We start from the raw sequence: 57671 nt of genomic DNA, 5'->3' as shown, positions 1-57671 counted from the left end.
ACGAAGCCGATGCGTGCCCTGGTTTCGGCACGCAGGGCGGAGGCGTCCTCGCCCCACAGCCGCACCGTGCCGGCATCGGCCGAGAGCAGGCCGAGCAGGCAGCCGATCAGGGTGGTCTTGCCGGCGCCGTTGGGGCCGAGAAGGGCCGCGATCTCGCCCGGGCGCAGCGTCAGGCTGAGATCGTCGAGAATGGCACGGCCGCCGAGCACCTTGCGCAGATGGGTGATCTGTACCGGGGGCTCCCGATCGGGGATGGCCTGTGGTGAGGTGTCCTGATCTGTCATCGTCCGCGCTTCGGAAAACATTGCAGGACGTTGGAGCGGTGGGGGATTTTCTGTCAAGCGGGCCGATGGCCGGGCGGTGGCGTGGTTTCGGGCGGGAGTGACCGGCGCAGGAGAGATCGTCCTTGTGCCGGAATAACGCTTTGTGTCGTGGGCCGGGGGATGGTTGCAATTCCTGATTTCAGGTCCTGCGCTTTCCTGCGGCATGTTGCGCGGATGTTACAGCCTGGATGCCTGCCCATGCGCATGACACTGCCCTTGCGGAGAGAAGGCCGGCCTGTCCCGTCGCTCCATGGCGTGGCGGAGGGGCGATGGCCGTTCTTTCGCATCGGGGTCGTCGTCGCGATGGCGACGGCGGGGCGTCCTGCATCCGGTGCGCCGGCCGCATCCTATTTCATGCCGCCGACGCCGACAATGGCGGCGCCCCAGCCTGCCGCGTCTCAGCCTGCCGTGCCTGGAGCTTTCGGGGCCGGGCATGCCGGAGCGGCGGCGGGGGGCGGAATGGGGGCCGGGGGATCGGGGTATTCCGTGACCGCCCCGACATATTCGCTGGCGCCGCCGGCATCGGGCGGGACGGGGCATGTGGGGCCGTTCGATATCGAGCAGAGCAATGCCAGCCCCGTGCCGATGGAGACGGGGCGGACCGTGACCGCTGCCTATCCCGTCAAGGGCGTGCCCGGCATGGACCTGACGATCAACATGTTCGGCGGCCATCGGGAGACCAATACCGGCAGCGCGGTCGGGACCGCCGCGCTGACCGCCGGCATGCGGATCAAATGGTGACGCAGGTCTGATGGTGATGCGGGGGCGAGGCCGTTCCTGCGTGGGCCTTTCAGAGGCAGTTCGATGAAGTTGGCTGCGTCGGCAGGGTGATTTTGCAAACGGCGCTTTCAGAACCTCAAGCGATCGCGCCAGAAGGTCTTGGCGATTTCCAGCACGACCAGCACGGTGGCCGCCGCGCCGATGCTCAGGCCCAGATCGTGCCAATGCAGGGGGGCGAAGCGGAAGAGGTTCCGGATGGCCGGTACGAGCACGCTGGATAGGAGGACGGTGATCATCGTCCCGAGAATCCAGAGCAGGGTGGCGTTGGGTCGCCTTATGGCCGTGACCAGGGATGTGCTGAACGACCGGTTCACGAGGATCAGGCTGACGATCGAGAGCACCAGCGAGACGAAGGTGAGGGCGCGCGCTTCTTCGGCCGGCATGGCGCGCTGGGTGGCGAACAGGAAGAGACCGCCGACGAGGATGAGGACCAGCAGGCCCTGGAGCAGGCTCCAGACGATCAGCGGCCGCGAGAACAGGGATTCGGCGGGCGGCCGGGGGGGGCGGCGCATGACGTCGTCTTCTTCGGTCTCGGCCTCGAAGGCCATGGTGCAGACCGGGTCGATGATCATCTCCAGGAAGGCGATGTGGATCGGGGAGAAGATGAGGGGATAGTCCAGGACCAGCGGCAGCAATGCCAGGCCGGCGATGGGCACATGCACGGCGAAGACGAAGCCCATCGCCTTGCGCAGATTGTCGTAGATGCGGCGGCCCAGCCGGATGGCGGTGACGATGGAACTGAAATCGTCATCCAGCAGGACGATGGCGGCGGCCTCGCGCGCGACATCGGTGCCGCGTCCGCCCATGGCGATGCCGATATGCGCGGCTTTCAGTGCCGGCGCGTCGTTGACGCCGTCGCCCGTCATGGCGACGGTCTCGCCGCCGGCTTTCAGGGCCTGCACGATCCGCAGCTTCTGTTCCGGCATGATGCGGGCGCAGATGGTTGCGGTGTGGAGGTGTTCCCGCAGGGCGGGCTCGGCCAGCGTTTCGATGGCGGCGCCGGTCAGGATGGTTGCGCCATTGTCGATCCCGGCCGCGCCTGCGATGGCACGGGCGGTTTCCGGGTAATCGCCGGTGATCATCATGACGCGGATGCCGGCCGACCGGCAGTCGCGCACCGCATCCGGCACGCTTGGCCGCAGGGGATCGGCAATGCCGACGAGGCCGAGGAACTGGAACGTGAAACCCTGCGGCGTTTCGGGAAAATCCATTCCTTCATAGGAGGCTTTGGCGACGCCGAGGACGCGGAGACCCCTGGCGGCCATGGCGTCGAGGGCCTGGCTGATGGCGGTGCGGTGCGTGTCGTCCAGATGGCAGAGTGCGGCGATGGCTTCCGGCGCGCCTTTCGCGGCGACCACGCAGGAGGGCCGTGCGGCATCGGGCTGCCAGATTTGCGTGACGGCCAGCAGGTCGGGGCGCAGGCCGTAGGTGCGTGCGAGGGTCCAGCCCGATTGCGTCGGGGGCGGGCGTTCAGGCGGGGAGGTGCGGGCGAAATCGTGGAAGGCGGTTTCCATCGGGTCGAACGGCTGGGGGGCACTGGCCAGCAGGCCGTGGAAGGCCAGGGCCTGTGCCTGCGGAGAGAGGGCCGTCAGGGATGCGGGCGGGGCCATGGTCTCGCCGTCGCTTGTCCGCAGTTCGGCGATCGACATGCGGTTCTCGGTCAGGGTTCCGGTCTTGTCGGTGCAGAGGACAGTGGCCGAGCCGAGGGTTTCGATGGCCGCCGCGCGGCGGGTCAGCACGCGGGCGCGCGAAATGCGCCATGCCCCCATCGCCATGAATACGGTGAGCACGACCGGAAATTCCTCCGGCAGCATGCTCATGCCGATCGTGATGGCGGCCAGTACCGCGTCGAGCCAGCCGCCGCGCAATGTGCCGTACAGCACCAGGGCGAGGGCGCTGACCAGGCCGCCGCCGATCGCGCAGAGGCGGGTCAGGCGCGCCGTCTGGGCGCGCAGGCGTGGTGGTTCGGTCTCCAGCATGCGGAGCGACTGGCCGATCCGGCCGATCTCGCTGCCCGAGCCGGTGGCGCGCACTTCGGCGATGCCGCTGCCGCGCACGATCAGCGAGCCGGAATAGACGAAGGGCTGGTCGTCGCCGCCCGGCCGGGCCGTGGGGGACGCCGCGGTCGCGACGGATTTGCGCACGGCGACGGCTTCGCCCGTCAGCAGGGATTCGTCGGCGAGCAGGTCCTGTGCGCGCACCAGCAGCGCATCGGCCGGGACCCGGTCGCCTTCGGCGAGCACGATGAGGTCGCCCCGGACCACCTCGCGGCCGGGAATGCGCTTTCGCGTGCCGTCACGGATGACGAGGGCCCGGGGGCTCGTCAGGTCACGCAGGGCGTCCAGCACCCGTTCGGTCCGGGTTTCCTGAATCACGGTGATGGCGATGGAGGCGCAGGCGAAGGCCAGCAGGATCAGCGCCTCGTGCAGGTTGCCCAGCAGGAGATAGATGCCGCCACCGACCAGCAGCAGGGCGAGCATGGGCTCGCGCAGGACCTCGCGCATGATGGCCAGCGGGGTGCGGTGTTCCTGGCGCGGGCTTCGTTCTCGGCTAGGCCGGCAAGGTTGGCGGAGGGGGGAAGGGGGGCTTCTGCCGGCTGGTCCACGGAAGCGGTCTCCTGTCGACGGGACGCGACGCGGCGCCTGGCGGTCGTTCAGCCGCTATCGGCTGCACCCGCGAAGAGCCAAGCGCGCGATCCCGTGTCGGGGATGCCGGGGGAAGAAAAAAAACCGTCCGGGCCCGTCTCCCTGAGGGCAACGGGGCCGGAGGGGACGGTCAGCGCTTCCGGCGCAGGGTGGCGACGATTGCGCCCACGCCGGCGGCCAGGGCGGTGCCGGTGAGGATCGTGCGCAGGGTAGTGGTCAGCAGCACCGGCATGGTGCGCCGGCTGAGATGGTCGAAGGGGCCGTGCGCGCCGTGGGCGCCGGAGACCGGGGTGAACAGATTGTCCGGTGTGTTGTCCGGGGTGGGATATTTTTCCAGTTGCTGGTGGTACGCGTGGTCGGCCTGGCGGCGGTCCAGCAGTGCGGGGGCCAGGAATGCCGCCATGCGATGGCCGATGCCCGACAGGCCTACCCGGACGTCGCGGTGGCGGCCGAAGGCGGCGCGGCTGATCGCCTCGGCCGCGATTTCGGGCTCGAAAACCGGGCCGGCGGGGCGCAGGCGCTTGCCGGTATGGTTGCGCGTCCAGACGAAGCGCGGGGTGTTGATGGCCGGCAGGCTGACCAGCGAGAGCAGGATGCGGTCGCCGTCATGCAGGATTTCGGGGCGCAGGCTTTCGGTGAAGGCGCGGATCGCGGCCCGTGCGCCGCTTTCGATGCTGCGCAGCGGGCGCGGCAGGGAAATGGCGTCGAGATTGACGATGGTGCCGTAGCCGCGTCGCCGCATGCGGATCAGCGCCGTACGGGTGCCGAAGACGGTGCCCAGATAGGTAACCTCGGTCGCGCGGCGGATTTCCTCGGGCGGCAGTTCCACGAACTGGCCGCTGACGCCGGCGCCGGCGCAGTTGACCCACAGGGTGATCGGGCCGAGCGTGGCTTCGATCTGGTCGGCGGCGCGTTCCAGCGCCTCGGCGTCGGTGACGTCGGCGGGGATGGTGAGGGTGCGGATGTGCAGTTCGGCTAGTTCCGCCGCCGCGTCTTCCAGGCGGGCCGCGTCGCGGCCGATCAGCGCGACGTCGCAGCCGGCGCGGGCCAGGGTCCGCGCGGTGGCGCGGCCGATTCCGGCGCCAGCTCCGGTGATGACGGCGATCTGGTGAGGCATGGGGCGGGCTCCGCTGGGCAGGTCTGTCTGCCGCCCTGTTTGCTCTTGGATCGGGCGCGCCGCAAGTCGGGGCGGTTATGCCCGGTGATGCGTTCTACAGGTATTTGAGGGCCGCGAAGCCGCCGACGAGCACGACTCCGAACAGGGCGGCCACCAGGGTCAGGCGGCGTTCGATGAAGGACTGGATCGGCGCGCCATAGCGGCGGAGCAGGGCGGCGAGCAGGAAGAAACGGGCGCCGCGCGTGGCGATGCAGGCCAGGACGAAGGGCAGCAGCGGAAAATGCGCGGCACCGCTGGCGATGGTGACGATCTTGAAGGGGATCGGCGTGAGGCCCTTGAAGAGGATGATCGCCACACCCCACTGGCGGAACTGCTCTTGCAACGCGAGCAGCCGGGCTTCCGCATGGTAGAAATGGATGATCGGCATGGCGACGTGTTGCAGCAGGACAGCGCCGATATACCAGCCCAGGAGGCCGCCGCAGACGCTGGCCAGCGTGCATAGCGCCGCCAGCGCCCAGGCGCGGTCGCGGTGGGCCAGCACCATCGGCACCAGCAGGATATCGGGCGGCAGGGGGAAGACGCTGGCCTCGGCGAACGCGATCACGGCCAGCCAGAGCGGGGCGTGGCGGCTGGCGGCGAGGGAAAGGGTGCGGGCGTAGAGTCGGTCGAGCATGATCGGTTCGCCATGTCGGATGTCAGGGGCGGGATGCCATTCGCTAGAACGCCCGACAAGCGCGCGGTGAGCAAGCGGCGCAGGTTCGATGGAAGGGAGATTATATCGTGTGGCGGCACGTCTGCTTCCGCCTTTTTTCGGTCATCGGCAAAGTGATCTTGCGATGGCGAACCAATAAGCGGGCGCATGCCCTCGTGCTGTTTACCGCCTTCGCCGAATGTGGCCTACTTTCAGCCGATCTGGTTGGAAATCTGACAGGAAAAATCGGAACTACATCAGGTACTCGACGTTGCAACAAGATAGCTTGGTATATAAAGCGATACGATATGGAAATGCTAATCGGCCCCAAAGGCAGAATATGGTATCCGAATAGCAGGGAATTATCGAATTATCTTGGTTACCATGGTGGTGACTTTGACGTCGTGTCCTATTGCATACGAAATCTCGGTTTCGCGGCGGTTGCAATATTTCCGAGTTATACACGGATACGCTTTCAACCGGCGTTGCTTCCGGCAGCCTGTCTGCAACGCGTGCTTGAGATTATCCTCTATCGTGCGCCGCAAAGGGTTGTCCTGGAGCGGGCTGCCACATTGTTTTCTCCTCTGGAAGTTTTTCATAACCTCAATGACGCCGTCGCGCGTCTGCGGACGCTCCAGATCGCAACGCCCGGTGAAGTAGAACCCTCGGGTTCACCCACCATTGTGAGTCTTTCTCTGGACCGACTTCAGGACCCAAAACGCGCGGGTATGCAAGCGGCATTTGAAATGTGGAAAAAAGCCAGACGCTATGCCAATACACAGACTGTGACCCAAATTGCCACCAATTCATTATTCGGTGGTGGCGCCGTTGCTTGGATGCCTGGACAGGATCGCTGCCTGATCGAGGCCTGGCCGCAGACATACGGGAAATATGGCAAGCTGTCTTATGACAGCTTGCTTGGTCGTGATGTGCGGGATCTTCCCGATAGCAGATATATTCTTCCCACGACGCGAAGCTACTTCAGCGTCGTTCAGGATCAGGCCCCGCGCCTGGAACTCATCGAGGCGCTTGTCACGCACCCCGATGGCTCCATGTTCTGGTCCCGCTACGAGCGGCTGCTCTTACCGTGGCGAACGGGCGCGTCGGACACCTTCGTCAGTTCCATGCCCGCGCTCAGGCTCGTCCGGAACTGTTAAGTGATTCCGGACATAGCTCGTTAAATCGTCTGGTGTTTCCCAGATCAGATTACAATTGAAGGTACGCCAGGGGCTGACGATCTGCATGCCTGGTTGAATGACGGGGTTGCCATACAGAGGGAGAAGCACACGGGTCAATGCACCCCGCTCCACCATGCCTATGGTGAAGTCCGGTTTCCACATTGCGAGAGAAATGCTCCTCATCATGGCTATGGTCAACTGCGGCAGGCGCTTGCGGCGGAAGCTGGGATGACACCAAAGGCCACCCGCAAATACGACCCGGCCTCCAATTTCGGCCGCCACGGGGGCCGCTGCGGTCCATTTTTCATCCGGACTCATCTGTACGGATGGATTCCGATAGGCAAAGCGCCCGGACTCCCATTCCTCACGCAATGTACTTGTCGGCCAGTCGTATCGGCGCAGGATTAACGTTACGACGGGTTCGCCGTCGGCCTGGCCTTCGACATAGATGACATTATCCGGATTGATGTCCGAAATTGCAGGATCGTAGATGGGTGAAAGAGGTTCCCATGTATCGAGATTTTTCCGATTGACCTGTACCAGGCGATCGAAATCGCGACCCATATGCCATGATATACCCAACTGACGGGCAGACTCTGAGAGTTGTAAAAAAAAGCGCCCAATCTCGATTTTGGGACCGTGATTGATTTCGATTGTATCCAGGAATGGACGAAGAACAGTTGACATAACCAACCTCTTTTCGGGCTTGATTGCCCGAAAAGAGGTTACTTATTTATAGAATATAAAGAATTGACCGCTATCATTTACATTTTTGAAGTTTACTTTTTGTTAACTTTTTATTTCTATGTGAATAAAGCGCCGGATTATTGATCTTTGATGGGTCTCTCCATCCGTTCCACACACCTGCGGCCAGCATCGGTGAGGGCAAGGGTGCAGCCGGAACCAGTGATCAGGCCACGTTGGCGCAGACCTTGCTCAGTTCGGCTGGTGCCTCCAGGCATTGCGCGCCCTCGCAGGTGGGCCCACGCCGGATGGCCTCGGTAAAGATCGCGCAGCACGCGGGCCATCGCCGACGACGGTGATACGCGCGCTGGCTTCGAGGGATTATCGGCAGTCTTCTTTATCGATGAACACACAACATATGTCCCGTACAGATTGGACTGTTTCCTTCAGGCTCGGTAACGCGACAGTCTGCTAGGTGTCGGTTGATCGCATGATTTTTTCGACGAATGCAGCGAACTGGCGGCCTTTCGCGGTCGTCATGTTCCCGGCGGGAAAGACCGCCCAAAGATCGATGGAGGGCAACGACCATGCCTGGAGAACCCGGACGATGGCGCCGCTTTCCAATTCTGGCGCGAACATCCAGTCCGAGGCGATGGTCAGCCCCATGTCGGCCAGCAATGCAGCACGCAGCCCCTCTGCGGCGCTGACGCGCAGTCGTCCGCCGACAGAGACCGAGACAGCCGCACCATCGCGTGTGAACGACCAGACGTTGGGCTGCTGACTGTAGATAATCGCCTCATGGTTCGCGAGGTCCGCCGGGTTCTGCGGTTTTCCGGCGCGTGCGAGATAGGCCGGCGTTGCAAGCACCGAGCGACCGCCGGTTGCGATTTTGCGTGCGACCGCGGTGGAATCGGAGAGTTTCCCCATGCGCAATGAGATATCCACCCCTTCGGCTACAAGGTCGATCTTGCGGTCGTCGAGAATGATATCGACGTCGAGATGCGGGTGGGCCGCCAGGAATTGCGGCAGCCTCGGTATCACATGGAGCCGCGCGAATGTCGTCGCAGCGGAAACGCGCAGGCGCCCTGATAGCCCCGCTCCAGCTCCTTTTGCGGCAAGCTCCGCCTCGTCTGCCTCCTGGATGGCATTGCGCGCCCGTTCATAGAAGGTCTGCCCTGCCTCGGTCGGGGTCAGCCCGTGTGTGGAACGGATGAGCAGACTGACCTGAAGCCGGGTTTCGAGCTGTGCGATGGTCTTGGACACGGCTGGTTGCCCGACATTGAGCTGCCGCGCGGCGGCGGAGAACGAACCGGTTTCCACCACCCGCACGAAGGTCGCCATCGCCTGATATCGATCCATGCCATTCCTCCCAGGAATGGCGTTTATCGCCTCGACGCACCTGCCATGTCGAGCGGAAGGGGGACATGTCTTTCTCACGCCCGGACAGACCGGGCCATAAGGAGGCCGTCCCGATGTCCGGTTCATTCATACGCGCGGCGGCCGAGGACGCACGACCGCTGCTCGAGGTCCATACGTTCGCGACGCCGAACAGCGTCAAGGTGTCGATCGCGCTTGAGGAGCTCGGGCTGCCCTATGCGCTGCATGGCATCAACGTCCGCAAGGGGGAGCAGAAGACGGCAGACTTTCTGGCGCTCAATCCCAACGGCAAGGTGCCGGTCCTGGTGGATCGTACCCTGGAAGACAGCCCTCTCGTCCTGACGGAATCTGCTGCGATCCTCGTCTACCTCGCCGAAAAGACGGGACAGCTCCTACCTGCCGGTGGCGATGCGCGCGCGCGCGTTTTCGAGCAGCTTTTTTTCCACGCGTCCGGCCTCAGCCCGGCTTTCGGGCAGTCCGGCTTTTTCCAGCGTTTTGCCGCCGAGCCTCAGCCCCTCGCGATCGAGCGTTTTTCCAGCGAGGAGAAACGCACTCTGGGCGTACTCGACGGCGTGCTGGCAAGCCGGCCTTTCGTGGCCGGCGATGCATTCACCATCGCCGATATCGCCCATTTCGGCTGGTTGTGGCGGCGCGCCTTCGCGGGGGTGTCGCTCGACGACACACCCAGCGTCGCGCGCTGGTACGAAGCGATCGCAGCCCGTCCGGCCGTGCAGCGCGGCATTGCCCGCGTCGAAGCGCTCGTCCCGCAAGACTGATCTCATTCCAGACAAGGAACTCCTCATGTCCATGCTTTTCACGCCGTTCAGGGCGGGTGCGCTGTCGCTCGACCATCGGGTCGTCATGGCACCGCTGACCCGCCTGCGTTCGGAACCCGGCGACATGCCGGGGCCGCTGATGCGGGAATATTATACGCAGCGCACGTCGCACGGCGGCCTGATCGTTTCGGAAGCGACCCCCGTTGCGCGGGAGGGGTGTGGCTATGCCGGTGCGCCGGGAATTTACGATGACGCCCAGATCGCGGGGTGGCGCACGATCACCGATGCGGTGCATGCCCATGGCGGCAGGATCGTCATGCAATTGTGGCATGTCGGGCGCCAGTCCCACCACGATCTTCAGCCTGGCGGCGGGGCCCCTGTGGCGCCGTCCGGCATCCAGGCGGAGGGATATGCCTATACCGCAAGCGGCCCGGTACCGTTTTCCATGCCGCGAGCCCTGGAGATCGGTGAAATTCCTGCAATCATCGAGCAGTTCCGCCAGGGTGCCGCGCGTGCGAAAGCGGCGGGATTCGACGGGGTGGAGATCCATGGCGCCAATGGCTACCTGCCGGACCAGTTCCTGCAGGACGGCACCAACCATCGCACCGACGAATATGGCGGACCGATCGAAAATCGCGCGCGTTTCCTGCTTGAGATCACGCAGGCGGCGATTGACGTCTGGGGGGCGGATCGCGTGGGGGTAAGATTGAGCCCGAGTGGTACCTATGGGGGAATGTCCGACAGCGATCCCGGGAAAACCTTCGGCTATGTCGCGGAAAGACTGGACAGGATGGGCATCGCCTACCTGCATGTCGTCGAGCCGCGTATCAAGGGCACGGAATTGATCGCCGAGGCCGACGCGGTCGCGGCGAGGGATCTGCGCACTGTGTTCAGCGGAGCACTGATCGCCGCCGGCGGCTTCGACGGCGCGAGCGCCGAGGCGATCATTCGGGCGGGTGACGCTGATGCAGTCGCGTTCGGACGGTATTTCATCAGCAATCCCGATCTGCCGGAACGCCTGCGCCACACGATCCCGCTGGCGCCTTACGACCGCGCGACCTTCTATGGTGGTGGGGCGCATGGCTATGTCGACTATCCGCAAAGCGAAACCGTCGCCTGAACCCCCATTCCGGCGCGGAATGACGGATAGTCGTCCGCGCCCTCATCCCCGGCATAACGGGGCGTCCTACTGTCATCCCGTCACGACGATCAATGAAGGAAACGACGATGTCTCTTCAAGAAAAGCTCGATACGTTCAAGGCCGATTTCGAGGCGGGCAAGCCGCCTTACAATGTGCCGTATTCGGTCATCGAGGTCATGCACCGTGCCACCGCCGAACTGATTGCGTCGGGTGCTGCCGCAAAGGTGCTCAAGGCGGGTGACAAGGCCTCGGTCTTTACGCTGAACGATCCGGACGGCAGCCCCGTTTCATCCACCGATCTGCTGGCGAAGGGGCCGCTGGTCGTCAGCTTCTATCGCGGCGTCTGGTGCCCTTACTGCAACATGGAATTGCAGGCGCTTGAAGCGGCGCTGCCGTCGTTCCGCGAACTCGGCGCCAACCTGATCGCCATTTCGCCGCAGACGGCGGTGAACAGCCGCAAGTCGGTGCGTCAGAACAGCCTGGACTTCCCGATCCTGTCCGATACGCACAATGACGTTGCGGCAAGTTTCGGCCTGCGTTTCGATCTGCCCGATTATCTGGTCGAACTCTACAGGAATCTGAAGAACGACCTGACCGCGTTCAATGGTGACGAAAGCTGGACCCTGCCGATGCCGGGCCGCTTCGTCATCGGTCGGGACGGCGTGATTCTCTATGCCGAGGTGAATCCGGACTACACGCGCCGGCCGGAGCCGGAAGACATGCTCCCGGTCCTGCGCAAGGCCGCCGGCGCCGGGACCTGATCAACGTGATATTGGGGCCGGGGTCCGATGCGCGTGCCAAAACCCAGGCTCTGCTTTAGCAGACCAGCGTGACGGTGGCGCGCAGGCCGTGCGGCATGCGGTTGCCCAGGCGGATGTCGCCGCCGAGGCCCCAGATGATGTTGCGGGCGATGGCCAGGCCGAGGCCGGTGCCGCCGGTTTCGCGGTTGCGGCTGACCTCGGCGCGGACGAACGGCTCGAACATCCGGTTCAGGTCTTCGGGCGGCAGGCCGGGACCGTCATCCTCGATCAGGACCGTGACCAGGCGTTCGCCCTCGTTGCCCGGTTGCGGGGCTTCCAGCGTGACCTGTGCGCCGCCGCCATAGAGAATGGCGTTCTGGATCAGGTTGTTGAGCGCGCGTTTCAGCGATACGGGGCGGGCCTCGATCGTGACCGTGGGCGGCGGTTCGGTGAAGCCGATCGCCTCGGCGTGGTCGGGGTGGGTTTCGGCGGCTTCGTCCAGGATGGTCTGGAGCAGGGCGGTCAGGTCCAGCCGGCCCATCGGTTCGCGCCGCGACGTGTCGCGGCCGAAGGCGAGGGTGGCGGAGACCATGGCCTCCAGTTCGTCGAGATCGGCCAGGAATTTGTTGCGCAGTTCGTCGTCCTCGACGAATTCGGCGCGCAGTTTCAGCCGGGTGATCGGGGTGCGCAGGTCGTGGCCGATCGCCGTGAGCATCAGGGTGCGGTCGGTCAGGAAACGCCGGATGCGGCTGGCCATGGTGTTGAAGGCCTGGGCCGCGCGGGCGATTTCCAGCGGTCCGTCCTCGGACATCGGCGGGGCGTTGACGTCGCGACCGAGAGCCTCGGCCGCCGCCGCCAGGGTGCCGACGGGGGCGACCAGCCGCCGCACGCCCCAGACGATCAGCACGCTGCCGGCCACCGTCATCAGCGCGAAGGCGGTGGGGAAGGTAGGGGAGCGGAACGGGTTGGGCGAGGGCAGGGTGTAGCGGATGGTCAGCCACCGGGTCTCGTCGGGCAGCAGGAAGGCCACCGCCCTGCCGGCTGCGCCATGGGGCGGTGTGCCGAACAGGATCTGCCGGGGCCGCAGGTGGGCCGGCAGCGGCGGCAGGCCCTGGGGGCCCCGGGGGAAAGGAGGCTGGCCAAATGGCTGCCGGTCGAAAGGCGGGTGCCCGAAGGGAGGCTGGCCCATATGCATGTGGGCCATCGGGTCGTCGGCCGTCTGGTCGACCATGTCGGGATCGGGGCCGGGAGTGAGGGTGATGTGGAAGGTCGCGGGCGGGTGCAGCGCCGCAAGTTCGGCCGCGCGATTCTCCGGTTGGGTTTCGACGATCGAGCGGTAGATCATGCCGACATGATTCTGGCTTTCCTGCTGGATCATGCGGCGGTCGAAATCGATGCGGTCGAGCGCGTGGACGCCCAGGCCGATGGCCTCGATGATGCCCAGCCCCACGATCAGCAGCAGGCTGGTGCGGGCGGCCAGCGAACGGGGCAGGAACCAGCGGAGCATGCGGCGGGGAAGGGCACGCGCTTCGGCGGCCGGCCCCGGATCGGCGGCGTTCATTCAGTTCGGGTCATGGGGTCGGGGCATGCGCTTGGGCATAGAGCGCATTTAACGGCGTTCGACGTCGGATGCCAGCACGTAGCCGCCGCCGCGGACGGTCTTGATCAACTGTGCGTTGCGGCCGTTATCTTCCAGCTTGCGGCGCAGGCGGCTGATGGCGACGTCGATCGCGCGGTCGAAGGGGCCGGCCTGGCGGCCACGCAGCAGGTCGAACAGCATGTCGCGGGTCAGCACCCGGTTGGCGCGGTCGAGCAGGGCAATCAGCAGGTCGTATTCGCCGCCGGTCAGCGCGACCTCGGTGCCGTCGGGGTTGAGCAGGCGCCGGCGCGTGGCGTCCAGCGTCCAGCCCGAGAAATGGAGGCATTGGGTGTGGCCGTCGGGGCCGCGCGTGATGGGGGCTTCGCTCGTGCGGCGCAGGATAGCGCGGATTCGCGCCAGCAATTCGCGCGGGTTGAAGGGTTTGGCCAGGTAATCGTCGGCCCCCATTTCCAGCCCGATGATGCGATCGGTCTCGTCGCCCATCGCCGTGAGCATGATGATGGGGACATTGGCCTGTTCGCGCAGCCAGCGGGCGAGTTCCAGCCCGGTTTCGCCGGGCAGCATCAGGTCCAGCACCACGATCTGGTAATGGCCGGCCTGCCATGCCTTGCGGGTTTCACGCCCATCACGCGCCGTGGTGACGCGGAACATGTTGCGTTCGAGGAAACGGGCGAGAAGATCGCGGATTTCGCGGTCGTCATCGACGACCAGAATGTGAGGCATGGGCTCCATGCCTCTACTTTACCGCTCTTTTTCGGCCCGTGCAGCCGATGTTTCATTCGGTTGCAATTGGAGGGGAGCGGGCCTGTGGAAAAAAAAACGGTCCAGACCCCCTCGAAGCCTGTGACAGGAGCGCCCGGTTCATGCACAGGATTGGGGATGGAACATTCCACCCTGTCCCCGGTCGCGCGTACGCCCGGCCGTTTCGTGCGTCCGGCGGCTCTGTTCGGTGCGCTGTCGGTTCTTCTCGTCCTGTCGTCCGGTGCTGCGCGCGCGGCGGAGCCGGTGGCGCCGATGCCGGCTGGCGCGCCGGGGGGGGGCTTTGTCGGCGATCCCGCGCGGGACATGCCGACCGGTGACCAGCCCGAACTGACGGCACCGCCGCCGCCGGCCCTGCTGGTGCCGGCGTCGCCCCGACCGGAGCAGGCGCATGGCGCGGCGGCCACAGCCACGCACCGGCTGGGCAGCCTGATCGACCGTGACGTGGTGGCGCCGGATGGCAACCATGTGGGGCAGGTGATCGACGTGCTGCTGGACCAGGAAGGGCATCCGGCCGCCGCCGTGGTGGATGTCGGGGGCTTTCTGGGAGTGGGCAACCGGCGTGTGGCCATTGCCTGGGATGCGTTCGTGATGGGCGGGCTGACGGAAAAAAGCCCGGTCAAACTGCGCATCGATGCCGCCAGTGTGCGCTCGGCGCCGGCTTATGACGCGACGTCGATGGATGTGAAGGTGATTCAGGCGCCGCCGCCCGCGCCCACGCCCGCAGGGCCGGCCGCGCCGGTGGCGGCCCCGGTAGCCCCGGTCGTAGCACCGGCGGAAGCCGAGCCGGGGCCGGTTTCGGTCGAGCCCCAGCCTGCGCCGCCGCCGCTGGTGCCCGGTGCCGTGGGCGGCGGGGGAGACGGCCCGCCGGAGGGACATGCGTCTTCGGGACGGTCGGGGTTCATGGCGCGATGATCCTGCATGATGAACGGTGTGCGGCGATTCACCGCACCCTGAGGCGGCACGGGGACGGCCCTGCGTGAAACTGCCCAGGAACAGCCAGCGCGGGCTGGATTTGCTCAATTTCTTCGTCGGAAACCTGCAGGCTTCTTTCGGCTCGTTCATCGCGGTGTATCTGACCGGTGCCCACTGGACGCAGGGGCAGATCGGCTATGTGCTCAGCATCGGGTCGATTACCGCCATGGTCAGCCAGGTTCCGGCGGGCATGCTGGTCGACCGGCTGCGCGACAAGCATCGCGTTGCGGCGCTCTCGATCCTGGCCGTGATCTTCTCCTGCCTGCTGCTGGCCATCTTTCCCCAGCAATTGCCGGTGGCGCTGGCCGAGGTGCTGCATGGGCTGGCGAGCTGTACGCTGACGCCTGCGATCGGCGCGATTACGCTGGCGGTGGTGGCGGCGCAGGTGCTGCGCCTGCCCGATGATGGCAAGGGGCTGCTGGGCGAGCGTTTCGGCCGCAATGCCAGTTTTGCCTCGATCGGCAATGCCATCGGCTCCGGGCTGATGGGGGCGGTGGGGTACTGGGTTTCGCCGCAGGCCACGTTCTTTCTCGGTGCCGCGCTGGCGATGCCGGGGTTGCTGGCGCTGATGATGATCGAGCCGGTCGAAGCCGCGGCCTCGATCAACACCGCCGCCGTGGCCGAGGGCGAGCGGCCGCCGCGCACCAAGGGCGCGATGTGGGAATTGCTGCGCGACCGGCGGCTGTTCGCCTTTGCGATCTGCGTTGCCTTCTTCCATCTGTCGGCGGCGGGTATCCTGTCGCTGGCGGCTGGGCAGGTGACCAAGGACGCAGGCAACATCGCCGAGATCGTGATCGCGGCCTGCATCCTGCTGCCGCAGTTGGTCGGGGCGGTGCTGTCGCCGATCATCGGCCGGCTGGCGGAAACGGTCGGGCGGCGCCCCGTGATGCTGGTGACGTTCGCCACCCTGCCGCTGCGTGCGGCCCTGCTGGCGACGACCTCCAACCCCTATCTGATCATCGCGATCCAGTTGCTGGATGGGGTCAGTTCGTCGTCATTCGGGGTGATGATGCCGCTGGTGGCCGCCGACCTGACGCGCATCAGCGGCCGGTTCAACATGTGCATGGGGATTCTGGGGCTGGCCATGGGGGCGGGGGCCAGCTTCTCGACCTCGCTGGCCGGTACGGTGGCCGACCGCTCGGTTTCGCTGGCGTTCCTGATCCTGGCGGGGGCCGGGCTGGTCTGCGTGATTCTGGTCGCGCTGCTGATGGGCGATACGTCGCGCCGGGATGCGGCGCCGGCCGTCGCCGGAGGGAAGGATACGGCCGAAGGGGTGTCGTAAGGACGTCGCTCTTGCGCCCACTTGGCTGGTGCTTTTGATACCGGTCACCCTGCCGGATCGCCGGCAGGGTGACTGTGCAGACGGCCTTTCAGGCGAGCCAGGACGGGACGGGCAGGTTCTTCTCGCGCAGGAAGGCGGGGTTGAACAGCTTGGACTGGTAGCGGCTGCCGCCGTCGCACAGGATGGTGACGATGGTGTGGCCGGGGCCCATCTGGCGTGCCACGCGGATGGCCGCGGCGACGTTGATGCCCGATGAGCCGCCGATCGACAGGCCTTCGTGGATCAGCAGGTCGTAGATCAGGTCCAGCGCCTCGGCGTCGGGGATACGTTCGGCGTCGTCGATGGCGATGCCTTCCAGGTTGCCGGTGACGCGCGACTGGCCGATGCCCTCAGTGATTGACCCGCCGCTGATGCTCATGTCGCCGGACTTCACCCAGCCATACAGGGCCGAGCCTTCCGGGTCGGCCAGCACGATGCGGGGGCGGGCGCGGCCTGCAGCGCGGGCGGAATCCTCCAGCCCCAGCGTGATGCCGGCCAGCGTGCCGCCGGTGCCGCAGGAGCAGGTGAAGGCGTCGATTTTCCCTTCGGTCTGGGTCCAGATCTCGGGGCCGGTGGTCGTGCGGTGACCTTCGCGGTTGGCGAGGTTGTCGAACTGGTTGGCCCAGACCGCGCCCGTTTCCTCGGCCAGGCGGCGGGAGACGTGGACGTAGTTGCCCGGATCGCGGAACGGCTTGGCCGGCACCAGGCGCAGGTCGGCGCCGATCATGCGCAGGAAGTCGATCTTCTCCTGACTCTGGGTCTCGGGCATGACGATCACCGAGCGGTAGCCGCGTGCGTTGGCGACCAGCGTGAGGCCGATTCCGGTATTGCCCGCCGTGCCCTCGACCACCGTGCCGCCGGGCTTGAGCACGCCCCGACGCTCGGCGTCGTCGATGATGGCCAGGGCGGCGCGGTCCTTGACCGAGCCGCCGGGATTCATGAATTCCGCCTTGCCCAGGATCTCGCAGCCCGTCAGTTCCGACGCGCGCCGCAGGCGGATCAGCGGCGTGTGGCCGATCGCGGCAGTCATGTCGGGGGACGAGGTCGTCCAGCCGATCGGGGCGGGATTTGCACTTTGGCCCATAACGCAGCACCTTCTCCGCAACGTGCGTGGCAGCCTGTGGCTGCCGGAATGCGCCCGGCCAGGGCCGGGCGGCCGTCATGCGCACAATGTGCATTCTTGCGATGGGACACAAGATGATCGAGGACGTAGCCCCCACCCGGACCTGGGACGAACTGGGCAGCCGCCCGCAGGCGCAACTGGTCGACGTGCGCACCGACGCGGAATGGATGTTCGTGGGCCTGCCCGACCTGGCCTCGGTCGGCAAGCAGGTGATCCCGGTTTCGTGGCAGGGCCTCAGCGGCCAGCCGAACCCGCGTTTCCTGGAGCAGCTTCAGGCGGCGGGGCTGACGCCGGAGCATGAGATCCATTTCATCTGCCGTTCCGGCGCGCGCAGCCATTCCGCCGCCATGGCGGCGCGGATGGCGGGGTTCACGCATGTGTTCAACGTGGCTGGTGGATTCGAAGGGCCGCTGGATGCGGAGGGCCATCGGGGCTCCAAGGCCGGATGGAAGGCTGATGGCCTGCCCTGGCGCCAGAACTAGAGTATATCCTGTTTGAATACGTGTATTCAAACAGGACCTGCCCCAGGCCGGAAACAGACCGGAACCATGGCTGAAAAATGCGGGCGGGCAGCGATTCGCCTTCTGGCCCCCTGACTCTTCGGCCTGAGAGTGCGTCAGGGGCTCTCGCAGGTTTTCGTCATGTGATCGAAGAACCGGCCATTGGTGCAGACCGCGTCCGGCGAGGTTGCCGGCGGAGGAACAGGCTGGGCAGGGGACGGTTGGGCAGGATAAGGCTGCGGCGGATAGGGCTGCGCGGGGTACGGCTGCGGAGGCGATGGGGGATAGCCATATCGTCCGGAGAGATGGACCGCGCCCTGATTGTCCGCCGGCGGAGCATAAGCGGACGGATTGCCGCCGGGCCTGCCATCATACAGGCCATAACCTGCCCCATAAGCTGTGGCGTTGCTGCCGACATCGCTCTGGACCTGTGCCCGGGCAGGGACGACTGCCACACCCTGCATGATCATGATTGCTCCGAACATCAGCAATCGCCGCATCTTTCGACCTCCATCAGATCCTGTGGTGCAGTCTATACGTGTGAATCGCGGCCGGTGTTCCTGCGACAGGTGTCAGGGTTGCAATGCGTGTTGCGTGGGGGCGGGCGCTTTTTGCCGACAGGCCGTGATCAGGACGCCTTGCGGAGGGCGGCGCCGGCGGTGCGGTCCAGCCGGAGATAGCTCGGGATCGAGAGGATCAGCGGGATGGCGACGATCAGGAACGCCCAGTGGAAATCGGCCGAGGTGAAGGCGTCGGTGGAGGGGTGTTCGTCGCGCAGGGTCGCGATCAGCCGCAGGGTGAGGGCGGCGAAGGCGACAGCCATGCCGATGCACATCTGCTGGCTGACGCTGAGCAGCGTGCTGGCGGCGCCTTTTTCCTGGGCGCCGATATCGGCATAGCCCAGGGTGGCCAGCAGCGTGTACTGCATGGAGCGCGTGACGCCGCAGCCCAGCAGTACCAGCAGCAGGAGCGTGACCGGGGTGGCCGGCACCATCGTGCCGGCCAGCAGCACGAACAGCGCGCCCAGGGCGGCGTTGATGGCGGCAGTGGTGCGGAAGCCGAAATGCTGGAGGATGCGGGTGGTGAACATCTTCATGCCCAGATTGCCCAGCGCGAAGGCCAGCATCAGCGCGCCGGCATGGAAGGCGGTGAGGCCGAAGCCGATCTGGAGCAGCAACGGCACCAGGTAGGGGATGGCGTCGATCGTCAGACGTGAAAGCGTGCCCGCCAGCACCGTGATGGCGAAGGTGGGGTGGCGCATCAGCCGGAAATCGAGCAGCGGATGCGCGCGGCCCGCCGCATGGCGCAGGGTGGCGGTGCCCAGCAGCAGGCCGCCGCCGAACAGCAGGGTGGCCAGCAGGGGGCTGGCCTGCGTGTTGCTGGCCAGTTCGGTGCCCAGCAGGATGGCGGTGAGCGAGACGCCGCCCAGCACGAAGCCGCCCCAGTCCAGCGGGCGGCGTTCGCCGAACTGCTGCGGCACCACGGCGAAGATGACGCCCAGAACAGCCAGGCCCAGCGGCAGGTTGATGAAGAAGATCCAGTGCCAGCTTGCGAAGGTGACGATCATGCCGCCGACCGTGGGGCCGACCACAGGGGCGGCGACCGCCGGCCAGGTGATGGTGGAGATGGCCTGGATCATGCGGCTGGTTTCGGTATTGCGCACCACGATGAAGCGCCCGACCGGCACCATCATGGCGCCGCCCAGTCCCTGGAGCACCCGTGCCGCGACGAACATGGACACGCTGCCGGCGAAGCCGCAGAGCACCGAGGCGGCGGTGAAGACCGTGACCGCCGTGGCGAAGATGGTGCGCGAGCCGAAACGGTCGGCCATCCAGCCGCTGATCGGGATGAAGACCGCCAGCGTCAGCATATACGCCGTCATGCCCAGGCTGAGTTCGTTGGGGCCGACATGGAAGCTGCGCGCCATCGCCGGCAGCGCCGTGGCGATGATGGTGGAGTCCAGATACTCCATGAAGAAAGTGGCGGCGACGATGTAGGGCAGGATCGGCATGGGCGGACCATACCGCGCCATGCGCCGGACTTCCATGCCGTCGGGGCCGATCGGGCGGGGCGGGTTGTCACGAGTTTATCACATTTCCCGCGCGGGCGGCGTGTTATCGACGCGCCGTCCTTTTGCGACTGGATATGGTCTATTGCTTCCCGAAGAGCGCAATCATTGGCTGGCGACCCATGTTCTTCCGCATGAGGGGGATGTGCGGAGATGGTTGCGGCGTTTTTCGGGGATCGAGATCGACGACATCATCCAGCAGGCCTGGGTCGAGCTTGCCGAAGCCGATCCTGCTTCCATCAGATTTCCGCGCGCATGGTTTTTTGGTGTGGCGCGTCATCTGGTTCTTCAACACTATCGCAAGGCACGGATCGTTTCGTTCGATTCCCTGACGGATTTTTCCGGTGCGGAGATTCCCGACCTGGGGCAGGCGGTCGAACGGTCGGTGACTGCGCGACAGGAACTGCGTTTTCTCGATCAGGTCGCGCGCGACCTGCCGGATCGGTGCCGGGACGTGTTCGTGTTGCGTCGCTTTTATGGATATTCACAACGCGAATGTGCGCTTCACCTGAATGTTTCGGAGAATGTGGTCGAAAAGCAGCTTGCCAGGGCGCTCAGGATCATCGGCACGGCCTATGCCGGCAGGGATCTGCCCGCGCAGGGCAGCGGATTTGGGCCCGGTGACCTGCGAAGTGGAAAATCCAACGCCTGACACGATCGCCGCGAACTGGGTGATGCGGATGGATCGCGCCGCGCTGAGCGCGGGCGAGCAGGCCGACCTGGACCGGTGGCTGGGGGCCGATATCCGCCACCGTGGGGCGATGATCCGCGCGCAGGTGGTCTGGCAGGCGACGGAGCGCGCGGCGGCCCTGAAGCCCGGTGCGGGCGTGCCGACACCCGAAGCCTGCCGCCCGCCGGAGGCGTTCGCGTTCCTGCATGCCCGGCCGGCCCCGGTGCGGCGGCTTTCGCGCCGGGCGATGGTGGCGGCCTCGGCGGCGCTGATGATCGGCGCCCGGCCGGCGCCCTCGCGCGAGATGGGGCGCTTTTTCAGCGTGCGGGATGCGGCGCCGCGCTCGGTGGCGATTGCGGATGGGACGGTTCGGCTGGACTGTTTCTCCGGCCTGCTGGTCGGCGGGGCGGATGCGCGGCTGCTGGACGGGCGGTGCGTGGTGTCGAGCCGGCGCGAGGCGCGGCTGGATGCCGGTGGCCTGATCTTTCGCTCCGTGGGGCGGATGCAGGTCTCGATCGCGGGGGAGAAGACGGTCGGCCTGCTGCTCTCCGGCAGTGCGGTGGCGATCCGGCGGGGAACCGGGGAGCGCTTTATGCTGCATGCCGGGGATTGCCTGACCATGGTGGCCGATGCGGCCCCCCGGCTGCACGCCCTGACGGCGGAAGAACTGGCGCGTGCCACCAACTGGGAGCGCGGCGTGGTGGAATTGCAGGGCGAGACGCTTGGCGATGCCGCCGCGATCTTCAACCGCTATAACAGCAGGAAACTGGTGGTGCATGGGCAGGCCGGCGGGCGCGTGCTGATGGGATCGTTCGCGCTTGACGACCCCGATGCGTTCGCGCGGGTGGCACGTAGCGTGCTGCATGTCGATTACGTGGGATCGCCGGGGCGGCTGGATATTTTCTGATCCCTGTCGGTCGTCATTCAAGCGGGTCGTCATTTAACTTTCACAAAAACGGGAGGCGGAAATCCGGGGCGCGGGGCAACTCACTGGTGTTCTCCACCCTATGAAAAGCCCGGATAGATCCAGTGAAAAGAAAGACCCTGCGTCGTCGCCTCTCGTTCTGTGCCGCTTTTCCATCCGTTCATCTCCTTGGCGCGGCCGTGGCATCGGTGAGCATGCTGCCGCATGTGGCCGTTGCCCAGTCATCGGCCGAGAAGGATTTTGCCATTCCGGCGCAATCGCTTTCCTCTGCCCTGACGCAGTTCAGCCGCCAGTCGGGCGTGCATGTGGCGGTGGATGGGCATGATGTGGAAAATGTCCGCTCCAGCACCGTACAAGGGAAGAAGACGCCCGAGCAGGCGCTGGACGAGATGCTCAAGGGAACCGGCGTTGCCCTGCGGTCGAAGGCTGACGGGGTGTGGCTGCTTCAGCGCGCCGCGCCGGCCGCGGTGACGCCGGCCGCGCTGCCGGAAGGCGAGGCTGTGATCGTGACCGGTCGTGCGTCCAGCAAGCAGCAGCGGAAGATCGACGCCAGCTATGCGATCACCACCATTTCGCAGGAAGATCTGCGGGTGCGCGGGACCTCTTCGGTGTCCGAGGCGCTGAAGAACACGCCGGGTTTCTGGGTCGAAGCCTCGGGCGGTGAAGTGGGGGCCAATATCCGGGCGCGCGGTATTCCGGTGGATGGGTATGGATCGGTCCAGCTTGAGGAGGACGGGCTGCCGGTGCAGTCGGACCCGGCGCTGGGATATCTGAACGCCGATGATTCGTTTCGGATCGACGAGACGATGAAGCAGATCCAGGTGGTGCGCGGCGGGCCGAGTTCCATCGTGGCGCAGAATGCGCCGGGTGGGCTGGTCAATTTCCTGTCGCGGCGGGGCACCCGAAAGCTGTCGGGACTGGCCAAGCAGACCTTCGGCGATGACGGGCTGTACCGCACCGATGCGTGGCTGGGTGGGCCTGCCGGCGCGTGGCGCTGGAGCCTGGGCGGGTTCTACCGGGTGGAAAACGGTGTGCGCGACCCCGGTTTCCGTGCCAATTCGGGGGGGCAGATCCGGGCCAATATCAGCCGCGATTTCAGCCATGGCGGCAGCGTCTTCGTCGATTACAAGCACATGGACGACCGGACCGCTTTTTTTACCGATATCCCCGTGACCTATGACAAGTCGGGTAACATCACGTCGCTGTCCGGATTCAATGCCAATACCGGTGATTATTCGTCTTCCGCGCTGAAAAACGTCTACCTGCCTGGTCCCGGTGGCAGCACGAAACATATCGACCTGCAAAGCGGCATTCACATCAACCTTCATCAGGTGACGGCGGGCTTCAAGCACGATCTGGCCGATGGCTGGCATCTGTCGGACACGTTCCGTTATCGCGCCATGAATGCCACCTGGACCGTGCTGTCGCCCAGCGCGGTGACGGATGCCGACAAGCGCCTGGCCGGCCTGGGCGATGCCGGGTCGATGTTCGCCGGCGCCACGAGCTGGCAATTGCGCTATGCGAACGACCCAAGCCAGCAATTCTCCTCGGCCATGACGGGGAACAATTATGTCACCGATGCCTCGCTGCGCGCGGTGTGGATGAACGAGCATGAGGTCATGAATGACTTCAAGCTGGAAAAATCCTTCTCGTTCCTCGGCCATCACGACGTGGCGATGGGCGCGTTCGTGACCTATTTCAACGAGGATTTCACCCGCTATTCGGCGAACATGCTGCTGGATACCACGTCGCATGCTCAGGCACTGAATATCGATGCCGTTGACGCAGCGGGCAATGTCGTGGGGTCGACCACGCAGAACGGCTATACCCGCTACGGCACCGAATTTGCCAACGGGCATGGCAATGATACCGACGTGGCGGGTTATGCGACCGACGAGTGGGCCATTACGAAGAAGCTGCGCGTGGATGCCGGTGTGCGCTACGAGGCGCAGCGGACCAGCGGGCTGGTCGAGGGCAGCCAGAGTGTGGTGGCGGGGTCCGGGGCCTATATGGCGAACATGCTTTCGGGCAACGGGGTCTATACGCCCTATCATGCCAGTTTCGCCGGTTTTGGCGGCACGATCGGCGTGAATTATCAGTTGCAGCCCAATCTGGGCTTCTTCGCCCGGTTTACCCGTGCCTATCGCCTGCCCAGCCTGGCCTCGTTCATCACCAACCCGGTGGCGGTGCCGATCACGCAGAAGATCTTCATGTATGAAGGCGGTGTGAAATATCAGTCGCGCTACGCGGATCTTTTCCTGACCGGGTTCAATACCGACTATCCCAGCTACGGGATCAACAATCTGGTCTTCGACGTGAAGACGGGCTCGTACAACCAGCAGGCGATCACGGCGACCACCCATACCTACGGGCTGGAGTTCGAAGGGACGATCCGCCCCAGCCAGTATTTCGACGTGGTGTTTTCCGGCACCGCGCAGAATGCGCGCTTTGGCAAGATGCGCTATCTGGTGCTGAGCAACGGGTCGCCCAATCTGCTGGATTATACCGGCAACCATCTGCTGCGGACGCCGCCGGTGATGTTTCGCGTGACGCCGCGCCTGCATCTGCTGGATGGCAAGCTGCTGTTGCAGGCCGATATCGAGCATTACGGCCTGCGCTATGCCGACGTGGCCAACAGCCAGCGCCTGCCGGCCTATACGGTGATCAATTTCGGCGCGACCTATGCGATCACGCCTTATCTGACCTTTAATCTTTCCGGACAGAACCTCAATAACTCTCTGGGTCTGACGGAGGGCAATCCGCGTGCGGGCGAGGTGCTGAGTTCGCAGGCCGGGCAGAATGTCTTCCTGGCGCGGCCGATCCTGGGCCGGAACTTCCGCATGTCGCTGATGGGCCAGTTCTGATGCCCGTCTCGTTCTCCCGTCACGCCGGTCGCGTGACGGGGGCCGCCTGTCTGGCGGCGCTGTGCCTGGTGCTGGCGGGGCCGCCTGTCGCGCGGGCGGCGGAGGGGCCGCGACTGGACCAGATCCAGGTGATCGGGTCGCATAACAGCTACCATGCCGGGCTGGCACCTTCGATCGCTGCACTGCTGGCGCGGCGCGACTCGGCTTCGGCGCAGGGGCTGGACTATGCCCATGCGGACCTGCCGACGCAGTTCGATCATGGTATCCGGCAGATCGAGCTGGATATTTACGCCGATGCGGCGGGGGGACGGTTTGCGCACCCACGATCGGCGCGCTGGCTGGCGGAGGCGGGGTTGCCGCCTGCCGATACGGGCAATGCAGCCCTGATGCGCCGGCTCGGCTTCAAGGTGATGCATATCCCCGATATCGACCAGCGGGCCACCTGCGAGCCGTTGCTGGCCTGTCTGGGGCAGGTGCGGGCGTGGTCGCGGGCGCATCCGGGGCATCTGCCGCTGTTCGTGCTGCTGGAGGTCGAACAGGGCAAGCGCGCGCCGCTGACCGAGCCCGAGCCTTTTACCTGGCGGACTTTCGATGCGCTGGAGAGGGAGATCCGCTCGGTGTTCGCGCCGGGTGAGGTGCTGACGCCGGACCAGGTACGGGGGAATGCGCCGAGCCTGCGCGCGGCCGTTGCGGCGCATGGCTGGCCGGGCGTGGATGCCGCGCGGGGGAAGGTGGTCTTTCTGCTCGACCAGCGGTCGAACCGGGAACTGTATCTGAAGGGGCATCCGGGTCTGCGGGGTCGGGTCGCGTTTACCAACGCGCCGCCGGAGGCCGACGATGCCGCCTTTACGGAACTGAATGACGGGCCGCCCGAGGCGATTGCGGACCTGGTGCGGCGGCATATGCTGGTGCGCACGCGCGCCGACGCCAATACGATGGAGGGGCGCAGCGGCGACCCGACGCGGCGGGATGCGGCCCTGGCCAGCGGTGCCCAACTGGTCAGCACCGACTATCCCGATTTCGAGCCCGCGCGTTGGACGGGATATCGCGTGGGGTTCGGGACCGGGCTGGCGGCGCGGTGCAACCCGGTGAGCGCGCCGGCTTCGTGCCGGGATGCGGCGATCGAGCCGCGAGCGCCCGAGGCGCTGCGCCTGCGCAAGCTGATATTGGTGGTGCGGCATGGCCTGCGCTCGCCGCTGGCGGATCAGGTGCCGTCGCGGGCGGTGATCGACCATGTGTGGCCGGTGTGGAGCGGGGTGCCTGGCGACCTGACGCCCGAGGGGGTGGCGCAGATGCGCGGGCTCGGGGTGTGGGAACGCGCGCTGATGGCCGGCAACGACATGGCGGGACTGGTGGCCGGCGGGTGCCCGGCGCCGGATATGCTGCGGTTGCGGGCCAATTCCAGCCGGCGGACGGTTGCGAGTGCGGAGGCGTTTGCCGCCGGCTTTGCGCCCGGTTGCCCGGTCGCGATCGTGCATGAGTCGATCGGGGTGCCGGACAGGGTGTTCTCGCCGCTGGAGGCCGACCGGCCTGGGGATCTGCGGGCGCTGCTGCCGGCCTTGCGGGCGGAGGCGGCTGCCGCCGGCCTGCTGGCGGGGCCGCCGCGCGAGGGGCTGTCGGCGCTGCGGCGTCTGGCCGGTTGTCCGGGGCGGGGGGCGCTGTGCGCCGATGACGGGGTGCCGGCGGTGCTGGATGTCGATGCATCGGGGCAGCATCTGACGCTTTCCGGATCGCTGTTGCCGGCGTCGTCGGTGGCGGAAGCGATCATGCTGGGGTCGCTGTCCGGCCAGCCGGCGGCAAGGATGGCTTGGGGCGCGCTGGATGACGGGACGTTTGCCCGCCTGTCGGAACTGCATGCGGCGATGCTGCATGTGATGACCGGGTTGCCCTCGCTGGCGCCGGTGCTCAGTCGGCCTCTGCGGGCGGCGATCGCGGCCGAGATGACCCATGCCGACGGGCCGGCGCTGGCGGTGTGGATGGGGCATGACAGCACCATCGTGCCGTTGCTGGCGCAGCTTGGCCTGCATGTGCATGCGCCGGGTTATGCGATGGATGACGTGCCCGTGGGCAGTGCGCTGGGGTTTGCCCTGCTGACGGATGCGCAGGGTGGGCACCCGGCGGTGCGGGTGCTGTTCCAGTCGCAGATGCCTGCGCGGCTGCGGGCGGGGGATGGGGCGTATCCGCCGGATATGGCGTATCTGGCGGTGCCCGGCTGTGGCGGGGCGGCAGTGTGCCCGCTGGCGACCTTTACCCGGCTTCTGGACGGGGGAGCCTCACCGTGAGCCGATATGCCGTTCTTGCCGCTGCTATTCTGGGGTTTGCCGGTGGGTTTGCCAGTGGGGCGGCGCGTGCGGGGGATCTGGTCGATCTGGTGCATCCGCTGATCGGGACCGGTGGTGGACCGATCGGGTATGGCCGCACGATGCCGGTGGTGACGCCGCCTTTCGGCATGACGGGCTGGGTGGCGCAGACCCGGCAGAGCGGGCATCCGGGACTATCGTATTATCACAGGGACCGCGCCATTTCCGGTTTTGTCGGCACCCATCAGGCGGCACTGTGGATGGGGGATTATGGCGATGTCGTGATCATGCCCGAAAGCGGCGAGGCGCGGAGCGGGCTGGCCGAGCGGGCATTGCCGTTCAGCTACCGGGACGAGGAGGCGCGGCCGGATTATTACCGGGTGGTGATGGGGACGGGCGGGCAGGCGATCCGTGCCGAGATGACGGCGGCGGCGCATTCGGCGCTGTTCCGCTTCGTCTTTCCGGCCGGTGCGGCGCGGCGGGTGATGGTCGAGGCCAGCCGGCCGGGGATTGCGGGTGGCGTGTCGGTGGATGAGGCGAAGGGGGAAATCACCGGATATAATCCCCGTCGTTCGGATGCCGATCTGGGGCCGCTGAAGCTGCCCCGGTTTCGCGGCTATTTCGTCGTGCAGTTCAGCCGGCCGGCGAAGATGACCACCTATCCGGCCACGCCGGCGCCGGACCGGAGCACGGGGGCGTTCGCGACGTTCGATGCCGGAGCGGATGCCGTGGAGGTGCGTGTGGGCACGTCCTTCATCAGTGTGGAACAGGCGCGGGAGAATCTGCGGCGGGAGATTCCGGGATGGGATTTCGAGACCCTGCGCAGGACGCTGCACGATGCCTGGCAGGAGAAGCTGGACAGGATCGCGGTAGAGGGGTTGAGCGGGGAGCAGCAGTATATCTTTTATACCGCGCTGTACCATGCGCTGCTCTATCCGCGCTCGCTTTCGGAATATGGGCGCTATTACAGCGCGTTTGACGACCAGGTGCATGCGGGCGAGAGCTATACCGATTTTGCGACCTGGGATGTGTTCCGTGCCGAGTTCAGCCTGCTGACGCTGGTGGCGCCCGAGCGGATCGGCGGGATGGTGCAGGCCCTGTTGCAGGATTACCAGCAGGGGGGCTGGATGCCGAAATGGCCCAATCCGTCCTATACCAACATCATGATCGGCACCCATGCGGATTCGCTGGTGGCGGAGGCGATCGGCAAGGGATTTGCCGGGTTCGACCGGGCGCTGGCCTGGGAGGCCGTGCGCAAGGATGCGACGGTGCCGCCCGATGGCGACGCCACCAACGACTGGCGCGACCGCAAGCCGGGCACGCCCTTCGAGGCGCGGGGCGGGCTGAGTTATGCGCTGCGGCTGGGCTATGTGCCGGCCGACCGGACGGCGGAATCCGCGTCCAGCACGCTGGACGATGCGTATGACGACTGGTGCGTGGCCCAGGTGGCCAGGGCTGTGGGCAGGCAGGACGATTACGAACGTTTCCTGCGCCGGTCGAAGAATTACCGGATGCTGTTCAATCCGGCCACGCGGTTCATGCAGGCACGCAATCTTGACGGGTCGTGGGCCGACCCGGACGCCGGATGGACCGAGGGCGGAAAGTGGGTCTACACCTTCGACGTGCTGCATGATGTCGGTGGGCTGAGCGGACTGATGGGCGGGCGCGAGGCGCTGGCCGGGCGGCTGGACCGCTATTTCGACGGCAATTACAACTGGCACAGCAACGAGCCGTCGCATCATGTGCCGTATCTTTACGATTTCGTCGGGCAACCGTGGAAAACGCAGGAGCGGGTGCGCGAGATCATGCGCACGGAATATGCCGACCGTGTGTCTGGGCTGGATGGCGACGATGATTGCGGGCAGATGTCGGCCTGGTACGTGTTTTCGGCATTGGGGTTTTATCCGGTGAACCCGGCCTCGGGCATATACATGATCGGGTCGCCGCTGGTTTCGCGCGCGCGGCTGCGGATGGCGGATGGGCGGGTGTTTACCGTCGTGGCGGACCATAATACGGCGGACAATCGGTATATCCGGTCGGCCACGCTGGACGATGTGGCGCTGTCGTCGCCCATGGTGACCTATCGGGACATGATGGATGGCCGCACCCTGCATTTTATCATGGGGGCGAAGCCGAGCCGGTGGGGGGCGTCGTGGGTGGGGCCGGGCGTGCGATGATGAAGGCCATTGTGACGGTGCTGCTCGTGTTTCTGGCCGCTCTGCCGGCGCAGGGGCGGGAGGTGGCCGGGTTTTCCGGGACTTGGTGCCTGGATGAGGGGGAGAGCGATTATCGCGACCTCCAGCAGCCGGAGGCGCGGAGGGATGCGATCGTCGATCATGGCGACCGGATCACGGATGAGATCGTGGCGACGGCACGGGGACGGGCGCAGCATGTGACGCTGGACCTGCCGACCGATGGAAGCGTTGTGCGCTTTCCCGAGCGGACCGTGCTGGGGACCAGCACCCTGCGCACCGCTGCCGCGCGGCGGGAAGGGGGGACGCTGGTCGTGACGCAGGAGGTGCGGACCGGAGATACCCTGCGCGTTGCCGTGATGCGCTGGGCGTTGTCGGCGGATCGGGCGCGGCTGGTCATGACCGTTGCCGCGGAGGACGGGCGGCATGTGGTGGGGACGCTGGTTTTCAGGCGTGGTGTGCCGTCGCGATAAAATGAGGCCGTGTGCGCCGTACGAGAGGGGGGCGGGCGCGTTCTGCTGTTGGCCGCAGGCGGGGCATCGGGCGCTCCGAGACAGGATGTTCTTTTTGCGCAACGGAGTGTGGTGAATTTGTCACATTCTGGATGGAAGAATTTGGGACACGGATAGGATTAATTCACATTTCGTATGGTTACTGATACGAAGGCGGGTACGTTGTTGTGATTTTTTGAAACAACGATTTTTTGTAGTCTAATGTGGAGCCGCTATCGTGTCATCCTTCCGCTTGCTCGCCCTGGATTTCGTGCCTGTCAGCAGAAGGAGATTTGTCGTTGGTTGCCGTCTTCATGCCCGGCAGGCGCTGCTGGCCGCGTCGATCCTGACGGCCTTGCCGGCCGTGCAGGCGTGGGCGGCTGACCCGGCGGCTGATGCCTCGCCGCAGGATGGCACCACGGCCGGCCGTGGCCGCGCCCAGGTGTTGAACGCCCCGCATGTTGCCGTCGCAACACAGCCGGCCCGGCCGGCCGATGCGGGGGAGGCCATTATCGTGACCGGCACCCGCGAGACCGGGAAGAAGGCGCGGGACAGCGTGGCGCCGATCGACATCGTCTCGGCCCGGCAGCTTGCGCAGACGGGGCAGCCGACGTTGCGCGAGGCGCTGGGGCAGTTGCTGCCTTCGCTGACGCTGCCGACCGGGGGGTTTGATACCGGCGCGTTGACCTCGGCCTTCAGCCTGCGTGGGTTGAGCCCGAACGAGACGCTGGTGCTGGTGGATGGCAAGCGGCGCCATACCACGGCGAATCTCTATGCCGATGGCGGGCCGCAGCAGGGGACCACGCCGGTCGATATCGACATGATTCCGATGGCGGCGATCGACCATGTGGAGATCCTGCGCGACGGGGCTTCGGCGCAATATGGGTCGGACGCCGTGGCGGGGGTGGTGAACATCATCCTCAAGACGCAGGACCATGGTTTCAATGCCCAGTCGATTACCGGCATCACGGCGGCGAAGGACGGGTTTCAGCAGGGCGTGTATCTGGATGGCGGGGCGAAGCTGGGGGCGCGCGGGTTCGTGCATGTCAGCGGCGATTTCGTGCATGAGGACCATACGTTCCGCAGCGCGCCGGACCTGCGGACGGGGACCAAGATCAACAAGCTGCTCGGCCGGCCGGAGCAGACGCGCGAGAGCGTGGCGGTGAAGGCGGGGTACGACCTGACGGACGATATCCATGCCTATGCGCTGGCGACCTATGCGCACCGGCATGGCGAGGCGTTCCAGAACTATCGCCTGCCCAGTTCACTTGCGACGCATCCCGAATATGCCGCCATCTATCCGAACGGCTATTCGCCGCTGGAGACGATCGACGAAAACGACTGGGAAGTGACGGCGGGCGTAAAAGGCGTGCTGCTGGGGTGGAACTGGGATCTGTCCTCGGTCTACGGGCGTGACTATGACGCGATCGGGTTGAAGGATTCGGCGAATTTCGCGGTGGCGCGGGATACCGGGCGGACGCCGACGGTGATCGCGGCGCAGGGGTTCAACAATTCGCAGTGGAGCAACAGCTTCGATCTGAGCCGGGCATTCCATCTTTCGGGCTGGCCGCACAGCATCAATGTGGCCGGGGGCGCGACCTATCGCTACGAGAGCTATTCGGTCGGCACCGGATCGCCGGATTCGACCTATGGCAGCGGGTCGGATGCGCTGGCGGGGACCAATGCGGGCAATGCCGGCAATTTCAACCGCGATGTCGTCGGCGGATATGTGGATATTGCCACGCATCTGCTGAAGAACTGGCAGTTCGATCTGGCCGGGCGGTTCGAGCATTATACCGATGTGGGCGATACCGAGACCGGGAAAGTCTCCACTCGCTACGATGCGTTCAAATGGCTTGCATTCCGCGCCACCATCTCCAACGGGTTCCATGCGCCGACGCTGGCGCAGGAGCATTACAGCTCTCTGACGCTGTCGCCGACGGCGGCGCGCGGGTTGATCGCCGCCAATTCGCCTGGTGCGCTGGCCAATGGTGCGTCGGCGCTGAAGCCCGAACGCTCCACCAACGCGACCGGCGGGGTGATTATCGAGCCGGTGAAGAACCTGCATGTGACGGTCGATGTCTATCAGATCAACCTGCGTGACCAGATCCTGCCCGGTGGCAACATCACCGGCGATGCGGCGCGCTCTGCCCTGAAGCTGAACGGCTTTACGCTGCCGGAGGGATCGGACCAGTGGACGGCGGCTTCGCTCTCGACCAACTGGTTTGCCAACGTGGCCAGCACGCGCACGCAGGGCCTGGACCTGACGGCGACCTATCCGACGCGCCTGGGCGATGTGGGGCGGATCGACTGGGATGTGGCCATCAACCTGAACCGGACCCGCCTGAGTCACCAGGCGGATTCCGCGACCGGGCAGCCGCTGCTGTCGGCGCAGAGCATTGCCTACATCACCACGGCCTATCCGCGCAGCAAGATGATCTTTGGCGGGCGCTTCACCCGTGGGGCCTGGACGGTGGGCGTGCATGAGATCCGCTATGGCCAGACCACGTCGCAACTGACCTACTATACGGGGGCCGCCAATACGGGGTCGCTGTCCAGCACCGTGTTCCTGCCGTTCCGGAATACGCCGAAATTCATCACGAATCTGGACATCACCTATCGCGCCAACCGGAACTGGTCGTTCACGCTGGGGGCGAACAATCTGTTCGATGCCCGTCCCAGCCGGGTGCCGGACGGGAACCGTTATCTGGGCGTGCCGCAATATTACATGAGCACGTCGCAGCTCGACATGAATGGCGGGTATTATTACCTGCGTGCGAACCTGACGCTGTAGGCGGCAGGGCCGAGGGCAGTGCGCGCCGGGGGAACCCGGCGCGGCTGACGAATATTTGTATCGAAATTTCAGGGATCTTAAATATATAACGATTATATAACTATAAAATGACTGTGTATCTCTGCTCATTTTGAACTAAAAATATTTTAATTAAAAATAATGAGCAAAAAATGCCTATGGATATATTTCGTTCCGATCTGGACGAACGTAGAGAGTGTGCCGGTCCTGATACTCTGTTTCCGCTCAGCCTCGGACCCTGGCATGCGAAGTATCCAGACCCGTTCAATGAAGAATGGTGGATGGATGCCGCCACCAATGGAAATTTCGAAATCGTCGAGATCCGCCATGCGGGGATATTGCGGCTGAGCATGCCGATCTTCCTGTCCCGGCGGATGGGGTTTTCGTGCATCAGCATGCCGATCTATACGCGCACATTGGGACCGACCTTCTACCTGCCGCCATCGAAGCCCTTCAAGCATGCGCAGAATGTCCGCAACCTGATCGAGGAACTTGTCGGACGCCTGCCCAGGCATGACAGTATCAGGGTTCGTCTGCCGCCTGGCGACGAGTCCGGCTTCGGCTTTTCGTTGCAGGATTTCAACTGCGAGGAGCAGTTTACGTTTCGTGTTCCTTATCCTTCGGATATCGCGACGGTATGGAAAAACTGCGACCAGAAGACGCGAAATGTCATACGCTCGGCACAGCGGCAGGTCTCGGTCGATTGCGGGTATGATTTCTCCGAATTTGTACGGCTGTCGCTGCTGAACAAATCGGAGAAGGAGAACAGGAACGATTTCCGGACGATGGGGCGGATCTTCGATGCTGCCCGGGAGCGGAACCAGGCCGTCATACTGACTGCCCGTAACCAGGACGGGAAGGGTGTCGCGGCTGCTATCCTGGTCTGGGGGGCGGCCAATGCCTATTTCTGGCAGTCGGCGCGCGATCTGTCCTGCGGGATCGGCGGGGTGAATGCGCTGCTGCTCTGGAAATCGATCGAACTGGCGGACCGGCTGGGGCTGACATTCGATTTCGACAGCTACGGGTCGGTCAGCAGCGCCAAATTTCTGGCCGGTTTCGGATTGGCGCCGCTTGTGCGAACCGAAGTGTCGCGGCAGATCGTGCCGTACAAACTGTTCAAGCTGGCCAATGGCATGAGGCTGAGGCGGGCGAAGGCCACGGCAGAAGCCAGGGACTGACCGGGAGGGTGCCGTGCCGCCCGGCCCGGTCATGGTCGTGATATCGGGGTGCCTGGGTCCGGCGTATCGTCTCGTTGGAGGAATGGCCGTGCCCGGAGGCATCGGGTGGCGGCAGTTCAATGAGAAGGCAGGCGCGGCGGCGTCCTTCAACCGGCGGATGCGCGGTTCGGTAAGCGGCGCCAGTGGTTCCGGGTGGTGCTATTCCATGCCGTGGCGCATGCGGCGGTGTGCGCCTGTCATAATAATTTAGCGATTCCAAAGCTGATTTCGGGGGGTGTCGCGGTTGTCTCGCCGTTTGGCGTCACGATAGGGTCTCGACTTCGGGCCAGCGGCATGGCCTTGGAGACATCTGGAACTTGACCGTTTGCCCGCCTCATATCGTTCGATGGGTCTCGTCGCATGTGATCCCGCAGGAGCAGAAGGTCAGGGGTGCGCTGCGTCGGCTCGGCATCGCGGAGAGCGACATCGACGACCTGATCCAGGATGCCTATTGCCGTCTGGCGACGCTGCGGTCGGTCGATCACATTGACCGGCCGGGGGCCTATTTCATGCAGATCGTCAAGAATGCCTGGCGCGACAACCGTCGGCGGGCGCGGGTCGTCCGGCTTGAAGATTTTACGGAAAACGCGACGCTGACCGTCGAGGACCAGGCAACGGATATCGAGGCCGCCGTTTCGGCGCGCCAGCAATTGAAGCTGGTCGAGACATTGCTGGCCACGCTGCCCGAGCGATGCCGGACGATCTTTACCTGGAGGCGGATGGAGGGGATATCGCAGCGGGAAATTTCAAGACGACTTGGCGTCAGCGAGAATGTAGTCGAAAATGACATTCAGAAGGCGTTGCGCCTGATCCAGCGGGCGCTGCGAGACCCTGTCGAAGAAGAGTGGAAGATTGACGATCAGTGGCGAAAAATCGGCTAGGGAGATAGAGGCCGAAGCAGCCGCCTGGGCCGCGAAGCTGGACGCCATGCCGGATCGGGATCATCCGGGTCTGAACGAGTGGGTCGCACGAAACCCGAAACATGCCGGTGCCCTGCTGCGCGCGCAAGCCGCGCTGGCCCTGTTCGCGCCGCCTGCCGCCCGCGAAGCGCGGCCGGCCGAGGGCACGCCGGACGAGAGCGGGGCCGCCGGGGACAAGCCGGTGGGGGACAGTCCGGCCGGGGGGCAGAAATCTTCGACCCGGAGACGGCTGACACTCATGGGGGGCGGTGTGGCCGCCCTGGTGGCGTCGCTGGTTGCCATGCTGCTTCTTCACGCGCCGGGGGAGCGGTACGAGACCCAGACCGGGGAAGTCCGGTCGGTGGCGCTCAGCGATGGTTCGTCGGTGCTGATCGATGCCGGAAGCCGGATCGACATTGCTTTCGATGCGCGGCATCGGGATGTGCGCATGCAGGCCGGCAAGGTGCTGTTCCGCGCGATGCATGATGTGCAGCGCCCGTTTCGCGTGATCGTGGCCCAGGTCGTCATTACCGATATCGGCACGGCGTTCCAGGTGACGGATGACGACCCCCAGGGCGATGTCGAGGTTCTGGTCACGGAAGGGGCGGTCAGGGTCGATTCTCCGGCGGGTCGGGTCAGCCTGACGGCGGGTCAGCGCGCCCGGTTCCCGAAACGGACGATGGACGGCCCCAGGCCGGAAGCCGTTCGCCTTGCGCCCATGGATATCGAGCGGATGCTGGCGTGGCAGGAGGGGCGGCTTGAACTGGACGGCGAAACGCTGGACAGCGCGGTGGCCGAGATCAACCGGCATAACCGGCTGCGTCTGCGCGTCGGCAGCCCCGCGTTGGGTCGGGAGAGCCTCTACGGATCGTTCCACATGGATGACGTGGCCGGCTTTGCGCGCGCTGCCGCGACGAGCCTGGGGGCCGAGGCGCGGACCGAGCGGGACGATATCGTGATCGATCGACGAAAAAATCACGAGAACCGATAAGGAAACTGTTTCCAGGGGCGTCGAGAAGGCAAAACATCCTTGGGAATGCTTCATGCACGCTCTGTTTCACCGGCTGGCCGCGGGCTCGGCCGTGTCGGCCGTCCTGATCGCCGCCCCGGCGCTGGCGCAAGTCACGACCTTTGACGTCCCCGCGCAGGATGTCGCCGGCGCCGTAAGGCAGTTCGCCCAGCAGGCGAAGATCCAGATCGTGATTTCCGGTCGGGTCGCGGAAGGGCATCATACCCGCGCCGTCAGCGGGGCGATGACGGTCGGGCAGGCGCTTGAACGGATGCTTGCCGACACCGGCCTTGTCGCCCGGAAGACCGGCGTGGGCATTTATGTCGTCGTCGGCCAGGATGCCGCATCGTCGGGGGCTCCCCTGACGCCCGTCAGGGCGGATGCTGGCGCGTCCGAGATGATCACCACCGTCGGCAAGGGCCAGAGCCGTTCGGTTTCGACCCTGCTGCGGTCGAACCTGGACGTGCTGCCGCCTGGCGTGAGCGTGCAGAAGGCGTTGAACATCCTGCCGGGCGTCAGCGCGCAGTCGATCGACGCGCTGGGCCTCAACGAGCAGTCCATGACCCTTCAGGTGCGTGGCTACAGCACCACACATCTGGGCTACACGCTCGACGGCATGCCGCTGGGTGACGGTGCCTACAACAATTATAACGGCCTCAGCATCAACCGTGCGCTGATCTCGGACAATCTCGGCCAGGCCGATCTGGCGACGGGCATTGCCGGCCTGGGTATCGCCTCGACCAGCAATCTGGGCGGGGCGGTCACCTACATGACCAGCAAGCCGCGCAAGAAAATGGGGTTCACGGTCAACCAGAGCTTTGGCAGCGAGGACGGAAAGCGTACCTTCGCGCGCTTCGATACTGGCGAACATGCCGGATTCTCGGCCTATTTTTCGGGAAAGTACGGCGAGCAGAACCAGTTCGTGCACCAGCGCGCCGATACCGAATCCACCGTCGCGCAGTTCAACGGCAAGGTCGTGTATCAATTCCACAATGGCTCGATCACGGCCTTCGGGGATGTGTCGCGCACTAACCAGGCCGACACGCCCTATCTGTCGCAGGACATGCGTTCGCGCCTTGGCTGGGATTGGGGCGGTTATTCGCCGGACTGGCAATCCTATCTGGATCGCGCTTACTGCTCGGTGAGCAAGCCGAAGGCGCCGACCAAGTGCGTGGCCTCGAAATCGCCGGAAAAACTGTCCGACGTCACCTATACCAACGGCCAGATCCTGCGCGACGACAATCTTTTCTATGTCGCCGGGGATTATAACATCACCAGAACCCTGAGCGCGCATCTTCAGGTTTATCATCATACCGACAAGGGGGCCGGCAATAACTGGATCACGGGCTGGTCCACGCAGGGCACGGCGAGCACCGCTGACGACTTGCCGGTGCAGATCCGCGACACGCGCTATACCATCGACCGTACCGGCGTGCTGGGCAATCTGAGCTGGGTCGTCGGCTTCAACCACCTTCAGGCGGGGTTCTGGGTGGAGGACAATACCAGCAGTGCCGCGCGCTATATCTGGACCGATGTCACGGGGCCCTTCAGCCTGGCGCGCTATCTTCAAGGCCAGCCGGACCTGGCCCAATGGGTGCAGAAAACCACCTGGCAGACGCGGCAATTCTATGTGCAGGACTCGGCAAAGTTCTTCGATGACAGGCTGACGATCGATTTCGGTTTCAAGGGCACGTATTCGAAATCGAATGCCCAGGCCGAGCCGGGAATCGCCAGGACGGCGCCGCCGGCGTCCAGCCAGTTCGCCAGTGGTTCGCTGACCGCCAAGGATTACTTCCTGCCGCAGGTCGGTGTGCATTATCAGATCGCGCCGCAGCATGAAGTGTTCGCGAGCTATGCGGAAAACATGGCGATGTTCCAGGGCGGCTTCAAGCTCGGCCCGCAATCGGTGACGCAGGCCGTATGGGACGCGCAGGGGAACACGCTGAAGCCCGAGACATCGAGAAGCATCGAAGGGGGCTACCGCTATGTGAGCGGGCCGCTACAGGCTTCGGTGACCGGCTACTGGACGAAATTCGACAACCGGCTGTTGCAGTACAACCCCTGTCCGACCAACCAGCAGCAGAATGCGGGCTGCGGCAACTCCTTCCACAATGCCGGCAGCGTCACCAGCCGGGGCGCGGAACTCGGGGTGCTGTGGCGGCCGCTGAAATGGCTGAGTTGGTACAATTCGGCGTCGTTCAACAGCACGACCTATGACAATGACCTGAACTGGTGCACGACGACCTGCACGCTCTATCGCACCGCCGGCAAGCAGCAGGTGGACACGCCGGAGAAAATGGCCGCGAGCATGCTGACCGCGCGGTGGAACGGTTTCTGGGCTTCGATCCAGGGCAAATATACCAGCCGGCGCTATTATACCTACACCAACGATGCCAGCTTCGGCGGCTACGGCACGGTCGATCTCGGACTCGGCTACGATTTCAATTCCATCGGCTTCATGAAAGGCGCCAAGCTGGCGCTGAACATCACCAACCTGACCGACAAGCGTTATGCGTCGAACTTCGACAACAGCGTGTTCGCGCCGTCCGACAAATCCGGGACCATTCAGGTCTTTCACGCATCGGCGCCGCGGCAGGTTTTCGGGACGTTCGGCTTCAGTTTCTAGCGCGGGTTCATGTCCTGCGAGGGGACAACGTCAGATGGTTTGCCGGGTTGGAAAGGGTGAAGACCAACCCGGTGTTTTTCAGGATATCCTCGCGCGCCTGGCGGACGAACGGTCCGCCAGGCGCTGCCCAATGGGCGATCAGGCGGCTGAGGCGCCTTTTTCCTTCAGGGCGCGCAGCACGTCCGCCGGGCGGATCGGCAGGTGGCGCATGCGCACGCCGACCGCGTTGAAGATCGCGTTGCCGATAGCCGGGGCGATCGGCGTGGTGCCGGGTTCGCCAAGGCCGGTCGGCTTTTCGGTGTTGGCGACGAACTCGATGTCCATCTCCGGCACGTCGGCGATGCGCAGCGGGGTGTAGGTGTTGAGGTTGCGGTCACGCGGCAGGCCGCCCACGATCTCCGACCCTTCGAACAGCGCCATACTGAGGCCCCACAGGGCCGCGCCCTCGGTCTGCGCGCGCGCGCCGTCGGGGTCGACGATGGTTCCGGCATCGACCACCAGGGTGAGTTTCTGGCAGCGGACGATGCCGGTGGCGCGGTCGACATGCACCAGGGCGGCGCAGGCGATCCAGGTCGGCATGCCGCGTTCCTGGCCGAAGGTGCTGGCGATGCCCAGCGCCGTGTCCTTGGGCAGGGGGCGGCCCCAGCCGGCCTTTTCGGCAACGCGGCGGATCACGGCTGCCTGACGGAGCGCGCCGCCGGTGGAATCCGGTGCCTCGCCCTTGTTGCGGCCGGCGCCGGTGAGGTGCTCCAGCCGGAACTGGACCGGGTCCTTGCCCTGGATGTGGGCGATTTCATCCCACGAGGATTCCAGGCCCCAACTGACCCAGCCGGGGCTGACCGAGCGCAGCCAGCCCGGCCGGAAGGTGCGGTTGGCGAGGTCGTTGGACAGCGCGCGCACGCGCAGCGGCCCGACCTCGTACCAATGGTCGCCGCCGGCGATGGCGAAGGGGTCGTACGGTTTGCCGTCCACGCCCTTGGACATGAAGGCGGGGGCCATTACCTCGGTCGGCCAGCCGGCCGAGGCGTGATATTCCATGGCCGTTATGGCCTTGCTGCCGTCGAACGCCACGCGGATGCGCTGGATGGAGGGCGAGCGGAACGAGTCGAACTGCATGTCGTCCGAGCGGGTCAGGACCAGCTTGACGGGCTTGCCCAACGCTTTCGACGCCAGGGCGGCCGGGATCATGTAGTCGCCGTTCAGCCGGCGGCCGAAGCCGCCGCCCAGCAGGTAGCTGCGCAGGACGATGCTCTTCTCCGGCCGGCCCAGCGCCTTGGCCAGCGTGGGCAGGATCAGCGACTGCCACTGGTTGCCGGCGTGGATCTCGAAGATGCCGTCCTTCTCGAACGCCAGCGCGTTGGTCGGTTCGAGCTGGTAGTGCAGCACCGAGGCGCAGGTATAGTCCTGCGAAAAAGTCGAGGCGGCGGCGGCGAAGGTGCTGTCCACGCCTTTGTCGTCGAACACCATCACGCCGCCTTCCTTGCGGTCGATCTGGGTTCTGCCGTGGTCGATCACGTTCTTTTCGGACACGTTGATCGTCTCGCCGGGCGTCCAGTCCACTTTCAGCAGGTCGGCGGCGCGGATGGCGGCGCTGTAGGTGCTGGCGATGGCGAGGACCCAGCCCTGTACGACTTCAGACGGGTCCTCGATCACCAGATAGCGCTGGTAGCCTTTGACCGCGCGGGCGGCGCTGTCATCGACCGAGCGGACGCGCGAGCCGTAGCGGGTGGGCGGCATTTTGGGGCGGGCATAGACCATGCCCTCGACCTTGGCGTCGATGCCGTAGAGGGCGGTGCCGTTGGTCTTGGCCGGAATGTCGAGGGCCTTGAGGTCCTTGTTGCCGATCAGGTGGCGGTCGGCGGCCGGCTTGAGCGGCAGTTTGGCCAGTTCGTCAGGCGTGAAGCTGCGCGTGGGGTGGGCGCGGGCGACGATATCGCCGTAGCCGATGCTCCTGCCGCCGCCGATGACCATGCCGTTGCGGGTGGTGCACTGGGCGGCGGGGATGCCCAGCAGGGTGGCGCCGGCCTCGGTCAGGGCGATGCGCGCGGCGGCGCCGGCCTGGCGGAAGACATCCCACGTCATCCAGACCGACCAGCTTCCGCCGGTGACCATCAGGCCCCATTTGGGGTCGCTGTCCACGTAGTTGATCGTGACGCGGCTCCAGTCCGCGTTCATCTCGTCGGCGATGATGCGGGCCAGGGCGGTGCCCACATGCTGGCCCATCTCGGCGCGGATGATGTTGACGGTAATGGCGCCGTCGGGCGCGATGGCGCACCAGATCGTGGGTTCGAACGCGCCGTCGCCGGGCAGGCCGGTGGCGGGGAATTGCTGGGAGGCGCGCGGGACGGCGGGGAAGCCGAACATGACGCCGGCCCCCACGGCCGCCATCAGGAAGCCGCGCCGGGAGACCCCATTGCCGGCTTCGCCGCCGGCCCGCTGGCCGAAGCCCATGCGACCGAGCTTACCCATTGGACGGTTCTCCCCCGGTGACGGCCGCGGCCTTCTTGATGGCGTCGCGGATGCGGATATAGGTCATGCAGCGGCACAGCGAGCCGCCCATGACTGCGTCGATATCCTCATCGGTCGGTTGCGGAAAATCCTTCAGCAGGCTGGCGGCCTGCATGATCTGGCCGGACTGGCAGTAGCCGCATTGCGGAACCTGCAGATCCTTCCAGGCTTCCTGCACCGGGTGGGTGCCCGCCGGGTCCAATCCTTCGATGGTCGTGATGTCCGCGCCTTCGACCGCCGAGACCGGGGTGATGCAGGAGCGGGTGGCGCGGCCGCCCACATGCACGGTGCAGGCGCCGCACATGCCGATGCCGCAGCCGAACTTGGTGCCGGTGAGGCCGATTTCGTCACGGATCACCCACAGAAGGGGGGTGTCCTCGGGAACGTCGACCGAGATGTCGTGGCCATTGAGCCGAAAGCTGGTCATGTCGGGACTCCGTCTCTCAATGGGACGCGGCGACCGGTGGGGCCGGAAGCGTCGCGCGGACGGCGGCGGCTTTCTTCTCCAGGTCGGTCCAGGGCGGCAGGGTGGTGCGGGTGCGGCGCAGATAGGCGGCCAGGCGGGCCAGATCGGTGTCGGTCAGCGCGTGATAGAAGCTGGGCATGGTGATGCCATCCTGCCCTTCCTCGGTGCCGATGCCACGCAGGATCACCTGGTAGAGGTTGGTCGGCTCGTCCAGCCACAGCGCGTTGTTCAGCGCCAGTTCGGGACGGCCCAGCACCGGATGCGTGCCGGTATTGGCATGGCAGGCCGCGCAGGCGCCCTGATAGAGCCGGGCATCGGCGTCGGCCGTCTGCGGCGTGGTCAGGTCGCGGGTCGAGGTGGCCATGGCCGTGGCCAGATGCTGGGCGTCGCCGGGCTGGCGGGCGTCGGCATGGTCGATATTGGCCAGGTAGTGGGCGATGGCACGGACGTCGGATTCCGACATCTCGCTCAGGCCGCCATGGACCACTGGCGACATCGGGCCGGCTGCGCTGCCGTGCAGCGGGGCCACGCCGTAGCGCAGATACTGGAAGAATTCGTCTTCCGTCCAGGTGACGGGGGTGGGGTTGGTGGCGTTGAGCGGCGGTGCGATCCAGTTATCGACCGGGGCGCCGTCATAGGGGGCGCTGGCCTTTTCCGCACCCATCGCGTTGCGCGGGGTGTGGCAGGCGCTGCAATGGCTCAGGCCTTCGGCGAGGTAGGCGCCGCGATTCCACTGGGCATCATGCGCCGGATCGTTCGTGTATGCGCCCGGATGCAGGAACAGCAGCTTCCAGCCGGCCTGGAGGATGCGCATGCTGAACGGGAAGGGCAGCGTGTTCTCGCGCTTGACCGACGAAACCGGCTTCTGCGCCATCAGGAACGCATAGACGTCGGCGATGTCGCCGTCGGTCATGTGTGTGAAATGGTCGAACGGAAAGGCGGGGAACAGGTTGGCGCCGTCACGCGATACGCCGTAGCGCATGGCGCGCGTGAAGGCGGCCAGCGACCATGTGCCGATGCCGGTTTTGGCATCCGGCGTGATGTTGCTGGAATAGATGGTGCCGAAGGGCGTGGCCATGGCGTAGTCGCCGGCCAGGGGGATGCCCGGCTGACCGTCGCGGCGGGTGTGGCATTCCGCGCAATAGCCGCCGGCGGCGAGGACGCGCCCGCGCTCGATGCTCTCGGCGGAAAAGCTGGTGGCGGCGGGGGGCGCGATCGGGGCGATGGCGGGATGCAGGGCGTAGGCCAGGAAGCCCGCGCCGGCGACGGCGCCGAGACCGACCGCGCCGGCTGCGAGGCGCAGGATGGCGGTGCGGCTGATCATGAATCTCTGGTGGACGGAAACCGCATGTCGTCACCCCTCTGTCATGCGCGGTGGCAGGTTGCCGTGCGTGCGAACTTTGGTGGGGTGGAAAATGGTGTTCCGTCCCTGTCCGTCTTGTGCCGGGCGGCCCCTCTTATGGAGCCGCCCGGCAGCCTGCAACCTTGAAGCAAGTTTTGTGACAAAATTTTAATCAATAAATCGTGAATTTTAAAAATCACAATTTGTTGAAATTTTTGTCACGGACAGAAAGGGTCGTCGTCAGTGCCCTTCCGGCAAGGCATAGGCGACGACGTAGTCACCCAGTTTGGTCCCGAAGGAGCCGTGGCCACCATCGGCGGTGACGATGAACTGACGCCCGTTGACCGCATAGGTCATGGGGGTGGACTGGCCGCCCGCGGGCAGGCGGTCCTGCCAGAGCTGGCGGCCGGTGGTGACGTCATAGGCGCGGATATAATAATCGGCCGTCGAGGTGAGGAAGGCAACGCCGCCGGCCGTGGTCAGCGGGCCGCCCAGGCTGGGGATGCCGACCTTGAAGGGCAGGGGGATGGGGGCGCTGTCGCGGATCGTGCCGTTGCGGTGCATCCAGACGATCTTGTTCGTCCGCAGGTCGATGCCCGCCATGTAGCCCCAGCCCGGCTGCTTGCACGGCAGGCCCAGCGGCGACAGGAACGGATTGAGCGTGACGCCGTAGGGCGCGCCGAACTGCGGCTGGATGCCGGTTTCCGACCCCGAGGGCGAGGCGTTGTCCGGCGAGGCCGGGTTGCCGGGGCCACGCGGGATCAGGCGCGAGACGAAGGGGATGGCGATCGGGTTGGCGATGGCGATCTGCCGTTGCGGATCGACCGCCAGGCCGCCCCATTCGAACATGCCCAGATTGCCGGGGAACACCAGCGTGCCCTGGAGCGACGGCGGGGTGAACGGCCCCTCGTAGCGCAACTGGTGGAACATGATGCGGCAAATGAGCTGGTCGAACATGGTGCCGCCCCACATGTCGGCATCCGTCAGGTTGTTCTTCGGGCGGAAGGTCAGCTCGGAGAACGGCTGGGTGGGGGAGAGGTGGTCGCCCGGCGCTGGGCCCTGCGGCACCTTGGTTTCGGGCGCGGGGACGACCAGCGTGCCGGTGCGGCGGTCGAGCACGAAGATGTTGCCGGTCTTGGCCGGGGCGTAGAGGGTCGGCACGATCTCGCCCGACGGGGTGCGGATATCGACCAGGCTGGGCTGGGCGGGGATGTCCATGTCCCACAGGTCGTGATGCACGGTCTGGTAGGACCACGCCAGCTTGCCGGTATCGGCGTTCAGCGCCACAATCGCGCTGGCATAACGCTCGGCATCCGGGGTGCGGTTGCCGCCCCAGATGTCGGGGGTCTGCACGCCCATGGGGACATAGATCAGGTTCAGTTTCGGGTCGTAGGACGACACGATCCAGGAATTGGGCGAGTTGGGAACGAAATGGTGCGTCTCGGACGGCATTTCGTTCGGATCGGGGTTGCTGGGGTCGAAGGCCCAGATCAGTTGGCCGGTATAGACGTCGAAGCCGCGCGTGACGCCCGAGGGCTCATGCGTGGAGTAATTGTCGATGACCGCGCCCGAGACGATGACCGCCTTGTCGGTGACCACCGGGGGGGATGTGGCCTCGTAGAAGCCCGGCGTCTTGACCGTCATGTGCTCCTGGAGGTCGATGACGCCGTTATCGCCGAAATGGGAGCAGCGTTCGCCGGTCTCGGCATCCAGCGCGTAGAGGTGGCCGTCATTGGTCGGCAGGAAGATGCGGCGGGGGCAGTCGATCGGGGCCTGCGCGCCGTCGATCGTCTCGGCGCCCGGCTGGGTCTCGTGGTACGACACGCCGCGGCAGGTCATGTGCTGGAAGGTGGCGTTGTATTTGATCTGCGGATCGAACGTCCATTTCTGCTTGCCGGTCGCGGCGTCGAGCGCGAACAGGATCTGGTGCGGCGAGCAGAGATAGATGGTGTCGCGGACCTTGATCGGCGTGACTTCGTCGGTGAATTCGCCGGGGTCGTCGGGGCGCTTCACGTCGCCGGTGCGGAAGGTCCAGGCCACTTTCAGGTCGTGCACGTTGGCCGTGGTGATCTGTTTCAGCGGGCTGAAGCGGTCGCCGAACTGGGTGCGGCCATAAGCCTGCCAGTCTTCGTCGGGCATGGCGGTGGCGTCGCCCGGCGTCGGCGCATTGCCGGCGATCTGGGGCAGGGAGCCGGCGCGGTCCTGCGGGTCGTTCATGAGGGCGGCGGCGATGACGGCGACGGCCGCCACCACCGAGGCGCGCAGCGGCAGGATGGTTGCGACGCCGGCGGGGCCGAGATGGCGCGTGACCGGCGGCAGCAGCAGCCAGATACCCAGCGGCACCAGCACGTCGCCGCGCGGCGCCAGGGCCCAGAAATCGAAACCGACCTCCTTTACCGCCCAGACCATGGTCCCGATCAGCAGGGCGGCGTAGACCCACAGGGCCTCGCGCTTTCTGCGGAACAGCAACCCTGCCGTGACCAGCATCACCAGTCCGGCGATGAGGTAATAGGGCGACCCGCCGAGCGCGGTGAGCCAGACGCCCCCTGCCAGCAGATAAAGCCCGATCAGGGCAAAGACCCCGGCGGTGATGGTAAGCACGGGAGGTGTCCCGTTTCGATTTATCATGAAGTGCCCGATGATTGTTGGAAGACGGATCGCGGATGCACGACGGATTTATGCGTCGTGCACATGGCGGTCATGCGATTCGTAACAACGTTTCAGTGCGATGTGAAACATTATCAACTTTCCGTGGTCATGGCCCGCCATGCCGGGGATGTCAGATTCCGGGAGCGGATTCCGGCGGGCTGACGAGTGCGCGAAGGCAGGCGCGGGTGCCGCCGGCGCGCAGGAACGTGCGGGTCTGGGTGAACAGGTCCACGAAGGTGGGATGGTCGCGCAGGCCCCAGCCGGCGAAGACCGACATGTCCAGCGCCTTTGCCGGGTCTTCGTCGGCGGCCAGGGCGAGGTCTTCGGGGCTGAGATGGGGTTCTTGGAGTTCGTAAGTGGCGCCCGTATCGTCGTGGCCGCGCAGATATTCGGCGAAGCAGGACAGCAGGAAGGCGATGCGTGCGGCGTCTGCCCCGCGTGCCAGCGTGCCTTCGGCGGTGGGGCGGACGAAGACCGGCAGTTTCGACGCGCTGTCGGAGGCGATGCGGGGAAGCTGGTCGCTGATGGCCACGTTGCTGAAGCGGCGCAGGAGCTGGGCCGCGTAGGCGCGCAGTTCCATGCCCGGCGGGGCCTGGAGGAGGGGTTCGGCATCCTGGGCCAGATAGTGCTCCAGCAGCGCCACGACGTCAGGGTTGTGCATGATGTCGCTGACGACGCGGTAGCCCATCAGCATGCCGGGCAGGCCGAGCATGGAATGCGAGGCGTTGAGCATGCGCAGCTTGACCTGCTCGTAGGGCGTGACGTCGCCGGTGAACAGGACGCCGACCTCTTCCAGTGGCGGGCGGCCGGCGCAGAATTTATCCTCGATCACCCACTGGATGAAATCCTCGCAGAAGACGGGCACGCGGTCGTCCACGCCGCTGCCGGTGTCGAGGCGCGTGATGTCCAGCGGGCCGACGCCCGGGGTGATGCGGTCGACCATGGTGCTGGGGAAGGTGACGTGGGCTTCGATCCAGTCGGCCAGCACGGCATCGCGGGCGCGGGCCCAGGTGAGGAAGGCGGTGCGGGCGACGTGGCCGTTATGGGGCAGGTTGTCGCAGGACAGGATGGTGAACGGACCGGTGCCGGCGTCGCGGCGCAGGCGCAGGGCCTCGGTCACCAGGCCGAAGACCGTGTGCGGCACCGGGCGGGCGAGGTCTTCGGCGATCGCGGGGTGGTCGAGCTGGAAACGGCCGTCGGCGTCGATGTAATAGCCGCCTTCGGTGACGGTGAGGCTGACGATGCGGATCGCCGGGTCGGCCAGGCGGTGGATGGCGGCCGCGCGGTCGTCGGGCGCGTGCAGATACTCCACGATCGAGCCGACGAAGCGCACGCTGTCCGGTGCGTCGGCCGGGCATTCGGTGAGGGTATAGAGCCCGTGCTGCGCCAGCAGCGATTCGGCCTTGGCGCGCTCGTGCGCGTCGTCCATCACGCCGATGCCCAGGATGCCCCATTGCGCGTTGCCCGGCCGCGCCAGCACGCGGTCGATATAGACCGCCTGGTGCGCACGGTGGAAATTGCCCACGCTGAGATGGGCGATGCCCGGCCGCACGGCGGCCCGGTCGTATGACGGGACCAGCACGGCGGGCGGGACCGCGCCGAAGGGGGAAAGGATTGTCATGGGATGATCCCTGGTTGATGGCCGGTTGGCCGGTCGGCCGCCTTGTGTCCGGAGGCTTCGAGGGAATTCCGTCATTGCGGCTGCAAAGGGGGAACGCAAGGCTTGATTGCGGGGTGGGGTTTGTTTATAGGCAGCGACCTGTTCGCGCGTCCGGGCCTGAAATGGGCATGCCCGGCCGTGACTGCTGTCTGACCGTTCGCGGTCGCAGCCCGCAGAATTGAAGGAGATGAAAATGCCCAAGATGAAGACCAAGTCGTCGGTCAAGAAGCGGTTCAAGATCACCGCGACCGGCAAGGTGCTGGCTGGCCCGGGCAACAAGCGCCACGGCCTGATCAACCGCTCGCAGAAGATGAAGCGCACCAACCGCGGCTCGCAGACCCTGACCGAAATGGACGGGAAGACTGTGAAGCAGTGGGCGCCCTACGGGCTGGCATAAGGAGCACCTGAAACATGGCACGTGTTAAGCGGGGCGTCACGACGCACGCCCGTCACAAGAAGGTCCTTGAGCAGTCCAAGGGCTTCCGCGGCCGGTCTTCGACCAACTACCGCATTGCCCTGGAGCGCCTGGAAAAGTCGCTTCAGTATGCCTATCGCGACCGCCGGAACAAGAAGCGCGATTTCCGCGCCCTGTGGATCCAGCGCATCAACGCCGCGGTGCGCGAGCATGGCCTGACCTACAGCAAGTTCATCTTCGCGCTGGACAAGGCCGGGATCGAGATCGACCGCAAGGTGCTGGCCGCCATCGCGTATGACGATGCCGCCTCCTTCGCCGAGATCGTGAAGAAGGCGCAGGCCGCTCTGGCCGCCTGATTGCTCCTTTACGGTGGTGATCTGGAACGGGCCGCCCCCACAAGGGGCGGCCCGTTCTGCTTTTGGGGGTTTATTCCCGCCGTCGGAGGCTGTATCCGCGCAGGTCTGCGGTTTAATACCCCATCTTAATCTGTTCTATCGCGTGTCTGTTTCCAGCGAGGTGCCATGAGCGACGATCTCGAAACCCTGCGGCAGGAGACGCTGGCCGCGCTCGCCGCTGCCGGCGACCGGCGGGAATGGGATGCCGTGCGTGTGGGCACGCTGGGCAAGTCTGGCCGGCTGACCGGGCTGCTGAAGGAACTGGGCCGGATGTCGCCCGAGGAGCGCAAGCTGCGCGGCGGGGCGCTGAACCGTCTGCGTGACGACCTGTCGCGCGCCGTCGAGGCGCGGGGCGCGGAGATCGAGGCCGCGACCCTGAATGCGCGCCTGGCCTCGGAACGGGTGGACGTGACGCTGCCCGCGCGGCCCGAATCGCAGGGGGCGATCCATCCGATCAGCCGCACCATGGAAGAGATGGCCGCCATTTTCGGCGCCATGGGCTTCAAGGTGGCCGAGGGGCCGGATATCGAGACCGACTGGCATAATTTCTCGGCGCTCAATACGCCCGACCATCATCCGGCGCGCACCGACCAGGATACGTTCTATCTGCCGGCCGAGCAGGGCAGTCTGCGCGAGCGCGTGCTGCGCACCCAGACCTCTGGCGTGCAGATCCGCACCATGCTGGGCCAGGAGCCGCCGATCCGCATCATCGCGCCTGGGCGGACCTATCGTGCGGATCATGATGCCACCCATTCGCCGATGTTCCATCAGTGCGAGGGGCTGGTGATCGACCGGGGGATCACGCTGGCGCACCTGAAGGGCTGCCTGATCGATTTCCTGCGTGCCTATTTCGGCCAGCCGAACCTGCCGGTGCGGTTCCGGGCCTCGTATTTCCCGTTCACCGAGCCGTCGATGGAGGTGGATATCGGCTGGTCGCGCAAGACCGGCGAGATCGGCGGCGGCGGCGACTGGCTGGAAGTTCTGGGCTCGGGCATGGTGCATCCGCGCGTGCTGGCCAATTGCGGGCTGGACCCGCGCGAATGGCAGGGTTTCGCCTTCGGGATGGGGATCGAGCGCCTGACCATGCTGCGTCACGGGATTCCGGACCTGCGTTCGTTCTATGAGAGCGACGTGCGCTGGCTGCGCCATTACGGCAACAGCCCGCTGTCGCCGGCCCTGCTGCATGAAGGTCTGTGATCGATGAAGTTCACCCTGTCCTGGCTGCGCGACCATCTGGATACCCATGCCACGGTCGATGAAATCTGCGCCAAGCTGAACACGATCGGGCTGGAGGTGGAGGGCGTCGACGACCCCGGCGCCCGGCTGGCCGCCTTCCGCACCGCCCGCATCGTCGAGGCGGTGCAGCACCCCAATGCCGACCGGCTGCGCGTGTGCCGCGTCGATGCCGGGCCGGGTTTCGAGGAGGTGCAGGTGGTCTGCGGCGCGCCGAATGCGCGCACCGGGCTGTCGGTGATCTTCGCGCCGCCGGGGACGTGGATTCCGGGTTCGGACATCACCATCAAGGCCGGGTCGATCCGGGGCGAGGCGAGCGGCGGCATGCTGTGCTCGCTGCGCGAACTGGGGTTGGGCGAGGAGCATGACGGCATTGCCGAATTGCCCGAGGGTACGGAGACCGGGCTTTCCTATGCCGACTTCGCCGGGCTGAACGATCCGGTGATCGAGATTGCGGTGACGCCGAACCGGGGCGATGCGCTGGCGGTGCGTGGCATTGCCCGTGACCTGGCGGCGGCGGGGCTGGGGCATCTGCGCCCCTGGCTGGCCGAGACCGTGGAAGGTACGTTCGACTCGCCCGTGACGTGGGCCAATGACTTTCCCGAAGCCTGCCCGTGGGTGCTGGGGCGGACCGTGCGCGGCGTGCGCAATGGCCCCAGCCCGGACTGGTTGCAGAAGCGGCTGCGGGCGATCGGGCTGCGGCCGATTTCGGCGCTGGTGGATATCACCAATTTCTTCGCCTTCGATCTGGGCCGGCCGCTGCATGTGTTCGATGCCGACCGCCTGACCGGCGGGCGGCTGACGATCTGCCGGGGCGCGGGCGAGAGCTTCCGCGCGCTGGACGGGCGCGACGTGGTGGTGTCGCCCGAGGATTGCGTGATCGCCGATGCGGCCGGGGTGCAGTCCCTGGCGGGCATCATGGGCGGCGAGGCGACCGGAGCCACTGACGAGACCACGAGCGTGTTCGTGGAATGCGCGTTGTTCGACCCGGTGCGGATCGCGCTGAGCGGGCGGCGGCTGGGGCTGCATTCCGATGCGCGGCACCGCTTCGAGCGCGGTGTGGACCAGGCGTTGCCGGTGGCGGCGCTGGAAGCGGCGACGCGGATGATCATCGAGCTGTGCGGCGGTGAGGCCAGCGAGGTGGTTTCGGCCGGTGACGCGCCGGCGTGGCAGCGGGAGGCGCATCTGCGCTTCGCGCGGGTCGCCGGGCTGGGTGGACTGGACGTGCCGGCGGACGAGGCCGTGGCGTCGCTGGAGGCGCTGGGCTTTGAAGTGCGCGAGCGCGATGAGGCGCGCGTGGTGGTGGATGTACCGTCGTGGCGCAACGACATCGCCATGAAGATGGTGCTGGACCAGGCGCCGGATCTTTCGGCCGAGCGCGCCTTCGCCGCCGCCGAGGGGGCCGCGGCGGTCGATTCCGAATGCGACCTGATCGAGGAGATCCTGCGTCTGCGCGGGCTGGATTCGATTGCGCCGGTGTCGCTGCCCGCGCTGTCCGCCGTGCCGCTGCCGGCGCTGACGCCGCGCCAGACGCGGACGGCCACGGCGCGGCGCGTGCTGGCGGCGCGCGGGCTGTTGGAGACGGTGGCCTATTCCTTCGCGGCGCAGGAGGCGTGCGCGCGCTTCGGCGCGGTGCCGGAGAGCCTGCGGCTGCTGAACCCGATTGCCGCCGATCTGGACCAGATGCGGCCGACGCCGCTGGTCAATCTGCTGGCGGCCGTCGAGCGCAATACGGCACGGGGCTATCCGGACCTGGGGCTGTTCGAGGTGGGGCCGGGCTTTTCGGAATCCGGGCAGAGCCAGATTGCGGCGGCGCTGCGCAGCGGGCACGCGCCGCGCTTCCCCGGCCGGACGGCCGAACCGGTCGATCTGTGGGATGCCAAGGCCGATGCGCTGGCGGTGCTGGCGGCGCTGGGGGCGCCCGTCGAGGGCGTTAGCGTGACGGCGGATGCGCCGGGCCATTATCATCCCGGTCGTTCGGGCGTGCTGCGGCAGGGGCCGAAGATCGTGCTGGGCGTGTTCGGCCAGTTACATCCGGCATTGCTGGCCGGGCGTGGACTGGACCGGCCGGTCGTGGGGTTCGAACTGTTTCTCGACGCGATCGCCGAGCCAAAGCGGCGGCGGCGTGTGGCGCCTGAACTGTCGGCGTTCCAGCCGGTGCATCGGGACTTCGCCTTTGTCGTCGGGCGCGACGTGGCGGCGGAAACCGTGCTGCGTGCGGCGCGGGGGGCCGAGCGGACGCTGATCGCCGGTGTGCGGCTGTTCGACGTTTATGAAGGTGACAAGGTGCCCGAGGGCAGCAAGTCGCTGGGGGTCGAGGTGACGTTGCAGCCGGTCAAGGCCAGCCTGACCGATGCCGAGATCGAGGCCGTGTGCGGTGCCGTGGTGGCGGCGGTGCAGAAGGCCTGCGGGGCGACGTTGCGCGGGGAAGGCTGACCCGCGTGGCGGAGGCCGCGCCGGGCCGGACGGTCTGGATTCTGGCTGGCGAGGCCAGCGGCGACGTGCTGGGGGCGCGGCTGATGGCGGCGTTGCGTCGGCGGGACCCGACGCTGCGGTTCGCCGGGGTCGGTGGCACGCGGATGGAGGAGGCAGGGCTGCGCAGCCTGTTTCCGCTGCGCGACCTGGCGGTGATGGGGCTGGTGGAAGTGCTGCCCCGGCTGCGGCATCTCTCGCGCCGGCTGGACCAGGCGGTGGCCGATATCGCGGCGACGCGGCCCGACCTGGTGGTGACGATCGACAGCCCCGGCTTTACGCTGCGCCTGCTGCGGCGCATTGCGGACCTGGGCATTCCGCGTGTGCATTATGTCGCGCCGCAGGTGTGGGCGTGGCGGGAGCATCGGGTGCGGGAGTTTCCCGGCCTGTGGGACCGGTTGCTGTGCCTGCTGCCGTTCGAGCCCGATTTTTTCGGCCGGCATGGGCTCGATGCGCGGTTTGTCGGGCATCCGGTGCTGCAATCGGGGGTCGATCGCGGGGATGGGGCGGCGTTTCGGGCGCGGCATGGGATTGCGGCCGATACGCCCGTGCTGATCCTGATGCCGGGGAGTCGTCGGTCGGAGGCGCCGCGCCTGTTGCCGGTGCTGGGGCGGACGCTGCGTATTTTGATGGCGACCTGCCCCGGTATCGTGCCGGTGGTGCCGGTTTCGCCCGTGGTGGCGGATGTGGTGCGGCGGGGGGTGGCCGACTGGCCGCTGCGGCCGATCGTCGTCACCGATCTGGCGGAAAAGCATGATGCCTTCGCGGCGGCGGGGGCGGCGTTGACCAAATCGGGGACATCGACGCTGGAACTGGCGCTGGCCGGGGTGCCGATGGCGGTGACCTATCGCGTCAATCCGATTACGGCGGCGCTGGCGCGGCGGCTGATCCGCGTGCCTTATGTGGCGATGGTCAATCTGTTGGCCGGGCATCGGCTGGTGCCGGAACTGTTGCAGGAACGCTGCCGGCCCGGCCTGCTGGCGGACACCGTGCATCGGCTGCTGACCGACGGGCGCAGCGCCGCCCTGCAACGGGCGGGCTTTCGCGCCATCGCGGCTTCGCTGGCGGCGCCGGCGGGCGATCCGGACGATGCGGCGGCGGCCGAGTTGATGGCCGTGCTGGAACGCTGATCCTTTCTTCTTTCGACCTCCATTCTTTTAATGGTCCTTGATGATCGGCGCGGTTTCGGGCGTCGAGGGGGCATCGTACATGGGGCCGCGCGGGCCGTCCGTTGGTCGTTGCCGGCGACATGGAAGAAAATATGCCGTTCACGGAACTGGAACAGGGCGTACCGGTCCCCTGCCTGGAGGCGGGGCGTTCGATTGGTGCCGTGACGGGCGCTGTCATGAAATGCGCCGGATTCATCAGTACGGACGCGCCGGCCCGGCTATGTTTTTTTGTCGCATTTTTGGGGACATCGTAAAAAGCCCCTTGATGCTTGAGGGTTGGGCGGCACAATGCATCGAATTTGCAAAGACGGTTCGGGGTACGCTTGGTGTCTTCGTCCCTATATTTTGCAAGTATTTTTGAATTGTTGTGGAATACCTCTCGCTATCACAGAATAATGATTTTCTTCCGGGTTCAAATTGAAACATTAAATAATAAACGGTAAATATCTCTCTGTCGGCGTGGCCGGACATCGTCCGTCGAGAAGGAGTCAAAAGGAATACGCTGCGGCGCAGACACAGGACTCCCGGACATCTCGGGAGGGGGGTGTGCGTGTTTTGGTCTTGAGAGGGAGAGCATCCCTGTAAATACGGAACTTGTACTGATGATCGAACGTGTTCTGGGGCAAATTCTTTTTACGAGCCGTTGGCTGCTGGCTCCATTCTATCTGGTACTGGCCTTTTGCCTTTTTGGTCTGCTCGTGAAAATGGTTCTGGTTTTTGTCGAGGAGTCCCATCATCTGTTGCACGCGACGGAAACGGATACGATCGTTTCTGTTCTGACATTTATCGATCTTGCGCTGACCGGTTCGCTTCTGGTGATGGTCATGTTGTCGGGATACGAGAACTTTGTCTCGCGTCTCGATCATGCCAATCATAAGGATTGGCCGGTATGGATGGGTCAGGTCGATTTTTCCGGGCTGAAATTGAAGCTGATGTCGTCAATCGTGGCGATTTCCGCGATCGAGCTTCTGCGTGCCTTCATGAGCGTGGATGAAACATCCAATCGTGATCTGGCCTGGTATGCGGGAATCCATCTGACTTTCGTTGTGTCGGCATTGATTCTGGCCTTCACGGACAGGCTGAACGGTCATCATAAGACAGCCGAGAAATGAGCGGGATGCTCTGGCCTGGCCCGGAGAGTGCGGGTCACTCGTGACGGCAGCTTCTATTCTTCCAGCGTATTCCCGTTTGGCCTGTGCCGGCCCGAATGTCTGGGAGAGGGGGCCGGTCCACGGGCCGATGGAGAAAGGGCGGGGTAGCCGGCGAGGATGAGGCCGGTGCTCTTGGCGCTATCGACGTGCTGGCCGAATGTTGCGACCCTACACCGTCATGTTCCGGTCTTTCCCTGCAACATGGTTGATATGGTTTCGAACGGTTCGAGCGAGAAAATGATTTCGACCGGGACGTCGAAGACCTGGGCGATCTTGAGCGCGAGTTCCAGGCTGGGCTTGTAATCGCCCCGCTCCAGAAACCCGATGGTCTGTGGATTGACGTCCACGAGGTCCGCCAGCGCCTTGCGGGTGAGGCCGCGCTCGGCCCTGAAGAGTCCGATCCGGTTGAACATGGTCCTGCATACCGTTTTTTGTTGTAAAATCACAACGAAATCTTGAGATGAGGCAAGTTTTGGGGCGGGTTCGGTCGTGGCTGATGACCGGCGCGCTTCGTTCCTCGTCGGGGAGCGGGCCGGTTTGGCAGGGCGGGGCCGGGGAGAAGGCATTGGCCGGTGCATGAACTGTCTCCTGTGGTTCGGAGACAGTTTACCGGAAGAGGGATGATTTATACCCGATTGTAAAAATTGATCTTTTTCGGGTCGGAAGAGGGTTCTGTCCGCGAACGGACGCCTTGTCCGGAAGCGGACAGGCGTGCGGGGGCGTCAAGAGTGCGGCGTGCGGGTTACTGTTTTGCGGAATCGTGGGGGGCGGGGGGCTGCGTGGTCGTGCCGTCCTGGACCGTGCTGTGCAGGGCCGTGAAGGCCGAGTGGATCGTATAGACGCCAAGCCCGATCGTCGCGGTGAGCAGGACGACGAGGAAGATGATCTTGCCGACGGGCGAGGGGGCAGGCTGGGACATCGGAGGCGCTTTCAGTGAAAAGGGGGCGGGCGCGGTGCGTCAGCCGCGCCCGTAGAGGGTGTCGGCTGCGATGAGCGGCGCGCTGGTCTCGACCAGTCCCGTGGGGCGCATGGCGTTGAAGAAGCAGCTTCGGCGGCCGGTATGACAGGCCACGCCGGTCTGGTCGACCAGCAGCAGCACCGCGTCGCGGTCGCAATCCAGGCGTGCATCGACCAGGCGTTGCACCTGGCCGGAGGTTTCGCCCTTGCGCCACAGGCCGCCGCGGCTGCGCGAATAATAGCAGACGCGGCCGGTGCGCAGGGTTTCGTCCAGAGCTTCGCGATTCATCCAGGCCAGCATCAGGACTTCGCCCGTATCGTGCTGCTGGGCGATGGCGGCGATCAGGCCGGCGGCATCGAAGCGCGCCGTGTCGAGCATGGCGGCGCGGGTGGTGGCGTCGGGTGCCGTATAGGCGGGGGCGGTGTCGGTCATGGCGGCACAACACTCCATGGTGGCGCGCCTGTCCAGCAGGCGTGGCGCGACAGGGTGGGTTCGGCTCAGTCTTTGGGCGTGTCGGCTTCCGGCAGGGTCAGCCAGTCGGGGATGTGGACCTGCACCGAATGGCCGCCTTCCGTCGTCAGTTCGTCGCTGCGATGGGCCAGCCGCACCATGGCCAGTCCGCGTCCGTCACGCGAGGAGGCCATGTGTCCGGCTTCCTTTCCGGCCTGGAGCAGCGGCGTGCCGGGCGGGGGGAGGGCTGCGCCGGTGACGGGCAGCAGCTTGCGCTTGACCAGGCCGCGATAGCGGGTGCGGGCCGTCAGCTCCTGGCCCATATAGCAGCCTTTGGTCCAGGAGATGCCGTTCAGCGCCTCGAAATTGGCTTCCAGCAGCAGGGTCTTGCCGTCCTCGCAGTCGCGCGAGCCGTCGGGAAGGCCCAGCGCCAGGCGGTGGGCGTCGTAGGCGGCGTGGTCGGCGGCGCCTTCCGCCGGGCGTGGCAGCAGCAGGCGCCAGCCGGCTTCGGCGAGGCGCGGGTCGGGGGCGCCGATGGCGGAATCGATCATCGCCGGCACCGCGCCCCAGGCGGCATGGACGGCAAAGCCGGTTTCGTCGATCGAGACGTCGGAGCGCAGGCGGTAGCGCAGCAGGCGCTGGCGAATCATGTCGGCCTGCGCGGCCTCGCAATCCAGCAGCAGACGCGCGCCGTCGGGATCGGCGAACAGGAAGAAATCGGCCACCCAGCGGCCCTGTGCCGTCAGCAGCGCCGCCCAGACCGCATGGCCCGGTGTCGCTTCGGTGACGTCGTTGGACACCAGCCCCTGAAGGAAGCTGTGCCGGTCGAGGCCGGAGAGGGCCAGGACGGCGCGGTCGGGGAGGTGGGCGAGATGTGTCGTGTCAACCATGCCTGTGATCCTATGCCTCCTGGGCCTGTCTGGAAATGGGGGCGGAGGACGGCCCCGCTGTGCGTTTCCGGGCAGGGGTTATCGTGTTCGGTCGGCGTCGCCGCCTGTGCGGACAGGGTCTGATGTGTGGTCTGCCCTCGGGGTGGAGAAGGGGCGATTTCGTCGGACGGGGCAATGGGGTAGGCTCGCTGACCATGCGTATCCTGTTCATCACCTCTACACGTCTGGGGGACGCGGTGCTGTCCACCGGGTTGCTGGATGTTCTGCTGGCCCGCTATCCGCAGGCGCGCTTCACCATTGCCTGCGGGCCGGTCGCGGCGGGGCTGTTCGAGGCGATGCCCCGGCGTGAGCGCACCATCGTGGTGACGAAGCGGAAATATGATCTGCACTGGCTGGCGCTGTGGCGCGCGTGTGTCGGGACACGGTGGGATCTGTGCGTGGATCTGCGCGGGTCGGCGGTGACGCTGTTTCTGGCGGCGCGGCGGCGGGCGATCATGCGCGGCGGACGGCGGCAGGGCGCGCGGATCGTGCATCTGGGCCAGGTGCTGCGCCTGTCGCCGCCGCCTTTGCCGGTAATGTGGACCGGTGCGGCCGATCGGGCGCGGGCGGCGGCGATGCTGCCCGACGGGCCGGTATGGCTGGCGCTGGCGCCCACGGCGAACTGGGCGGGCAAGGTATGGCCGGCCGACCACTTCATTGCGCTGGCGCGCGCCTTGCAGGACCGCTGGCCGGGGATGCGGCCCGTTATCCTGTACGGGCCTGGCGAGACCGAGCGGCGGATGGCGGCCCCGGTGCTGGCGGCGCTGCCGGATGCCGTCGATGCCGGGGGCGGGTTGACGCTGGCGCAGGTGGCGGCGGTGCTGGCGCGGTGCGGGGGATTTGTCGGCAATGATTCGGGGCTGATGCATCTTTCGGCGGCGGTCGGGACGCCGACGCTGGGGCTGTTCGGGCCTAGTCGCATGTCGGAATACGGGCCGGTGGGGCGGTGCGCGCGCGGCATTGCCGCGCCGGGACCGGAAGGGAGCGCGCCGATCGCGGGGCTGGCGGTCGCGCCGGTGGTGGAGGCGGCGGTCGGGCTGATGGAGCGGGCGCCCGTGACAGCCGATCTGGCGGGTGCAGGCGGGTGAAGACCGTTTTCGTCTATCGGGACCGTCTGCTGCCGGCTTCGGAACATGCCTTCATGCGGCGGCAATATATCGGATTCCAGGATCTGCGGCCCTGCTGGGTAGGGTGCCGGCGGGAGGGGGCGGTGGGCGATCTGCCGGGTGATGTGCGGTTTCTTGGCGGGGATGGGCCGTTGCGGCCGCTGCGTCAGGCCGCATTCAAGCAGTTTGGCTGGGGTGCGGCGCGGGATGTTGCCGATCTGGCGCCGGTGCTGGTGCATGCGCAGTTCGGGCGCGGCGGGGCACTGGCGCTGCCGATGGCTCGCGCGCTGGGCGTGCCGCTGGCGGTGACGTTTCATGGCGGCGATGCCTTCAAGGACAAGCATTACCAGCGCGGGGGGCTGCCTTCGATTTTCCATAGGCGGTGGCGGGCATTGCAGGATTATGCGTCGCTGTTCGTCTGCGTTTCGGAGGGTGTGCGGGACAGGTTGCTGGAGCGGGGAGTGCGGCCGGATCTGCTGGACGTGATCCCGATTGGGGTGGAAGCGGCGGCCCCTGCCGCCGGGCCGGTGGAGCAGTTCGTGTTCGCCGGGCGGTTCGTGGACAAGAAGGGGGTGGCGACCCTGATCGACGCGCTGCGGGTGCTGGCGGCGCGCGGGTTGACGCCGCCCGTGGTGCTTGCGGGGGACGGGCCGCTACTGCCTGCGATGCGGGAATATGCGGCGGGGCTGGAGACTGTGCGCTTTACCGGGTGGCTGGCGGCGGCGGACCTGGCGGCGCTGATGGACCGGGCGATTGCGCTGGTGGTGCCCAGCGTGGTCTCGGCCGGCGGCGATCGCGAGGGGTTGCCCAGTGTGGCGGTGGAGGCGCTGGCGCGCGGGGTGCCGGTGATCGGGTCCGACCAGTCGGGGCTGGAGGATGTGTTGCAGCCTTGCGGGGCGGGGATTGTGGTGCCGGCCGCCGATGCGGTGGCGCTGGCCGACGCCATGCAGGCGATGCTGACCCCC

At 65.9% G+C, this 57671-nt stretch carries 47 protein-coding genes (1 of these 47 running past the window's edge); 27 read left to right on the top strand and 20 right to left on the bottom strand.

Annotation, left to right across the window (positions count from 1 at the left end):
• Window positions 1-284 carry the 5' portion of an ABC transporter ATP-binding protein gene (locus tag C7453_RS16995; protein ID WP_114729243.1) on the bottom strand. 598 nt of this gene lie to the left of the window's left edge, so 284 of the gene's 882 nt are visible here — the first part of the coding sequence; its start codon is at window positions 282-284; its stop codon lies off the left edge, out of view.
• Between the two features lie 237 nt (window positions 285-521).
• Here C7453_RS16995 and C7453_RS19550 point away from each other — a divergent pair, with 237 nt between their 5' ends.
• Complete coding sequence (locus tag C7453_RS19550) at window positions 522-1064, top strand: hypothetical protein (RefSeq protein WP_114729206.1); 543 nt, start codon at window positions 522-524, stop codon at window positions 1062-1064.
• A gap of 107 nt (window positions 1065-1171) precedes the next feature.
• On the opposite strand, the gene C7453_RS16985 is transcribed toward C7453_RS19550, so the two are convergent.
• From C7453_RS16985 to C7453_RS16975, 3 genes are all read right to left on the bottom strand, one after another.
• The gene (locus tag C7453_RS16985) at window positions 1172-3607 is read right to left on the bottom strand and encodes a cation-translocating P-type ATPase (RefSeq protein WP_114729204.1); all 2436 of its coding nucleotides are present in this window, start codon (window positions 3605-3607) and stop codon (window positions 1172-1174) included.
• 271 nt (window positions 3608-3878) lie between these two features.
• The gene (locus C7453_RS16980; RefSeq protein ID WP_114729202.1) at window positions 3879-4865 is read right to left on the bottom strand and encodes an SDR family oxidoreductase; all 987 of its coding nucleotides are present in this window, start codon (window positions 4863-4865) and stop codon (window positions 3879-3881) included.
• 94 nt (window positions 4866-4959) lie between these two features.
• On the bottom strand, window positions 4960-5538 hold the full coding sequence (locus C7453_RS16975; protein WP_114729200.1) for a YqaA family protein: 579 nt from the start codon (window positions 5536-5538) through the stop codon (window positions 4960-4962).
• A 107-nt stretch (window positions 5539-5645) separates the two neighbouring features.
• Here C7453_RS16975 and C7453_RS16970 point away from each other — a divergent pair, with 107 nt between their 5' ends.
• Window positions 5646-6713 (top strand): hypothetical protein, encoded by a 1068-nt coding sequence (locus C7453_RS16970; RefSeq protein ID WP_245949123.1) that lies wholly within the window; start codon window positions 5646-5648, stop codon window positions 6711-6713.
• On the opposite strand, the gene C7453_RS16965 is transcribed toward C7453_RS16970, so the two are convergent.
• Both C7453_RS16965 and C7453_RS16960 read right to left on the bottom strand, forming a co-directional pair.
• Window positions 6639-7421 carry a hypothetical protein gene (locus C7453_RS16965; protein ID WP_114729196.1) on the bottom strand — a complete coding sequence of 261 codons (783 nt, stop codon included), beginning with the start codon at window positions 7419-7421 and terminating at the stop codon, window positions 6639-6641. The genes C7453_RS16970 and C7453_RS16965 overlap by 75 nt on opposite strands.
• A gap of 468 nt (window positions 7422-7889) precedes the next feature.
• Complete coding sequence (locus C7453_RS16960; RefSeq protein WP_456303635.1) at window positions 7890-8759, bottom strand: LysR family transcriptional regulator; 870 nt, start codon at window positions 8757-8759, stop codon at window positions 7890-7892.
• A 131-nt stretch (window positions 8760-8890) separates the two neighbouring features.
• Between C7453_RS16960 and C7453_RS16955 the strand changes: the two genes are divergently transcribed.
• The 3 genes from C7453_RS16955 to C7453_RS16945 all read left to right on the top strand — a co-directional run bounded on the left by C7453_RS16955 (window position 8891) and on the right by C7453_RS16945 (window position 11473).
• A complete protein-coding gene (locus tag C7453_RS16955; RefSeq protein WP_245949122.1) occupies window positions 8891-9571 on the top strand; it encodes a glutathione S-transferase family protein in 681 nt (226 codons plus the stop codon).
• A 25-nt stretch (window positions 9572-9596) separates the two neighbouring features.
• A complete protein-coding gene (locus tag C7453_RS16950; protein ID WP_114729192.1) occupies window positions 9597-10691 on the top strand; it encodes an alkene reductase in 1095 nt (364 codons plus the stop codon).
• 107 nt (window positions 10692-10798) lie between these two features.
• Entirely contained in the window at window positions 10799-11473 is a 675-nt protein-coding gene (locus tag C7453_RS16945; RefSeq protein ID WP_114729190.1) for a peroxiredoxin-like family protein, read from the top strand.
• Window positions 11474-11528: 55 nt separating this feature from the next.
• Here C7453_RS16945 and C7453_RS16940 read toward each other — a convergent pair whose 3' ends face one another.
• Together C7453_RS16940 and C7453_RS16935 are read right to left on the bottom strand one after the other, a co-directional pair.
• Window positions 11529-13013, bottom strand: a complete 1485-nt coding sequence (locus C7453_RS16940) for an ATP-binding protein (protein ID WP_174787999.1) — start codon at window positions 13011-13013, stop codon at window positions 11529-11531.
• A 48-nt stretch (window positions 13014-13061) separates the two neighbouring features.
• On the bottom strand, window positions 13062-13784 hold the full coding sequence (locus tag C7453_RS16935; RefSeq protein WP_114729188.1) for a response regulator: 723 nt from the start codon (window positions 13782-13784) through the stop codon (window positions 13062-13064).
• A gap of 147 nt (window positions 13785-13931) precedes the next feature.
• On the opposite strand from C7453_RS16935, the gene C7453_RS16930 reads away from it, so the two are divergent.
• Window positions 13932-14726, top strand: a complete 795-nt coding sequence (locus C7453_RS16930; protein WP_114729186.1) for a PRC-barrel domain-containing protein — start codon at window positions 13932-13934, stop codon at window positions 14724-14726.
• A 64-nt stretch (window positions 14727-14790) separates the two neighbouring features.
• Window positions 14791-16068 (top strand): MFS transporter, encoded by a 1278-nt coding sequence (locus tag C7453_RS16925; protein WP_245949121.1) that lies wholly within the window; start codon window positions 14791-14793, stop codon window positions 16066-16068.
• Window positions 16069-16156: 88 nt separating this feature from the next.
• Here the strand turns inward: C7453_RS16925 and C7453_RS16920 are convergent, their stop codons facing one another.
• Window positions 16157-17191, bottom strand: coding sequence for a cysteine synthase A (locus C7453_RS16920; protein ID WP_114729184.1), 1035 nt, complete (start codon window positions 17189-17191; stop codon window positions 16157-16159).
• Between the two features lie 113 nt (window positions 17192-17304).
• On the opposite strand from C7453_RS16920, the gene C7453_RS16915 reads away from it, so the two are divergent.
• Window positions 17305-17712 (top strand): rhodanese-like domain-containing protein, encoded by a 408-nt coding sequence (locus C7453_RS16915; RefSeq protein ID WP_114729235.1) that lies wholly within the window; start codon window positions 17305-17307, stop codon window positions 17710-17712.
• Between the two features lie 134 nt (window positions 17713-17846).
• Here the strand turns inward: C7453_RS16915 and C7453_RS16910 are convergent, their stop codons facing one another.
• Together C7453_RS16910 and C7453_RS16905 are read right to left on the bottom strand one after the other, a co-directional pair.
• A complete protein-coding gene (locus tag C7453_RS16910) occupies window positions 17847-18200 on the bottom strand; it encodes a hypothetical protein (RefSeq protein WP_211311098.1) in 354 nt (117 codons plus the stop codon).
• A 158-nt stretch (window positions 18201-18358) separates the two neighbouring features.
• Entirely contained in the window at window positions 18359-19762 is a 1404-nt protein-coding gene (locus tag C7453_RS16905; RefSeq protein WP_245949120.1) for an MFS transporter, read from the bottom strand.
• Window positions 19763-19883: 121 nt separating this feature from the next.
• Here C7453_RS16905 and C7453_RS16900 point away from each other — a divergent pair, with 121 nt between their 5' ends.
• The 11 genes from C7453_RS16900 (at window position 19884) to C7453_RS16850 (ending at window position 37803) form a co-directional block, all read left to right on the top strand.
• Window positions 19884-20450 (top strand): RNA polymerase sigma factor, encoded by a 567-nt coding sequence (locus C7453_RS16900; protein WP_170143266.1) that lies wholly within the window; start codon window positions 19884-19886, stop codon window positions 20448-20450.
• Complete coding sequence (locus tag C7453_RS16895; protein ID WP_170143265.1) at window positions 20419-21375, top strand: FecR/PupR family sigma factor regulator; 957 nt, start codon at window positions 20419-20421, stop codon at window positions 21373-21375. Before C7453_RS16900 ends, C7453_RS16895 begins: the two co-directional genes overlap by 32 nt.
• 122 nt (window positions 21376-21497) lie before the next feature.
• Complete coding sequence (locus tag C7453_RS16890) at window positions 21498-24257, top strand: TonB-dependent receptor domain-containing protein (protein WP_114729176.1); 2760 nt, start codon at window positions 21498-21500, stop codon at window positions 24255-24257.
• Window positions 24257-26539 (top strand): Ca2+-dependent phosphoinositide-specific phospholipase C, encoded by a 2283-nt coding sequence (locus C7453_RS19200; RefSeq protein ID WP_211311097.1) that lies wholly within the window; start codon window positions 24257-24259, stop codon window positions 26537-26539. The genes C7453_RS16890 and C7453_RS19200 overlap by 1 nt, the downstream gene beginning before the upstream one ends.
• Complete coding sequence (locus tag C7453_RS16880) at window positions 26536-28734, top strand: GH92 family glycosyl hydrolase (RefSeq protein ID WP_211311096.1); 2199 nt, start codon at window positions 26536-26538, stop codon at window positions 28732-28734. The genes C7453_RS19200 and C7453_RS16880 overlap by 4 nt, the downstream gene beginning before the upstream one ends.
• Window positions 28731-29222 carry a hypothetical protein gene (locus C7453_RS16875; RefSeq protein WP_141289086.1) on the top strand — a complete coding sequence of 164 codons (492 nt, stop codon included), beginning with the start codon at window positions 28731-28733 and terminating at the stop codon, window positions 29220-29222. Before C7453_RS16880 ends, C7453_RS16875 begins: the two co-directional genes overlap by 4 nt.
• Before the next feature lie 256 nt (window positions 29223-29478).
• Window positions 29479-32034: a TonB-dependent receptor plug domain-containing protein gene (locus C7453_RS16870; protein WP_371858500.1), complete on the top strand. Its 2556-nt coding sequence runs from the start codon at window positions 29479-29481 to the stop codon at window positions 32032-32034.
• Between the two features lie 299 nt (window positions 32035-32333).
• Complete coding sequence (locus C7453_RS16865) at window positions 32334-33230, top strand: GNAT family N-acetyltransferase (protein ID WP_170143264.1); 897 nt, start codon at window positions 32334-32336, stop codon at window positions 33228-33230.
• Window positions 33231-33586: 356 nt separating this feature from the next.
• Window positions 33587-34150 (top strand): RNA polymerase sigma factor, encoded by a 564-nt coding sequence (locus tag C7453_RS16860; protein ID WP_114729171.1) that lies wholly within the window; start codon window positions 33587-33589, stop codon window positions 34148-34150.
• Window positions 34122-35159, top strand: coding sequence for a FecR family protein (locus tag C7453_RS16855; RefSeq protein ID WP_141289084.1), 1038 nt, complete (start codon window positions 34122-34124; stop codon window positions 35157-35159). Before C7453_RS16860 ends, C7453_RS16855 begins: the two co-directional genes overlap by 29 nt.
• Window positions 35160-35211: 52 nt before the next feature.
• Window positions 35212-37803: a TonB-dependent receptor domain-containing protein gene (locus tag C7453_RS16850; protein ID WP_114729167.1), complete on the top strand. Its 2592-nt coding sequence runs from the start codon at window positions 35212-35214 to the stop codon at window positions 37801-37803.
• 138 nt (window positions 37804-37941) lie between these two features.
• Here the strand turns inward: C7453_RS16850 and C7453_RS16845 are convergent, their stop codons facing one another.
• The 5 genes from C7453_RS16845 to C7453_RS16825 form a co-directional block, all read right to left on the bottom strand.
• Window positions 37942-40272: a xanthine dehydrogenase family protein molybdopterin-binding subunit gene (locus C7453_RS16845; protein ID WP_114729165.1), complete on the bottom strand. Its 2331-nt coding sequence runs from the start codon at window positions 40270-40272 to the stop codon at window positions 37942-37944.
• Window positions 40265-40738: a (2Fe-2S)-binding protein gene (locus tag C7453_RS16840; RefSeq protein WP_114729163.1), complete on the bottom strand. Its 474-nt coding sequence runs from the start codon at window positions 40736-40738 to the stop codon at window positions 40265-40267. Before C7453_RS16840 ends, C7453_RS16845 begins: the two co-directional genes overlap by 8 nt.
• Before the next feature lie 16 nt (window positions 40739-40754).
• Entirely contained in the window at window positions 40755-42101 is a 1347-nt protein-coding gene (locus C7453_RS16835; RefSeq protein WP_114729161.1) for a c-type cytochrome, read from the bottom strand.
• Window positions 42102-42359: 258 nt separating this feature from the next.
• Complete coding sequence (locus C7453_RS16830) at window positions 42360-44747, bottom strand: glucose/quinate/shikimate family membrane-bound PQQ-dependent dehydrogenase (protein WP_114729159.1); 2388 nt, start codon at window positions 44745-44747, stop codon at window positions 42360-42362.
• A gap of 151 nt (window positions 44748-44898) precedes the next feature.
• Window positions 44899-46389, bottom strand: a complete 1491-nt coding sequence (locus tag C7453_RS16825) for a mannitol dehydrogenase family protein (protein ID WP_114729157.1) — start codon at window positions 46387-46389, stop codon at window positions 44899-44901.
• A 232-nt stretch (window positions 46390-46621) separates the two neighbouring features.
• Between C7453_RS16825 and rpmI the strand changes: the two genes are divergently transcribed.
• From rpmI to C7453_RS16795, 6 genes are all read left to right on the top strand, one after another.
• Entirely contained in the window at window positions 46622-46825 is a 204-nt protein-coding gene (gene rpmI, locus C7453_RS16820) for a 50S ribosomal protein L35 (protein ID WP_114729229.1), read from the top strand.
• Between the two features lie 14 nt (window positions 46826-46839).
• Window positions 46840-47199, top strand: coding sequence for a 50S ribosomal protein L20 (gene rplT / locus C7453_RS16815; RefSeq protein ID WP_114729155.1), 360 nt, complete (start codon window positions 46840-46842; stop codon window positions 47197-47199).
• Between the two features lie 165 nt (window positions 47200-47364).
• Window positions 47365-48435, top strand: coding sequence for a phenylalanine--tRNA ligase subunit alpha (gene pheS, locus C7453_RS16810; protein WP_114729153.1), 1071 nt, complete (start codon window positions 47365-47367; stop codon window positions 48433-48435).
• Window positions 48436-48438: 3 nt separating this feature from the next.
• A complete protein-coding gene (gene pheT / locus C7453_RS16805; RefSeq protein ID WP_114729151.1) occupies window positions 48439-50907 on the top strand; it encodes a phenylalanine--tRNA ligase subunit beta in 2469 nt (822 codons plus the stop codon).
• A 5-nt stretch (window positions 50908-50912) separates the two neighbouring features.
• Window positions 50913-52073, top strand: coding sequence for a lipid-A-disaccharide synthase (gene lpxB, locus C7453_RS16800; protein ID WP_114729227.1), 1161 nt, complete (start codon window positions 50913-50915; stop codon window positions 52071-52073).
• Window positions 52074-52714: 641 nt separating this feature from the next.
• Window positions 52715-53224, top strand: a complete 510-nt coding sequence (locus C7453_RS16795; RefSeq protein ID WP_114729149.1) for a TIGR00645 family protein — start codon at window positions 52715-52717, stop codon at window positions 53222-53224.
• A 215-nt stretch (window positions 53225-53439) separates the two neighbouring features.
• Here the strand turns inward: C7453_RS16795 and C7453_RS19545 are convergent, their stop codons facing one another.
• From C7453_RS19545 to ygfZ, 4 genes are all read right to left on the bottom strand, one after another.
• Window positions 53440-53841 (bottom strand): helix-turn-helix transcriptional regulator, encoded by a 402-nt coding sequence (locus tag C7453_RS19545; protein ID WP_245949119.1) that lies wholly within the window; start codon window positions 53839-53841, stop codon window positions 53440-53442.
• Window positions 53842-54005: 164 nt separating this feature from the next.
• Window positions 54006-54182: a hypothetical protein gene (locus tag C7453_RS19020; protein WP_170143263.1), complete on the bottom strand. Its 177-nt coding sequence runs from the start codon at window positions 54180-54182 to the stop codon at window positions 54006-54008.
• Window positions 54183-54221: 39 nt separating this feature from the next.
• Window positions 54222-54653 carry a phosphoribosyl-AMP cyclohydrolase gene (hisI, locus tag C7453_RS16785; protein WP_114729145.1) on the bottom strand — a complete coding sequence of 144 codons (432 nt, stop codon included), beginning with the start codon at window positions 54651-54653 and terminating at the stop codon, window positions 54222-54224.
• A 65-nt stretch (window positions 54654-54718) separates the two neighbouring features.
• Window positions 54719-55561, bottom strand: coding sequence for a CAF17-like 4Fe-4S cluster assembly/insertion protein YgfZ (ygfZ, locus tag C7453_RS16780; RefSeq protein WP_114729143.1), 843 nt, complete (start codon window positions 55559-55561; stop codon window positions 54719-54721).
• 194 nt (window positions 55562-55755) lie between these two features.
• On the opposite strand from ygfZ, the gene C7453_RS16775 reads away from it, so the two are divergent.
• Both C7453_RS16775 and C7453_RS16770 read left to right on the top strand, forming a co-directional pair.
• Entirely contained in the window at window positions 55756-56688 is a 933-nt protein-coding gene (locus C7453_RS16775; protein WP_114729141.1) for a glycosyltransferase family 9 protein, read from the top strand.
• Window positions 56685-57671 (top strand): glycosyltransferase (locus C7453_RS16770; RefSeq protein WP_114729139.1); only part of this gene is annotated, 987 nt, incomplete at its 3' end. The genes C7453_RS16775 and C7453_RS16770, both read left to right, overlap by 4 nt.

It is taken from the genome of Gluconacetobacter liquefaciens (genome assembly GCF_003350405.1).
Lineage (GTDB): Bacteria > Pseudomonadota > Alphaproteobacteria > Acetobacterales > Acetobacteraceae > Gluconacetobacter > Gluconacetobacter liquefaciens.
Note: the sequence above shows the minus strand (reverse complement) of the source record. Positions and strands in the feature narration are given on the sequence as shown.

Excerpts from the sequence above, each read along its gene's own strand:
- C7453_RS19550 (WP_114729206.1), top strand. The coding sequence starts at position 522 with ATGCGCATGACACTGCCCTTGCGGAGAGAAGGCCGGCCTGTCCCGTCG.
- C7453_RS16985 (WP_114729204.1), bottom strand. The coding sequence starts at position 3,607 with ATGCGCGAGGTCCTGCGCGAGCCCATGCTCGCCCTGCTGCTGGTCGGT.
- C7453_RS16980 (WP_114729202.1), bottom strand. The coding sequence starts at position 4,865 with ATGCCTCACCAGATCGCCGTCATCACCGGAGCTGGCGCCGGAATCGGC.
- C7453_RS16975 (WP_114729200.1), bottom strand. The coding sequence starts at position 5,538 with ATGCTCGACCGACTCTACGCCCGCACCCTTTCCCTCGCCGCCAGCCGC.
- C7453_RS16965 (WP_114729196.1), bottom strand. The coding sequence starts at position 7,421 with ATGTCAACTGTTCTTCGTCCATTCCTGGATACAATCGAAATCAATCAC.
- C7453_RS16960 (WP_456303635.1), bottom strand. The coding sequence starts at position 8,759 with ATGGCGACCTTCGTGCGGGTGGTGGAAACCGGTTCGTTCTCCGCCGCC.
- C7453_RS16955 (WP_245949122.1), top strand. The coding sequence starts at position 8,891 with ATGTCCGGTTCATTCATACGCGCGGCGGCCGAGGACGCACGACCGCTG.
- C7453_RS16950 (WP_114729192.1), top strand. The coding sequence starts at position 9,597 with ATGTCCATGCTTTTCACGCCGTTCAGGGCGGGTGCGCTGTCGCTCGAC.
- C7453_RS16945 (WP_114729190.1), top strand. The coding sequence starts at position 10,799 with ATGTCTCTTCAAGAAAAGCTCGATACGTTCAAGGCCGATTTCGAGGCG.
- C7453_RS16940 (WP_174787999.1), bottom strand. The coding sequence starts at position 13,013 with ATGAACGCCGCCGATCCGGGGCCGGCCGCCGAAGCGCGTGCCCTTCCC.
- C7453_RS16935 (WP_114729188.1), bottom strand. The coding sequence starts at position 13,784 with ATGGAGCCCATGCCTCACATTCTGGTCGTCGATGACGACCGCGAAATC.
- C7453_RS16930 (WP_114729186.1), top strand. The coding sequence starts at position 13,932 with ATGGAACATTCCACCCTGTCCCCGGTCGCGCGTACGCCCGGCCGTTTC.
- C7453_RS16920 (WP_114729184.1), bottom strand. The coding sequence starts at position 17,191 with ATGGGCCAAAGTGCAAATCCCGCCCCGATCGGCTGGACGACCTCGTCC.
- C7453_RS16915 (WP_114729235.1), top strand. The coding sequence starts at position 17,305 with ATGATCGAGGACGTAGCCCCCACCCGGACCTGGGACGAACTGGGCAGC.
- C7453_RS16910 (WP_211311098.1), bottom strand. The coding sequence starts at position 18,200 with ATGATCATGCAGGGTGTGGCAGTCGTCCCTGCCCGGGCACAGGTCCAG.
- C7453_RS16905 (WP_245949120.1), bottom strand. The coding sequence starts at position 19,762 with ATGGCGCGGTATGGTCCGCCCATGCCGATCCTGCCCTACATCGTCGCC.
- C7453_RS19200 (WP_211311097.1), top strand. The coding sequence starts at position 24,257 with ATGCCCGTCTCGTTCTCCCGTCACGCCGGTCGCGTGACGGGGGCCGCC.
- C7453_RS16875 (WP_141289086.1), top strand. The coding sequence starts at position 28,731 with ATGATGAAGGCCATTGTGACGGTGCTGCTCGTGTTTCTGGCCGCTCTG.
- C7453_RS16865 (WP_170143264.1), top strand. The coding sequence starts at position 32,334 with ATGGATGCCGCCACCAATGGAAATTTCGAAATCGTCGAGATCCGCCAT.
- C7453_RS16850 (WP_114729167.1), top strand. The coding sequence starts at position 35,212 with ATGCACGCTCTGTTTCACCGGCTGGCCGCGGGCTCGGCCGTGTCGGCC.
- C7453_RS16845 (WP_114729165.1), bottom strand. The coding sequence starts at position 40,272 with ATGGGTAAGCTCGGTCGCATGGGCTTCGGCCAGCGGGCCGGCGGCGAA.
- C7453_RS16840 (WP_114729163.1), bottom strand. The coding sequence starts at position 40,738 with ATGACCAGCTTTCGGCTCAATGGCCACGACATCTCGGTCGACGTTCCC.
- C7453_RS16835 (WP_114729161.1), bottom strand. The coding sequence starts at position 42,101 with ATGATCAGCCGCACCGCCATCCTGCGCCTCGCAGCCGGCGCGGTCGGT.
- C7453_RS16830 (WP_114729159.1), bottom strand. The coding sequence starts at position 44,747 with ATGATAAATCGAAACGGGACACCTCCCGTGCTTACCATCACCGCCGGG.
- C7453_RS16825 (WP_114729157.1), bottom strand. The coding sequence starts at position 46,389 with ATGACAATCCTTTCCCCCTTCGGCGCGGTCCCGCCCGCCGTGCTGGTC.
- rpmI (WP_114729229.1), top strand. The coding sequence starts at position 46,622 with ATGCCCAAGATGAAGACCAAGTCGTCGGTCAAGAAGCGGTTCAAGATC.
- rplT (WP_114729155.1), top strand. The coding sequence starts at position 46,840 with ATGGCACGTGTTAAGCGGGGCGTCACGACGCACGCCCGTCACAAGAAG.
- pheS (WP_114729153.1), top strand. The coding sequence starts at position 47,365 with ATGAGCGACGATCTCGAAACCCTGCGGCAGGAGACGCTGGCCGCGCTC.
- pheT (WP_114729151.1), top strand. The coding sequence starts at position 48,439 with ATGAAGTTCACCCTGTCCTGGCTGCGCGACCATCTGGATACCCATGCC.
- C7453_RS16795 (WP_114729149.1), top strand. The coding sequence starts at position 52,715 with ATGATCGAACGTGTTCTGGGGCAAATTCTTTTTACGAGCCGTTGGCTG.
- C7453_RS19545 (WP_245949119.1), bottom strand. The coding sequence starts at position 53,841 with ATGCACCGGCCAATGCCTTCTCCCCGGCCCCGCCCTGCCAAACCGGCC.
- C7453_RS19020 (WP_170143263.1), bottom strand. The coding sequence starts at position 54,182 with ATGTCCCAGCCTGCCCCCTCGCCCGTCGGCAAGATCATCTTCCTCGTC.
- hisI (WP_114729145.1), bottom strand. The coding sequence starts at position 54,653 with ATGACCGACACCGCCCCCGCCTATACGGCACCCGACGCCACCACCCGC.
- ygfZ (WP_114729143.1), bottom strand. The coding sequence starts at position 55,561 with ATGGTTGACACGACACATCTCGCCCACCTCCCCGACCGCGCCGTCCTG.
- C7453_RS16775 (WP_114729141.1), top strand. The coding sequence starts at position 55,756 with ATGCGTATCCTGTTCATCACCTCTACACGTCTGGGGGACGCGGTGCTG.